38 protein-coding genes are annotated in these 44193 nt (G+C 62.7%); 17 read left to right on the top strand and 21 right to left on the bottom strand.

Going from position 1 to position 44193, the window contains the following annotated elements; all coding sequences use genetic code 11:
* Positions 1–171: 171 nt before the first annotated feature.
* Positions 172–564, top strand: coding sequence for a hypothetical protein (locus AC1RLZ_RS30130; protein WP_493191676.1), 393 nt, complete (start codon positions 172–174; stop codon positions 562–564).
* 93 nt (positions 565–657) lie between these two features.
* Here the strand turns inward: AC1RLZ_RS30130 and AC1RLZ_RS30125 are convergent, their stop codons facing one another.
* From AC1RLZ_RS30125 to AC1RLZ_RS30115, 3 genes are all read right to left on the bottom strand, one after another.
* Positions 658–1215: a PAN domain-containing protein gene (locus AC1RLZ_RS30125; RefSeq protein WP_493191675.1), complete on the bottom strand. Its 558-nt coding sequence runs from the start codon at positions 1213–1215 to the stop codon at positions 658–660.
* A 107-nt stretch (positions 1216–1322) separates the two neighbouring features.
* Entirely contained in the window at positions 1323–2693 is a 1371-nt protein-coding gene (locus tag AC1RLZ_RS30120; RefSeq protein WP_493191674.1) for a glutamate--cysteine ligase, read from the bottom strand.
* Positions 2694–2789: 96 nt separating this feature from the next.
* On the bottom strand, positions 2790–3290 hold the full coding sequence (locus tag AC1RLZ_RS30115) for a MarR family winged helix-turn-helix transcriptional regulator (RefSeq protein WP_371423901.1): 501 nt from the start codon (positions 3288–3290) through the stop codon (positions 2790–2792).
* A gap of 125 nt (positions 3291–3415) precedes the next feature.
* On the opposite strand from AC1RLZ_RS30115, the gene gstA reads away from it, so the two are divergent.
* Positions 3416–4030, top strand: coding sequence for a glutathione transferase GstA (gene gstA, locus AC1RLZ_RS30110; protein ID WP_493191673.1), 615 nt, complete (start codon positions 3416–3418; stop codon positions 4028–4030).
* 108 nt (positions 4031–4138) lie between these two features.
* On the opposite strand, the gene AC1RLZ_RS30105 is transcribed toward gstA, so the two are convergent.
* The 4 genes from AC1RLZ_RS30105 to AC1RLZ_RS30090 all read right to left on the bottom strand — a co-directional run bounded on the left by AC1RLZ_RS30105 (position 4139) and on the right by AC1RLZ_RS30090 (position 9991).
* Positions 4139–6355, bottom strand: a complete 2217-nt coding sequence (locus AC1RLZ_RS30105; RefSeq protein WP_493191672.1) for a 3-hydroxyacyl-CoA dehydrogenase NAD-binding domain-containing protein — start codon at positions 6353–6355, stop codon at positions 4139–4141.
* 12 nt (positions 6356–6367) lie between these two features.
* Entirely contained in the window at positions 6368–7576 is a 1209-nt protein-coding gene (locus tag AC1RLZ_RS30100; RefSeq protein WP_493191671.1) for an acetyl-CoA C-acetyltransferase, read from the bottom strand.
* Between the two features lie 139 nt (positions 7577–7715).
* On the bottom strand, positions 7716–9506 hold the full coding sequence (locus AC1RLZ_RS30095) for an acyl-CoA dehydrogenase C-terminal domain-containing protein (protein WP_493191670.1): 1791 nt from the start codon (positions 9504–9506) through the stop codon (positions 7716–7718).
* A gap of 98 nt (positions 9507–9604) precedes the next feature.
* Positions 9605–9991 carry a nuclear transport factor 2 family protein gene (locus AC1RLZ_RS30090; RefSeq protein WP_493191669.1) on the bottom strand — a complete coding sequence of 129 codons (387 nt, stop codon included), beginning with the start codon at positions 9989–9991 and terminating at the stop codon, positions 9605–9607.
* Between the two features lie 112 nt (positions 9992–10103).
* On the opposite strand from AC1RLZ_RS30090, the gene AC1RLZ_RS30085 reads away from it, so the two are divergent.
* From AC1RLZ_RS30085 to AC1RLZ_RS30065, 5 genes are all read left to right on the top strand, one after another.
* Positions 10104–10655 carry a TetR/AcrR family transcriptional regulator gene (locus AC1RLZ_RS30085; protein ID WP_493191668.1) on the top strand — a complete coding sequence of 184 codons (552 nt, stop codon included), beginning with the start codon at positions 10104–10106 and terminating at the stop codon, positions 10653–10655.
* Between the two features lie 226 nt (positions 10656–10881).
* A complete protein-coding gene (locus AC1RLZ_RS30080; protein ID WP_493191667.1) occupies positions 10882–14265 on the top strand; it encodes a hypothetical protein in 3384 nt (1127 codons plus the stop codon).
* A gap of 295 nt (positions 14266–14560) precedes the next feature.
* On the top strand, positions 14561–15205 hold the full coding sequence (locus tag AC1RLZ_RS30075) for a COG3904 family protein (RefSeq protein ID WP_493191666.1): 645 nt from the start codon (positions 14561–14563) through the stop codon (positions 15203–15205).
* A gap of 214 nt (positions 15206–15419) precedes the next feature.
* On the top strand, positions 15420–16349 hold the full coding sequence (locus tag AC1RLZ_RS30070) for a sulfite exporter TauE/SafE family protein (RefSeq protein ID WP_371425890.1): 930 nt from the start codon (positions 15420–15422) through the stop codon (positions 16347–16349).
* Positions 16346–17119: a TIGR02186 family protein gene (locus AC1RLZ_RS30065; protein WP_493191665.1), complete on the top strand. Its 774-nt coding sequence runs from the start codon at positions 16346–16348 to the stop codon at positions 17117–17119. The genes AC1RLZ_RS30070 and AC1RLZ_RS30065 overlap by 4 nt, the downstream gene beginning before the upstream one ends.
* Positions 17120–17163: 44 nt before the next feature.
* On the opposite strand, the gene AC1RLZ_RS30060 is transcribed toward AC1RLZ_RS30065, so the two are convergent.
* The 3 genes from AC1RLZ_RS30060 to AC1RLZ_RS30050 all read right to left on the bottom strand — a co-directional run bounded on the left by AC1RLZ_RS30060 (position 17164) and on the right by AC1RLZ_RS30050 (position 20236).
* Entirely contained in the window at positions 17164–18468 is a 1305-nt protein-coding gene (locus tag AC1RLZ_RS30060) for an NRAMP family divalent metal transporter (protein ID WP_493191664.1), read from the bottom strand.
* Positions 18469–18541: 73 nt separating this feature from the next.
* Positions 18542–19306, bottom strand: a complete 765-nt coding sequence (locus AC1RLZ_RS30055) for an MBL fold metallo-hydrolase (RefSeq protein WP_493191663.1) — start codon at positions 19304–19306, stop codon at positions 18542–18544.
* A 3-nt stretch (positions 19307–19309) separates the two neighbouring features.
* Positions 19310–20236: a DMT family transporter gene (locus AC1RLZ_RS30050; protein ID WP_493191662.1), complete on the bottom strand. Its 927-nt coding sequence runs from the start codon at positions 20234–20236 to the stop codon at positions 19310–19312.
* Between the two features lie 95 nt (positions 20237–20331).
* On the opposite strand from AC1RLZ_RS30050, the gene AC1RLZ_RS30045 reads away from it, so the two are divergent.
* On the top strand, positions 20332–21195 hold the full coding sequence (locus tag AC1RLZ_RS30045) for a LysR substrate-binding domain-containing protein (RefSeq protein ID WP_493191661.1): 864 nt from the start codon (positions 20332–20334) through the stop codon (positions 21193–21195).
* A gap of 80 nt (positions 21196–21275) precedes the next feature.
* Positions 21276–21809: an ureidoglycolate lyase gene (locus tag AC1RLZ_RS30040; protein WP_493191660.1), complete on the top strand. Its 534-nt coding sequence runs from the start codon at positions 21276–21278 to the stop codon at positions 21807–21809.
* Positions 21810–21842: 33 nt separating this feature from the next.
* On the opposite strand, the gene pdeM is transcribed toward AC1RLZ_RS30040, so the two are convergent.
* From pdeM to AC1RLZ_RS30020, 4 genes are all read right to left on the bottom strand, one after another.
* On the bottom strand, positions 21843–22538 hold the full coding sequence (gene pdeM / locus AC1RLZ_RS30035) for a ligase-associated DNA damage response endonuclease PdeM (RefSeq protein WP_493191659.1): 696 nt from the start codon (positions 22536–22538) through the stop codon (positions 21843–21845).
* A gap of 86 nt (positions 22539–22624) precedes the next feature.
* Positions 22625–25324 carry a ligase-associated DNA damage response DEXH box helicase gene (locus AC1RLZ_RS30030; protein WP_493191679.1) on the bottom strand — a complete coding sequence of 900 codons (2700 nt, stop codon included), beginning with the start codon at positions 25322–25324 and terminating at the stop codon, positions 22625–22627.
* A gap of 95 nt (positions 25325–25419) precedes the next feature.
* The gene (locus AC1RLZ_RS30025; protein WP_371425874.1) at positions 25420–26637 is read right to left on the bottom strand and encodes an ABC transporter substrate-binding protein; all 1218 of its coding nucleotides are present in this window, start codon (positions 26635–26637) and stop codon (positions 25420–25422) included.
* Between the two features lie 105 nt (positions 26638–26742).
* A complete protein-coding gene (locus tag AC1RLZ_RS30020) occupies positions 26743–27963 on the bottom strand; it encodes an ABC transporter substrate-binding protein (protein ID WP_371425872.1) in 1221 nt (406 codons plus the stop codon).
* A 345-nt stretch (positions 27964–28308) separates the two neighbouring features.
* Between AC1RLZ_RS30020 and AC1RLZ_RS30015 the strand changes: the two genes are divergently transcribed.
* Positions 28309–29664 carry an outer membrane protein gene (locus tag AC1RLZ_RS30015; protein ID WP_493191658.1) on the top strand — a complete coding sequence of 452 codons (1356 nt, stop codon included), beginning with the start codon at positions 28309–28311 and terminating at the stop codon, positions 29662–29664.
* Between the two features lie 187 nt (positions 29665–29851).
* Here AC1RLZ_RS30015 and AC1RLZ_RS30010 read toward each other — a convergent pair whose 3' ends face one another.
* The gene (locus AC1RLZ_RS30010) at positions 29852–30784 is read right to left on the bottom strand and encodes a class I SAM-dependent methyltransferase (protein WP_493191657.1); all 933 of its coding nucleotides are present in this window, start codon (positions 30782–30784) and stop codon (positions 29852–29854) included.
* A 74-nt stretch (positions 30785–30858) separates the two neighbouring features.
* Between AC1RLZ_RS30010 and AC1RLZ_RS30005 the strand changes: the two genes are divergently transcribed.
* The 4 genes from AC1RLZ_RS30005 (at position 30859) to AC1RLZ_RS29990 (ending at position 35332) form a co-directional block, all read left to right on the top strand.
* Positions 30859–31899, top strand: coding sequence for a ligase-associated DNA damage response exonuclease (locus tag AC1RLZ_RS30005; protein WP_493191656.1), 1041 nt, complete (start codon positions 30859–30861; stop codon positions 31897–31899).
* Entirely contained in the window at positions 31896–33572 is a 1677-nt protein-coding gene (locus tag AC1RLZ_RS30000; RefSeq protein WP_493191655.1) for a cisplatin damage response ATP-dependent DNA ligase, read from the top strand. Before AC1RLZ_RS30005 ends, AC1RLZ_RS30000 begins: the two co-directional genes overlap by 4 nt.
* Positions 33573–33644: 72 nt before the next feature.
* Positions 33645–33965 (top strand): DUF6460 domain-containing protein, encoded by a 321-nt coding sequence (locus AC1RLZ_RS29995; protein ID WP_493191654.1) that lies wholly within the window; start codon positions 33645–33647, stop codon positions 33963–33965.
* A 110-nt stretch (positions 33966–34075) separates the two neighbouring features.
* On the top strand, positions 34076–35332 hold the full coding sequence (locus AC1RLZ_RS29990) for an MATE family efflux transporter (RefSeq protein WP_493191678.1): 1257 nt from the start codon (positions 34076–34078) through the stop codon (positions 35330–35332).
* Between the two features lie 129 nt (positions 35333–35461).
* Here AC1RLZ_RS29990 and AC1RLZ_RS29985 read toward each other — a convergent pair whose 3' ends face one another.
* Both AC1RLZ_RS29985 and AC1RLZ_RS29980 read right to left on the bottom strand, forming a co-directional pair.
* Positions 35462–36556, bottom strand: coding sequence for a quinone-dependent dihydroorotate dehydrogenase (locus AC1RLZ_RS29985; protein ID WP_371425860.1), 1095 nt, complete (start codon positions 36554–36556; stop codon positions 35462–35464).
* Positions 36553–36897 (bottom strand): DUF952 domain-containing protein, encoded by a 345-nt coding sequence (locus AC1RLZ_RS29980; RefSeq protein ID WP_493191653.1) that lies wholly within the window; start codon positions 36895–36897, stop codon positions 36553–36555. The genes AC1RLZ_RS29985 and AC1RLZ_RS29980 overlap by 4 nt, the downstream gene beginning before the upstream one ends.
* Before the next feature lie 235 nt (positions 36898–37132).
* Here AC1RLZ_RS29980 and AC1RLZ_RS29975 point away from each other — a divergent pair, with 235 nt between their 5' ends.
* Both AC1RLZ_RS29975 and AC1RLZ_RS29970 read left to right on the top strand, forming a co-directional pair.
* On the top strand, positions 37133–37762 hold the full coding sequence (locus AC1RLZ_RS29975) for a S24 family peptidase (protein WP_493191677.1): 630 nt from the start codon (positions 37133–37135) through the stop codon (positions 37760–37762).
* A gap of 82 nt (positions 37763–37844) precedes the next feature.
* A complete protein-coding gene (locus AC1RLZ_RS29970; RefSeq protein ID WP_493191652.1) occupies positions 37845–38354 on the top strand; it encodes an SgcJ/EcaC family oxidoreductase in 510 nt (169 codons plus the stop codon).
* A gap of 72 nt (positions 38355–38426) precedes the next feature.
* On the opposite strand, the gene AC1RLZ_RS29965 is transcribed toward AC1RLZ_RS29970, so the two are convergent.
* Complete coding sequence (locus tag AC1RLZ_RS29965; protein WP_493191651.1) at positions 38427–40070, bottom strand: lysine--tRNA ligase; 1644 nt, start codon at positions 40068–40070, stop codon at positions 38427–38429.
* A 72-nt stretch (positions 40071–40142) separates the two neighbouring features.
* Positions 40143–40973, bottom strand: a complete 831-nt coding sequence (locus AC1RLZ_RS29960; protein ID WP_493191650.1) for a transporter substrate-binding domain-containing protein — start codon at positions 40971–40973, stop codon at positions 40143–40145.
* A gap of 170 nt (positions 40974–41143) precedes the next feature.
* Here AC1RLZ_RS29960 and AC1RLZ_RS29955 point away from each other — a divergent pair, with 170 nt between their 5' ends.
* Positions 41144–43096: a glycosyltransferase gene (locus tag AC1RLZ_RS29955; RefSeq protein WP_493191649.1), complete on the top strand. Its 1953-nt coding sequence runs from the start codon at positions 41144–41146 to the stop codon at positions 43094–43096.
* Here the strand turns inward: AC1RLZ_RS29955 and AC1RLZ_RS29950 are convergent.
* Both AC1RLZ_RS29950 and AC1RLZ_RS29945 read right to left on the bottom strand, forming a co-directional pair.
* Complete coding sequence (locus AC1RLZ_RS29950; protein ID WP_493191648.1) at positions 43087–43680, bottom strand: SCO family protein; 594 nt, start codon at positions 43678–43680, stop codon at positions 43087–43089. The genes AC1RLZ_RS29955 and AC1RLZ_RS29950 overlap by 10 nt on opposite strands.
* Positions 43681–43713: 33 nt before the next feature.
* Entirely contained in the window at positions 43714–43875 is a 162-nt protein-coding gene (locus tag AC1RLZ_RS29945; protein WP_371425847.1) for a hypothetical protein, read from the bottom strand.
* Positions 43876–44193 lie beyond the last annotated feature (318 nt).

Genomic DNA, 44193 nt, shown 5'->3' with positions numbered 1-44193 from the left:
GCCGAAGCTCCGTCAAACAAGACCCGCAAGGACTCCGCCGTCCACGTTTCTCTTTCTTCAATTTAACTTGTCAAACAACCCAACGCCGAAGCATTGCCCTCCCCAGAAGGGAGAAAATTTCGTTCTGATCATTCCTAGTGGAAGTCATCAGGCTGCGTCTCGAAAGACTGTGTGCAGCGCCCCGAAGGGAGTGAACCTATAGGCCGGGGCTTCGAGAGACGCAACAGCTTTTTTGAAAAAAATGCGACGCAGCAAAATTATTCGATGTTTCTTTTCATGCGCGCGCGATCGCACGATGCAATTCTCGCAATTACCCACAAGCGCGACACCCGGAAACGCCTTTGTTTACGGGCCTTGCAGCCCTTCGGCCGATATGCCCGCGGAAATCTTCGCGTCGAGCATGATCACATGCACTCGGTGTGCTTTTGCGTTGCTGCATCGATCACACGTCGCGTCGCACGCGATGTTGCGCATTTTAATGAAGATGCGTTTTGGGCTGCAGCGCGCCCGCAGAGTCCTGCCACATATATGGCAAGCCACATCGGCGGATCGATGTCGCGTTAATCGCTGATCGGAAGTCGGCAAGGACACAATGTCTGGGTGCCTGCAGACACGACAAGCACAAGGGCTAAGCTTCCCTGTCCCTGTCGCCACGCGTTACCGCACCACGCCCGAGATAAATCCCGGTTTGCGGCGCGGCGGCTTGATGTCGTTCTTCAGGAAACACCGGGCGTTCTTGCCGGCATAGCCGGGGCGCGCAAAGGTCCAGGCGCGGCATTTGTTGTCGCCCTCGCAGGCATCGCGACAGGCGTCACCACGCTCGGCCTTGTCGTCATTCTTGACCTCGAACGAGCGATAATCGCCGCCAAAACGATCGGTGGACGTTTCCACGGGACCAGTGCGGGGCTCGATGACGCCGGCACCACGCACGCCGGAGACGCAGCAATAGCTCTCGATCCGCGGCGGCACCTTGTCTTTCAGCAAGCACACCGCGTTTTCGGAATTATCGCTCGGATAATTGAAGCTCCAGGCGCGGCACTTCTTGTCGCGCTCGCAGATCAGCGCGCATTCGGCGGGATCACCGGACTGCGAGACCGAACGCGAATAGTCCCCGCCAGGCCGATCGAAATTGGTTTGCGCCCGAACAGGCGTCACGGCCGCCAGCAACAGCATGGCGAAGGCTGTCAGACACGCTCTGAGCAGATTCCTCGACATGCAGGATGACTTTCAGCGGTTTGCAAACGGCGTCAGAAGAACGCCATTGGAACGCCGGTCACCTGTACCGCTGATGAACGGATTTTCAGCTTCCCCAAGTCGCTGATCTAGAAGCAGTATTCCTTATAGGCCGGTGCCACCGAGCCACCCCAGGCGCCATGAAACCTGTCGAGCATCTGCTCGGCCGGAGTCTTGCCGGAATCCAGGATCTGATCGAGCGCCTCCAGGTGGCGGGACTCGTCGCGTCCATGGGCATCGAGGTTGCCGCGGCGGCGCAGGCCGCCATGAGCGAGAAGAAGACACTCCTTGGCGATCTCGAACAGATAGCGATCCTTGATCTTCGCCTTGAAACCCAATTTCGGCACGTCATCGCGCAACGCCTGACGCTCCTGGGCGGTCCAGTGCTTGACGATGTCCCAGGCAGCATCGAGTGCGCCATCGTCGTAAAGCAGCCCGACCCAGAAGGCCGACAATGCCGGCAAGCGATCCGACGGCACGCCATCGGCGCCCCGCATTTCGAGATAGCGCTTCAGGCGGACTTCCGGGAAAATCGTCGAGAGATGATTGGCCCAATCCGACAGGGTGGGCCTTTCGCCGGGCATCTTTTCATTCTTGCCCGCGAAGAAATCGCGAAACGACGAGCCGGACACGTCGATGTAAGTGTCGCCGCGCTTGACGAAATACATGGGCACGTCGAGCGCGTAATCGACCCAGCGTTCGAAGCCCATGCCGGATTCAAACGCCCAGGGAATCATGCCGGCGCGCGCATTATCCGTGTCGCGCCAGACTTCGGAACGGAACGACAGGAAGCCGTTCGGCTTGCCTTCAGTGAACGGGGAATTTGCGAACAATGCGGTCGCGATCGGCTGCAGCGCCACGGAAACGCGCAGCTTCTTGACCATGTCGGCTTCCGAGGAGAAGTCGAGATTGGTCTGCACCGTGCAGGTCCGGTACATCATGTCCAGGCCATACTGACCCACTTTGGGCATGTAATTGGTCATGATCTTGTAGCGGCCCTTGGGCATCACCGGGATCTGCGCACGCGACCAGGATGGGGTGAGACCGAGGCCAAGAAAGCCGATGCCCAGCGGCGTCGCCACTTCGCGCACCTGCGCCAGATGCGCCATCAGTTCGGACTGCGTCTGATGCACCGTCTCCACCGGCGCGCCTGACAATTCGAACTGGCCGCCGGGCTCCAGCGAAATCGCGCCGCCGCCCGTGACGTCATAGAGGCCGATGATATTTCCGGCTTCCATGATCGGCTCCCAGCCGAGCAGGTGCTTCATGCCATCCAGCACCGCACCGATGCCACGTGGGCCTTCGTAAGGCACCGGATTGTGACCGTTCAGCGTGAAGGGTGTCTTCTCGTGTTCGGTGCCGATGCGGAATTCCGAAGGCGGCTTCACGCCCGCCGCCAGCCACGCCACGAGTTCGTCGCGCGACTGCAGCGGCGTCATATCGATTTGGTCACGCGCCATGAAAATTCCGAATGAAAAGCGCTGCAATCAGTCGCGCGCGGTGTCGGGGACGCTCGCGGCCCGTGCAGGTCGCGAACGCAGGCAAAAATTTAAGGTTCATCGCGCTGGCGCGGCGTCTCTGGCGGCCGGCGATGTCACTGTCGGTGCCGCTTCTTGGCACGCGCAGCCGAGCCGGTCGAGCAGGCCGCACAGTTTTGCTGCATCTGCGTCGGACAGTTTCGAGCCGACATGTTTCTCGATCGCCGTTGAATAGGCGCAGCCCATCTTCTTGTGCAACTCGCGCCCGGCCGCCGTGATCTCGACGAACAGGCCACGCTTGTCCATCTTGCATTCGCGACGTGCAGCCAGGCCTTCGTCGACCAGACGGTCGATCAGACGCGATGTCGAATATTGCGGTATCAGCATCTGCTTTTCGAGCTCGACCGGGCGCATCTCGCCGGTCGGTGAGCGCGACAGCTCGGCCAGCGCGTCATACCATGCGAGCGGCGGAAAGCCGGCGCGCTTGAGGTCCTGCTCGACGGCGTCCAGCACCCGGCTCTGGATTCGCATCAGGCGGATCCAGGCGGCAGTCGCCTCAAGGGAAGGTTTACGTTTCATGGCTCAGTCCAAATGGTGGCGGCACCCTAGCCCACTTGATGCAGCTGCATCAATCTTGACTCTTTCATGCAGATGCATTTAGTCACCCGCGTGGTTAAACCAATGTCTTCAGGGAGGATTTTTCGATGAAGCTGTATTATTCGCCGGGCGCCTGCTCGCTCTCCCCTCATATCGCACTTCTCGAAGCCGGCCTGCCTTACGATCTCGTGAAGGTCGACCTGAAAGCCAAGAAGCTGGAAAATGGCGACGACTATCTCGCCATCAACCCGAAAGGTCAGGTACCCGCGCTCGGGCTGGACAGCGGCGAACTCCTCACCGAAGGCCCGGTCATCGTGCAGTACATCGCCGACCAGGCTGCTGCCAAGAATCTGGCGCCGGCCAATGGCAGCAATGCGCGCCGCCAGTTGCAGGAGTATCTTGGCTTCATCAATGGCGAGCTGCACAAGAATTTCAGCCCGCTGTTCCAGCCGGTGTTCGACGACGAGGTGAAGGGCTTCTTCAGAACCCGTCTGATGGGCAAGTTCAAATATCTCGATGGCCAGCTCGCGGGTAAGGATTACCTGATGGGCAAGGATTTCAGCGTCGCTGACGGCTATCTGTTCGTCATGCTGAAATGGGCCGACCGGATGAGCATCGACCTCTCCGAGTTCAAGAACCTGATGGCCTACAAGGACCGCGTCGCGGCCCGCCCGCCCGTGCAGGAAGCACTGACCAAGGAAGGTCTGATGAAGGCGGCGTGAGCTGCAATTTCATCGGCTGAGAACGCAAAAGGCCGGATCGATGATCCGGCCTTTTTTGTCTGCCTTCCTCCCCTCCCCCTTGTGGGAGAGGGTGGATAGGGCAGCGAGTTACGCCGCGGCCAGTTTCTTCGGCGGGAAGCGGCCGTAGAAGGTCTCGCCCTTGGCCGCCATCTCCTCGAGCAGCTTCGGCGGGGTGAAGCGCGAGCCGTATTTGGCTTCAAGCTTGTGGCAGAGCTCGACAAACTTCTTCGTGCCCATGAAGTCGATATAGCTCAGCGTGCCACCAGTGAACGGCGCAAAGCCGAAGCCGAGGATCGAGCCGACATCGGCTTCGCGCGGATCGACGATCACGTGATCCTCGACGGTACGCGCGGCTTCCACCGCCTGCACCACCAGGAAGCGCTGTTTCAGTTCCTCGACATCGAGCGTGTCGGGATCGACCGGCTTCGGCAGCAGCGGGGCGATGCCCTTCCACAGAGCCTTCGAGCCCTTGCCCTTCGGCGGATACTCGTAGAAGCCCTTGCCGTTCTTGCGGCCGAAGCGTTCCTGCTTCTCGACCATCTCGACGATCAGCTTCTTCTGCGCCTGATCGACGGCCTGCGAACCCAGATCGGCTTCGGTGGCCTTCATGATCTTCAGTACCAGATCGAGCGCGATCTCGTCCGACAGCGACAGCGGCCCGACCGGCATGCCGGCCATCTTGGCAGTGTTCTCGATCATCGCCGGCGGCACGCCTTCGAGCAGCATTTCGAGGCCTTCGGCCGTGAAGCGCAGCACGCAGCGATTGGCGAAGAAGCCGCGGGAGTCGTTGACGACGATCGGCGTCTTGCCGATGACGCGGACATAATCCAGCGCGGTGGCCAGCGCGACGTCGCCGGTGTTCTTGCCGACGATGATCTCCACCAGCATCATCTTCTCGACCGGCGAGAAGAAGTGGATGCCGATGAACTTCGACTGGTCTGCGAACTCTTCGGCGAGCGAGTTGATCGGCAGCGTCGAGGTGTTCGACGCGATGATCGCGCCTTCCTTCAACAGCGGCTGCACCTTCTTGTAGATCTCGGCCTTGACCGCGCGATCCTCGAACACGGCCTCGATCACGAGGTCGCAGTCCTTGATGACGTCGAAATCCGCCGTTGCCGTGATCTTCGCCATCAGAGCGGTCTTGTCCGCCTCCTTGGCGCGGCCCTTGGCGATCAGGCCATCGATGGCTGCGATGCAATGACCGAGACCCTTGTCGGCACTGGCCTGATCGCGATCGATCAGCACGACCTCCATGCCACCGCGCGCCGAGACGAAACCGACCGACGCGCCCATGAAGCCGGCGCCGATGACGGCGAGCTTCTTCACCTTGGTCGGCGGCACGTTTTGCGGACGGCGCGCGCCCTTGTTCAGCTCCTGCATCGACAGGAACAGGCTGCGGATCATGGCCGCCGCTTCCTTGGTCTGCAGGATATGCGCGAACTGACGGGACTCGACGCGCAGCGCCGCATCCATCGGCAGCTGCAGGCCTTCATAGACGCACTGCATGATCGCACGCGCGGCCGGATAGTTGTCGAAGGTCTCGCGGCGATAGATCGCGTTACCCGCCGGGAACATCATCATGCCCTGCTTGGAATAGACGGGGCCGCCGGGCAGCTTGAAGCCCTTCTCGTCCCACGGCGCGACGGGTTTGCCGCCGGCCTTGATCCACTCCTTGGCAGTCGTGATCAGATCGGCTGATGGCACCACCGCGCCGACGACGCCCATCGCCTTGGCCTTGACGAGATTGATCGCTTCGCCCTTCAGCAGCATCTGCATCGTGTCTTGCGGTTGCAGCATGCGGGCGAGGCGCTGGGTGCCGCCGCCTCCGGGGAACAGGCCGACCTTGATCTCGGGCAGGCCAAGACGCGTCTTCGGATTTTCAGCGGCAACGCGATAGTGGCAGGCCAGCGTCAGTTCGAACGCGCCGCCGAGGGCGAGGCCGTTGATCGCCGCAACCCATGGCTTGCCGGAGGTCTCGATCTTGCGCAGGGTCAGCGACAGCTTGCGGCTCTCGTCGAACAGCATCTGCTGTGCGGCTTCCTCGCCCTTGGCTGCCTTGGTCTCGGCGAAGACCTTGCCCATGCCTTCCAGCATCGACAGATCGGCACCGGCGGAGAACGCCTCCTTGCCGGAGGTGATGACGACGCCCTTCACGGCGGCATCGGCGGTCGTCTGATCGACGATGGCACCGAGTTCCTCGATGGTCGTCGTGTCGAGCACGTTCATCGAACGGCCGGAGATGTCCCAGGTGACGAGGGCGATGCCGTCGGCATCGGTCTCAACCTTGAAGTTCTTGAAGGTCATGCTGGCCGCTCCTTACACGCGTTCGATGATGGTGGCGGTGCCCATGCCGCCGCCGATGCAGAGGGTGACGAGGGCCGTCGATTTGTTGGTGCGCTCGAGTTCATCCAGCACGGTGCCAAGGATCATCGCACCGGTGGCGCCGAGCGGATGGCCCATGGCAATGGCGCCGCCGCAGACATTGATTTTCTCATTGTCGATCTCGAACGCCTGGATGAAGCGCAGCACCACCGAGGCGAAGGCTTCGTTGAGCTCGAACAGATCGATGTCCGACAGCTTCATGCCGGAACGTTCCAGCACCTTCTTGGTGACGTCCACCGGACCGGTGAGCATCATCGCCGGCTCGGAGCCGATATTGGCGAAGGCGCGGATCTTCGCGCGGGGCTTGAGGCCGGCCTTCTTGCCAGCTTCCGCGCTGCCGAGCAGCACGGCGGCAGCGCCGTCGACGATGCCCGACGAATTACCGGCGTGATGAACGTAATTCACGCCTTCGATTTCCGGATGCGACTGGATCGCCACCGCATCGAAGCCGCCCATCTGGGCCATGGTCACGAAGGACGGCTGCAGCGCCGCCAGCGACTGCATCGTGGTGGACGGACGCATATGCTCGTCCTTGGCCAGAATGGTCAGGCCGTTGATGTCCTTGACCGGGATCACCGAATTCTTGAAGCGGCCTTCGTCCCAGGCCTTGGCAGCGCGCTGCTGGCTCTGCACGGCGTAGGCATCGACGTCGTCCCGCGAGAAACCGTATTTGGTCGCGATCAGATCGGCCGATACGCCCTGCGGCATGAAATAGGCGGGGACGGCGATCGACGGATCGACCGGCCAGGCGCCGCCGGACGCGCCGATACCGACGCGGCTCATGGATTCAGCGCCGCCGCCAATGGTCATGGCGTGCTGGCCCGACATCACCTGCGCCGCCGCGAAGTTCACCGCATCGAGGCCAGAGGCGCAGAAGCGGTTGATCTGGATGCCCGGGACGTCGTTGCCGTAGCCGGCTGACAGCGCCGCCATGCGCGCGATATCGCCGCCGGCTTCGCCGACCGGATCGACCACGCCCAGGATGACATCGTCGATGGTGCCCGGCTGCAGGTTGTTGCGCTCTTTCAGAGCCTTCAGTGGCGCAGTGGCGAGCGCCAGTGCGGTCACCTCATGCAGCGAGCCATCGGCCTTGCCGCGGCCGCGCGGCGTGCGAACGTGATCGTAGATATATGCCTCGGGCATGGTGTCTCCCTTTGAGTGGCCGTGTTGTTCGAATTTCGAAGTAATCGTCATGGCCGGGGCCGGCCATCCACGTCTCGCCATTGGCATGTAAAGACGTGGATGCCCGGCACAAGGCCGGGCATGGCGGTGTATGAGTCGGCTAGAACGCTTCCGCCGGAAGCTCCATCGTCGTCGCGGCACCCGTCTGGAGGCGCGCGAGATGGAGGGCGGTTTCGGGCAGCATCCGCTCCATGAAGAAGCGGCCGGTGACGAGCTTGGTGGTCAGATAGGGCGTTGCGCCATCAGCGGCAATCTTGTCCTGCGCCACCTTGGCCATCTTCGCCCACATATAGGCGAAGGCCGTGAGACCGAACAGTTGCATGTAATCGGTGGCGCCGGCACCGGCATTGTCGGGCTTCGCCATCGCATTGTTCATCAGCCACATGGTCGCCTGCTGCAGATGACCGAGCGCATTCGAGAGCGGATCGATGTAAGGCTTCATCGCCTCGTCGCCGCCATGTTCCTTGGCGAAGGCTGCAACCTCGCCGAAGAACGCCATGGCGGCACGACCACCATCACGCGGCAGCTTGCGGCCGACGAGATCGAGCGCCTGGATGCCGTTGGCACCTTCATAGATCATGGCAATGCGCGCATCGCGGACGAACTGTTCCATGCCCCATTCGGCGATATAACCGTGGCCACCGAACATCTGCTGCGCGGAGACTGCATTGGCAAAGCCGCCATCGGTGAGCACGCCCTTCAGCACCGGGGTCATCAGGCCCATGTGATCGTCGGCGGCCTGACGCTCTTTCGGATCGTCGGAGCGATGTGCGACGTCGCTCTTCAGCGCGGTCCACACCACCATCGCGCGGGCGGCTTCGTTGAAGGCCCGGATGGTCAGCAGCGTGCGGCGCACATCGGGATGCACCATGATCGAATCGGCGGGCTTCTCCGGCGACTTCGGGCCGGTCAGCGAGCGGCCCTGCAGGCGGTCCTTCGCATAGGCGACCGCGTTCTGATAGGCGACTTCGGACTGCGCGAGGCCCTGCACGGCCACGCCGAGGCGGGCTTCGTTCATCATCACGAACATGCCCTGCATGCCCTTGTTCTCTTCGCCGATCAGCCAGCCGGTGGCGCCATCGTAATTCATCACACAGGTCGAATTGCCGTGAATGCCCATCTTGTGCTCGATCGAGCCGCACATCACGCCGTTGCGTGCGCCGATCGATCCATCGGCATTGACCAGGAACTTCGGCACAACGAACAGCGACACGCCCTTGATGCCGGCCGGTGCGCCCTCGATGCGGGCCAGCACCAGATGGATGATATTGTCAGCGAGATCGTGCTCACCGGCCGAGATGAAAATCTTGGTGCCGGAGATCTTGTAACTGCCGTCGGCCTGCGGCGCGGCCTTGGTGCGCAACAGACCCAGATCCGTGCCGCAATGCGGTTCGGTGAGGTTCATGGTGCCGGTCCATTCGCCGGCGACCATCTTCGGCAGGAACATCGCCTTCTGCTCGGGCTTGCCGTGCACGATGAGTGCTGCGGTCGCGCCCATGGTGAGGCCGCCATACATCGAGAACGCCATATTGGCGGAGATCTGGAATTCGGCGACGGTCTGCGACAGCGTCACCGGCAGGCCCTGGCCGCCGAATTCAGCGGGAGCCGAGAGGCCGAGCCAGCCGCCTTCGGCGACCTGCTTGTAGGCTTCCTTGAAGCCTTTCGGCGTGGTCACGCTGCCGTCGTCGTTGCGCTTGCAGCCTTCGAGATCGCCGACGCGATTCAGCGGCTGCAGCACTTCTTCGCTGAGCTTGGCGGCTTCGCCCAGAATCGCCTCGCGCACATCGGCAGACGCGTCAGCAAAGCCGGGCAGATTGTTGTAGCGATCGAACTGAAACACGTCGTTGAGCAGGAAGCCGACGTCTTCGAGCGGGGCTTTGTAGCTGGGCATGGAATTCTCTCGGTTTGAATTCGATTGATCGGATGATACGGCGCCGCCGTGTCAGATTTACGCAATTGTTATCGGAGATGAAGCAGGCAGCTGGCGGCTCATTGCCGCGCCAATTCCTCGCCCATCAACCGGTGCAGCAGGTTGATGGCCTTGAGCGGCCTGACCATCACCTTGAAATGGGTAATGCGCCCATCATCGGCGAAGGTGATCATGTCGACGCCATTGATCTTGATCCCGTCGATCTCGTTCTCGAATTCGAGCACCGCGCCGTTGTCGCTGCGCCATTCGCCTTTGTAAGCGAAGCCGGGGCCACCCAGCACTTTCTCTGCAGTCGTCAGATACTTGAATACGATCTCACGGCCCCGCTGCGGCGCATGCACGACCGGGCTTTCGAACACGGCATCCGGATGCAGCAGGTCCCACAGCACGGCCCGATCATGAGACCGCATGAAGCTGTACCATCTATCGAGGCCGGTCATGCTCATCGGCTTCCCTCCCGCATCGGGCACTGTTCGGCCAGCGCCACTCCATACACTTCTGCATGGACGTTAGCGCCAGAGCGTGGATTTCGTCAATACACATGTGTATGGTCGAGAAATGGATGACCAACTGACCAAGGACCGCCTGACGCGCTCGGCCTGGCTCGACCACGGGCTGAGGATCCTCGCGCGGCAGGGCGCCGACGCGCTGAAGGTCGGTGCGCTAGCCAGCGGCCTGAACGTGTCGCGCGGCAGTTTCTATTGGCATTTCAAGGATATATCTGAATTTCGACTGCAGCTTCTGCAGCGTTGGCAGGAGCGGACAACCGATCAGGTCATCGAAGGGATCGATGCCTCGGTCGCCGGCGCCGCGCGCCTGACGCACCTGATGAAACTCGCCTTCAACGAAGACCGCAGCCTGGACCGTGCCATCCGCGCCATGGCCTCGACCGATGCGGACGTCGCCCAAATGGTCGCCTCGGTGGACGCCAGGCGCGTTGGCTATATGGCGAAATGGCTGATTGAAGCCGGGGTGGAAAGCCAGCGGGCGCTTCCGCGCGCCGAGTTCCTGTATTGGGCCTATATCGGGCAATCCGCGGTGATGGACCCGCGCCATAGCGCCATCACCGAACAGGATGTCGACGATTTGAGTGCGCTGTTTACGCGCTGACGCCAGAGCCAGCGACATCCGATCCTAGCTGCAAATCGGCGCAAGTGTATCAGCGAGTTAACTTTTAAGGCCCGCTCGGCCTGATCCTTAACCCGTTATTTACCCTAACCCTGAAAAGTCCGGATCAGAGGCAGACGACCCGCGCCCGTTACGATTGTCTTCACGATGGGACGCGCGGGGGAGGCTGCAGGCGCTGGTGGCGTCAAGCTCGGAACCGGACCAAAGCATGAATTCGCGCGTATCGTGGAGTGTTGACGGGATTGAGCCATCGGTCCGCGAGCGGGCCGAAGCTGCGGCGCGCCGTGCCGGCATGTCGCTGGGCGACTGGCTGAACTCGACCATCGGCGAAGCTCCCGCGCGCTTCAACTCGCCCAACGCACACCCTCGCGATCAGGAACGCCCCCTCACCCCGCGTGCGGCCCTGCCGCAACGCGACGCAGCCGATGTCGTCGAAATCCACGAGCGGCTCGACGCCATTGCCCGGCAGATCGAACTGTTCTCGAAGTCTGCGCCGCGCAGCAGCGAGCCCGGCGTTGCGCGACAGCTCAATGATGCGATCTCGCGGCTCGATGCGCGCCTGTCGCAGATCAGCGAGCCCGCCCACCGTCAGCCACAGATGCCGCCGCAGCAGCCGCGCATCGATATGGTCGAGCGCGCCGCCAATCAGGTCTATAGCGCTTCGCCGCCGATCGATCCGTTCTCGCTGGATTTCGCCATCGCCGAGATCGCCGCCCGCCAGGGCGAACTCGACGGCACGCCGCGCATGGCCCCGCGCAACGCGCCGCCAATCGCACCGTCATTCGTGCAGCCGCCTTACGCACAAGCTGCCGTGCCGCCGCAGAGCTTCATGCCGGATATGTCCGGCCTGGAGCGGCAACTGTTCCAGATCACGACCAAGATCGATGCGCTGCAGCGCCCGGACAACAATATCGAGCAATCGATTGCGGCCTTCCGCGGCGAGCTTGCCGAGATCCGCAATGTCATCACCGAAGCGATGCCGCGTCGCGCCATCGAGTCGATCGAGAACGAGATCCGCGAACTCGGCCGCCGCATCGACGACACCCGCCATAGCGGTATCGACGGCGGCGTGCTGGCCAATCTTGAACGCGCCCTCGCCGACATCCACAAGACGCTGACCACGCTCACGCCGGCCGAACAGCTCGCCGGCTTCGACGAAGCGATCCGCAATCTCGGTGGCAAGATCGACTTGATCGTGCGCTCGAGCAACGATCCCGACACCATGGAGCAGCTGCAGGGCGCTATCGCCGCGCTGCGCGCCATCGTTTCCAACGTTGCCTCCAACGAAGCGCTCGGCCGTCTCAGCGACGACCTGCAGACGCTGTCGTCCAAGGTCGATCAGCTCGCCCGCGCCGACAACAGCGATTCCTTTGCCGCGCTCGAGGCGCGCATCATGACGCTGACGGCAGCGCTGGAAAATCGCGAGCGCCCGGCCGTCACGGCGAGCTCCGATCATCTGGAAACGGCATTGCAGGCGCTGTCGGAGCGTCTCGACCATATGCCGGTGGGCAATGACTCGTCGTCGGCCTTCGCGCATCTTGAACAGCGCGTCTCCTATCTGCTCGAGCGGATGGAAAGCATCACCGATACGCGCGGCAACAATCTCGGCCGCGTCGAAGACGGGCTGCAGGACATCCTGCGCCATCTCGAGCGCCAGCAGTCGATGTTCGCGGCGCTGGACAATCCGCGCAGCAAAGCACCATCGGTGGATCCGGGCCTGGTCGACACGATCAAGCGCGAACTCTCCGACATGCGCTTCAGCCAGTCGGAAACCGATCGCCACACCCAGGATTCGCTCGAAGTCGTACATTCGACGCTCGGCCATGTGGTCGATCGCCTCGCCCGGATCGAAGGCGATCTGCGCGCGGTCAGCGCTGCACCGGCGAAGCAAGCCGCGCCCATCGCGACACCCGCCCCGACTCCGCGCCCTGCCGCCACCGCGGCCGCCGCCTCAGTGCCCGCTCCGCCGCGTCCGCAAATTCCGAACCCGGTGAAGGCGCAGGCTGTGCCGCCGCAGGTCGAGGTACGTCCGCCGCAGGTTCATTTCGATGCCGCACCGCGCGACTTCGCAGCGACCGCGATTTCGCACGAACCGGCATCGGCCTTCCCGATGCCGAAGGCGATCAGCGACATTCTCGATCCGCCGCCCGCGGCAAAACCTGTCGCGCAGCCGTCAACCGTCGCAGAGCGTCCCTCGCCGCGCCCGATGGTCGACACGGCGTTGCCGCCGGATCATCCGCTCGAACCCGGCACGCGTCCGCAGGGTCGCGGCGGATCGCCATCCGAGCGCATCGCCGCGTCGGAAGAAGCGATCAGCGAAATCGCGGTCGATGCGCCTGAACAGGCGACAGCATCGAGCTTCATCGCTGCCGCACGTCGCGCCGCGCAGGCCGCCGCTGCAACCGGCAACGACAAGTCCAAAGGCGACAGATCAAGGGCGGCCAAACTCGCACCCCAACTTGCCGACAGCGACAAGTCGTCCGCCACCATCGGTTCGAAGATCCGCTCGCTGCTGGTCGGCGCCAGCGTGATCGTGATCGTGCTCGGTTCGTTCAAGATGGCGATGACGCTGCTGGACAGCGGTTCGCCGGCGCCGATGGCAGAAAACATTCACTCCGCACCGCCGTTGCAGCTGAATGCGCCCGAACCGGCGGAAATTCAGAGTAAACCCGTCGCGCCCGTGCCGGCTGCGCCGTCGATGACCTCACCGACCCCGATCGGCCAGCAGTCGCTGATCGCCCCGCCCGCCGCCGTCGAGCCGGTGCCGCAGGCAGCGCCCGTGCCCTATGTGTCGCCCGATGTGACCGGCAGCATTGCTGCACCGCTGGCCAGTGCCACCGGACCGGTGCTGCCGTCCAGCGGTCAGAAGATCACCACCGTTCCGATCCCCGCCGGCGAGCGCCTGCCCGAAACCATCGGCAGCGCCGCGCTGCGCAATGCGGCTCTCAAGGGCGACGCCTCTGCCGCATTCGAAATCGGCGTCCGCTATGCCGAGGGCAAGGGCGTGGCGCAGAACTACGACGAAGCCGCCAAGTGGTATGACCGCGCGGCCCAGGCCAATGTGGTGCCGGCAATGTTCCGCCTGGGTACGCTGTTCGAGAAGGGGCTCGGCGCGAAGAAGGATCTCGACGTCGCCCGCCGCTATTACGTGCTGGCCGCCGACCGCGGCAACGCCAAGGCGATGCACAATCTCGCCGTTCTCGACGCCGATGGCGGCACCAAGGGCGCCAATTACAAGAGTGCGTCGTACTGGTTCCGGAAGGCTGCCGAACGCGGCGTCGCCGACAGCCAGTTCAATCTCGGCATTCTCTATGCCCGCGGCATCGGCGTCGAACAGAACCTCGCCGAGAGCTTCAAGTGGTTCAGCCTCGCCGCCGCCCAGGGCGACGCCGATGCCGGCCGCAAGCGCGACGACATTGCCAAGCGCCTGGACCCGCAGTCGCTGGCCGCTGCGAAGCTGGCGATCCAGACTTTTGCACCGGAAGGCCAGCCCGAAGACGCCATCAATGTCGCGACTCCGGCCGACGGCTGGGATGCGTCGCCGGCGCAGGCCGGAGCGAAAGCTGCGATGGGCAAGCGCGCCGCGCGCTAGGCCAGATTTCTTGACCGCCGGATCGAACCAGCGGTCTTATTTCCTCAACAAACCTTCATCAGACTCGATGCGGTGAAGCGCGCGTCGGGCTGGGCTGAACTGCGAGGAAACTGGTTTGCCTTTTCGGAATGACGACGCACACGGCCGTGCAGAACGCCCGTCGGGACTCCCCACCGTTAACCCCTGGGCCACACGCCCTGCCGAACCGTCTGCCCCATCGCCCCCTCCGCCGCAGCTGCCGCCGGAGCCTCCGCGCAGCAAATGGTTCAGCTGGCCCTCGGTCGCATTCGCCATCGTGATTCTTGGCAGCATCGGCGCGCAGGCCTATCAGGAACTCTCCAAACCGGAAGCCTGGACCTATTGGAAGGACCTCTATGTCTCGCCGAGCATGGCATCTTCGGAGGTCGCAAGTCTCGATCCGGACAATTCGGGCCGGGGCCGTCCGGCGCTGGCGATCACGGGCGAGATCGGCCCGGCCACCGCAAGCTGGTTTCGCGAGAAGCTCGATGAAGCCAAGCTCGGCCCCGGCGATACCGTGCTGCTGTCATCTCCCGGCGGAAATGTCGGCCAGGCCATTATCATGGGCGAGATCATCCGTGCGCGCGGGCTGACTACAGCCGTGGGCACGGTGGATTCGGCGGGCCGGATCAAACCCTCCTACTGCGCCAGCGCCTGTGTGATGACCTATGCCGGCGGCAAGGTCCGCATCGGCGTCGAGGGCTCAAAGCTGGGCGTACACCGTTTCGTCGCACCCAAGCCGGGGGCAGACCCCACCGCATCGGCCCAGCGCACCATGGGCTATGTGCTCAGCTACATGACCAGGATGGGCGTCGCCTCGTCGGTGGTGGAAGCCATGTCGGCGACCGAGAAAATCCGGTGGCTCGGCAGCGGCGAGGCTTCCGCCATGAACCTCGTCACCGATCCCGCCAGGAAGTCGTGACGCCGCCGACAGGCGCCTGACCCAACAAAATTTACCACCTTGAAAGGTGCATGACCGGCAGGGGCAAAAAACCACGCCTTTGCCGGATTCTTTAATCCCATCAACGGATGATATCGTCTAAGACGGGACGCGGCTCGCGATCCGCGCCGTCTCCAGAACCACGCCATGAGCGGTTTCGGCCCAACTCAGGGCCAGAATTCCGAAGCGAACGCGCGTGCAACTGTATCTCCCGATTGCCGACCTTCCGATCAATGTGCTGCTCATCCTGGCGATGGGCGCTGCGGTCGGCTTCGTGTCCGGCATGTTCGGGATCGGCGGCGGTTTCCTGATGACACCACTGCTGATTTTCGTCGGCATCGCCCCCGCGGTTTCGGTCGCGTCAGTGGCGAGCCACATCGCGGCTTCGTCTTTTTCCGGCGCGCTGTCCTACTGGCGACGCCGCGCCATCGATCCTGCGCTTGCGACTGTGCTTCTGACCGGCGGCGTGATCGGCACGGCTCTCGGCGTGTGGACATTTACGCTGCTGCGCAATCTCGGCCAGCTCGACCTCACCATCTCGCTGTCCTATGTGATCCTGCTCACGGCCGTCGGCGGATTGATGTTCTGGGAGGGCCTGCGCGCGCTGCTGCGCATGCGGCGCGGTGATCCCGTGACCTTGCGCCGTTCCGGCAGCCATAGCTGGGTTCACGGCCTGCCGCTGAAGATGCGGTTCAAGCGCTCCAAGATCTATCTCTCGGTGATCCCGGTGATCGCTGTCGGTCTCCTGATCGGCTTCATCGGCGCCGTGATGGGCATCGGCGGCAGCTTCATCCTGATCCCGATCCTGATCTACTGGCTGCGCATCCCGACTTCGACTGTCATCGGCACATCCATGGTGCTGACACTGGTCACCATGGTGATCGCGACGTTGCTGCATGCCGTCACCAATCATCTGGTCGATGCGGTGCTCGCCCTCATCCTGATGGTCGGCGGTGTCACCGGCGCGCAATTCGGCGCACGCGCGGGACAAAAGATTCGCGGTGAACATCTGCGGTTGCTGCTCGGCCTGCTGATCCTGGCGGTCGGCGTCCGCTTCGCCGTGGAACTGGTGATCCGCCCCGCGGATCTGTTCACGATCCGCGAAACCGGAGGCGCCGCTCCATGATACGCGCGCTCCCGATCATCGCTGCACTTGGCATCGGAGCATTTGCCCCGGCCCACGCCGAGCAACTGATCGTCTCGGTCTCGAACCATCGCGTGACCGTGACGCCCAATTATGCCGGCGAGGAACTGGTGCTGTTCGGCGCTGTCGAGAAAGACGACAAGACACCGCCCGGCCGCAACAACTACAATCTCGTCGTCACCGTCAACGGACCGCGCACCGACCTCATGACCCGGCGCAAGGAGCGCCGTTTCGGCATCTGGATCAACACCGACTCGCGCCAGTTCCTGCAGGTGCCATCCTATCTCTCCGTGTTTTCCAATCGCCCGTTCGACGCCATTGCACCAGCCGACGTGCAACGCCGCCAACAGCTCGGGATCAATAACGTCCTGCTGACCCAGCGCGTCGGCACCGACTATGCCGACGTCGTGGCCACCGACCCGTTCCGCAGCGCCTTTGTGCGGCTGCGCAAGGAACATGGACTGTATCGCGAGGAGACCTCGGCGGTGACATTCCTGACCCCGACGCTGTTTCGAACCAGCATTCCCTTGCCCGCCGAAGTCCCCATCGGCACCTACGATGTCGAGATCAAACTGTTCGCCGATGGCGCGCTGATCTCGAAAGCAGAGACGGCGTTCGATATCGTCAAGGTCGGCTTCGAGCAGTTCGTCGCCAATGCCGCACGCAATTACGGCTTCATCTATGGACTGCTGACCGCAGCGATGGCGCTGATGTCGGGCTGGGCGGCTTCCATCGTGTTCAGGCGGGATTGAAAGCTCACAGACCGCAGGATGGGTTTCGCTTCGCTCTACCCATCCTACAGGAAGACACCTACGCCCATCGCCACGACGCTGAGCGCCATTGCTGCAGTCGACAGCCAACCGAGCCAGTGCAACGGGCCTTTGATGACAAAATCGCCCATCACATCCTTGCGGCGCGACATCACCATCAGCAGCACCATCACCGGAACGGCCAGCACACCGTTGATGACGGCGCTCCAGTAAAGCGCCGAGATCGGGTTGATCGAGGTGAAATTCAGCGCGATACCGATCGTCGCCGACAGTGCCAGCACACTGTAGAACGCCACGGCCTCGCGTGGCTTGCGATCGAGGCCGACGCGCCAGCGCTGTCCTTCGCCGACGGCATAGGCGGTGGAACCTGCAAGCACCGGGATCGCCAGCAGACCGGTGCCGACGATGCCCAGCGCAAAGATCCATTCCGCGAATACTCCGGCGACCGGACGCAAGGCTTCAGCCGCCTGCGCCGAGGTCTCGATATCGGTCTTGCCGGTGGCATTCAGCGTGGCCGCGGCCGTGATGATGATCGACAGCGCGATCAGGTTCGAAAATGCCATGCCGACGATGGTATCGGCGCGAATGCGGGAGAATTCCATGGCCGCGCCGAGCGGCTTTTCGATGAGCGGATCCTTGTCCGGATCGATGCGCTCGTCCTCCGCCTCTTGCGAGGCCTGCCAGAAGAATAGATACGGCGAAATCGTCGTTCCGAGGATGGCGACCACGGTGGTGAGATACGAGCCGCTCCAGGTCATCTGAGGCAGCAGGATGCCCGATATAGCTGCGCCCCAGTCGACCTTCACCACGGCAAGCGCGGCAACATAGGAGAACAGGCACAGCGTCAGCCACTTCAGCACCGAGACATAGCGCCTGTAGTCGAAGAAAATCTGCGCTCCCACCGAAAGCACCCCGAAAAGCACGACATAGACGATGCCGTGACCGCCAATGAGCAGCTTGGTAGCGTCGGCCATGGCGCCCAGATCGGCTGCGATGTTGATGGTGTTGGCGATGAACAGAAGCGACACGATGAGATGCAGCAGCGGCGCCGGATAATGCCGGCAGACATTCCCGGAAATGCCACGACCGGTCACGCTGCCGACGCGTCCGGAAATTTCCTGGATCGCGACCATCAGCGGAAAGGTCAACAGCATGGTCCAGCCGATGCCGTAGCCGAGCTGCGCCCCGGCCTGGCTATAGGTGCCAATGCCGGACGGATCGTCGTCGGAGGCGCCGGTGATCAGACCAGGGCCGAGACGTTTCAGAAAGCCCTTCGGGTCAGCAGCTTCTGCCTCCTGACCATCAAGCTTCACGCTGGACTGCTCCGACATCTGATCCCTGCCATCTCACCGCTTGGCAACGTGCCGTCGCAGCTAACGTTCCGAATCAGGAGCTGGCAATGGGCTAGATCAAGGTCCGCACACCCGGTTCGAGGATACGCAAACGCTCCCCGAAGCCCAGCGTGTCGAAAGATGCGCGCAGGTCGCCGGCGGTCTGTTTGAAATGCGCCCATCCATCGGTGTGCACCGGCACAATCGTCGCATCGGGAAACGCGCGCGCCGTCTCAATCGTGTCATTGGTATCCATGGTGAGATGAAATGGCCCGCGGGTTTGCGCCGCGCCGGCAAAGGGCAGCACAACGCCGGCCGGAAAACGCCGCGCGACCTCGGCCACGCCATCGAACCAGACGGTGTCGCCTGTAATGTAGATCGGTCTGATCCCCGGCGCGTTCGAGCTCAGCACAAATCCGATGACATCGCCTGATAGCGGCTCGATGCCGGCCGGCCCATGACGCGCCGGCGTCGCGGTGATCGTCAGCGATCGACCATCCTTGCTTGTAAGCTCGGTGCTGTCCCATGGCGCGAGACCTTCGACATCCCCACCGAGGCGCCCGGCGCCCGCAATGGTTGTCAGCGTGCGCGGCGCGTGGCGCAGGAAATCGCGCCCGGAATTATCAAGATTGTCGGAGTGCTGATCGTGACTGAGCAGCACCACGTCAACCGCACCGACTTGCGCAGCGGAGATCGCGGGGCCGACGAGCTTTTCCAGCGTGACATGCGGCAGCTTGTAAGCGCCCGGATGATCGAAGGTCGGATCGGTGAGCAACCGGAAGCCGTCGATTTCGATCAGCGCGGTGGGGCCGCCGATGAGGGTGATGGCGAGGGACATGAACTACTCCTGTCGCAGGGGTGCTGGTGAAGCGGCCGGTCTGGTGACGAGATAGATACCGAGGGCGACCGGGACGATCCCCAGGAGATCACGACCTTCAACATGCTCGCCGAGCACCATCCAGGCGAACAGCATGCCGAGGGGCGGCATCAGGAAGTGATAGGCGCTGGCAGCGGTGGCGCCGCAGGTCTTCAGGAGATGAAACCACAGCAGATAGCCGAGGATAGAACCACCCAGTGTCAGGAATGCAAACGAGCCGACCAGCCGCGCACTCGGCACGATCGCGCCAATATCGGAAAATGTGAGCGCCACCGGGATCAGCACCACGCCAGCCGCAAGATTCTGCACGCCGTTGCCGAGCCACAGGCTGCCCTTCGGTGCCAGCAGCTTGAACAGGATGGTCCCGGTCACGATGGACGCCAGCGATGCCAGCGTGAATATGATGCCCTGCGCGCTGTCGGTGCCGACCGATATGCGGTGCCATACGATCGAGGCGACGCCGGCGATGCCGAGCAAGAGCCCGGCAACCTTGCGTCCGGTGAGCGGCTCCTTCAGCAACAATGCCGCGAACACAGCCGTAAACACCGGGTTGGCGCTGACGACCAGGCCGCCGAGACCGGCGGAGATGGTTTGCAGGCCGGTATAGCCAAGGCCGAGATACAACGCGTTATTGGCGAGGCCGATGACGGCGTAGGCCGCGACATCGCGCCAGGACAGCGACCAGGCATCCCGGCGCAGGGCAGAAATGCCAAGGATCAGAACACCCGCAATCGAGAACCGCGCGGCGAGCAGAATGAGCGGCGGGCAATCGGTGACGGCGATCTTCCCTGCGACGAAGGAGAAACTCCAAAGCAGAGAGAAGATGCCGATATAGATCGGCAGCGGATTGAAGGCGGCACGGGGAACCGCGACTGACGGCGCGAGGGACATCGGAAATCTCCTTTGCCGCTGGTCTATGCGTCCGTCTTCTCATTTGGAAATTAAATGATACACTCGTTATCAGTTGAAAAACGAATGGAAAGCCGATGCTGGATCTCGAACTCCTGCGCAGCTTCGTCTCGGTGGTCGATGCTCGCGGCTTTACCCGCGCCAGCGAGCGCGTTCACCGCACCCAATCCACCGTCAGCCAGCAAATCAAGCGGCTGGAAGAGGATATCGGCCAGCCGCTGCTGAACCGGACCGGCAAGGACGTGACGCCGACCGAGGCCGGCGAGCGGCTCCTGTCCTATGCGCGACGGCTGCTGGCGCTGGCGGAGGAAGCCCGCGACGTGCTGGCCCGGCCGACCAATGAAGGCGCTGTCAGGCTGGGCATCCCCGAGGATTTTGCGGCCTATCGCCTGACCGAATTGCTGGCGAATTTTTCGCGGTCGCGGCCCGGCCTGCGGCTCGACGTGCGCGCCGACCAGAGCACGTATTTGCGCCGCGATCTCGAACGCGGCGAACTCGACCTGGCACTGTTCAAGCGCGCCGCCGGCGAGAAAGGTGGCATTGCGGTTTGGCCCGAGCGGATCCACTGGGTCACGAGCAAGGCGCATCCGATCGACCCCGCCATCCGGTCGGTCCCGCTGATCGGCTTTCCCGCCGGCTGCCTTTACCGGACCCGCGCGATCCATGCCATCGAGGCGGCAGGCCGCAGTTGGCACATGGCCTATACGAGCTCCGGCCTCGCCGGCATCCAGGCCGCGGTCGCCGCCGGACTTGGCCTCAGTATCCTGTCCGACATGGCTATCCAGCCTGACCATCGCATCCTGACGGCGAAAGAAGGCTTTGCGCCGATCGACCAGACCGAAGTGACGCTGATGGCCGCCCCCGACGCGAGCCCGGCAACGCTGCGGCTTGCCGACCACCTCGCCGAATTCTGCGATACGGTGCAGGCGAAGGCGGCGTAAGGCCGGATCTTTCTTTTAGATATTCGTCGGTTTGCAGGGCCATGAAGCCATGCTTCGGACACGAGCCTCAGGAGCCTTTCATGCCGACATCCAACGCTGTTACCGTTGAGACTCTGAGCCCCACATCGTTCGAACCCTTCGGGTGGGTGCTCGGCAAAACCGATCCGCTCAAAAAAGACGCGGTCGGTTTTCGAAGCCCGGCGAGCGATTTCTGGCACGAACACTTCTTTGATCCCGGCACGGGAGGCGACACCGAGGTCCTGTGGGTGGAATATCGCGACAACAGTCCGCTTGTCTCAAAGCTCGAAGTCCATCACCTGACCCAGCAGGCGGTCGTACCTCTCACGAAAGAGATCGTTCAGATCCTTTGTTTGAGTGACGCAAACCAGGAGCCGGACCTGTCGACCCTCCGCGCGTATCGCCTGTCTCCTGGCGTCGGAATCTGCATGCGTCCCGGCGTTTGGCACGCCACGCGCGCCGATGACGCAACGTGCCTGATGCTGACCCGTGGCTCTACGACCGGGGATCTCATCGACCATCTCGTCAACAGACAGCCCGCAAGGGAGTCTGCCATCCTGGAAACCCCGCAGGTTCGCCTTCTCCTGGACGGCTAGAATGTCGATGTACGAGATGCGCGAAATGTCGCTCTAGCAGCAGCGCGACGCTGCGATGGCGTGCATGCGGCGGTCGCCGAGCACATGGGCAACGAAACCGAGGGTCTGGAAGATTCGCGCGAATGCCGCATCGCGGATGTTGAGCCCGCCGGTATATGCGCCGAAGGCCGGCATCACTGCGCGGGTGCCGTCGCTCGCAAAACAACGACGTTCGACGGCGCGACCGCGCGTGCTGACGCGCGCCTTTGGATGCAGATGACCGGCAATCTCGCCTGCAGCACCGGTCGGTTCATGACGGAAGGTGATCGGGCCGATGGCCACTTCTTCAGCGACGGTGCCACCGAGATCAGGCGGCAATGCGGGATCGTGATTGCCGGATATCCAGACCCAGTCACGACGCAACTGCAATGCGGACAGCACCTCGCGATTGGCCGGTGACAGCCGCTCATGGGCGTCACGGTCGTGGAAACTGTCGCCGAGCGCAATCACGATGCGCGGATCGTGACGCGCGATCACGGCACCAAGGCGACCGAGTGTTGCGATCGTATCGTAGGGCGGCAGCAGCACGCCGCGATTGGCATAGCTCGATCCCTTTTCGAGATGCAAATCTGACACCACGAGCAGTTTCTGCTCGTCCCAGTACAAGGCGCCCGACAGGTCCGCAGCCAGCGTGACGCCGGCGATGCTGACGGTGCTCATATCGACGGTGATGATCGAATCGGCGTGCATGGCTCTTTTGTAGGATGGGTAGAGCAGTTGCGAAACCCATCAATATCGCGGAACTGCAGCATGGGTTTCGCTTCGCTCTACCCATCCTACTGTCCAGAGGCCTCCTTCACGAGTTCCTCGGCGGCCTCTGCCAGGAGCTCGTCCGACGCCTCGCCGTAGACCGCTTCACGGCCGATTTCCAGCATCACCGGGACCGCCAGCGGCGACACGCGGTCGAGTTCCCGATGAATGATACGACCCTGAATGCGCGTCAGCATGTCGCTTAATCGCCGAATGTCCAGCAATCCCGTCGCGGCGTCGGCGCGCGCTGCGCGCAGCAGCACGTGATCGGGCTGATGCTTGCGCAGCACGTCGTAGATCAGGTCCGTGGAGAACAGCACCTGACGGCGCGATTTCTCCTCGCCGGTGAAACGGGTATGGATAAGCCCCGAGATCACCGCGCAGGTGCGGAATGTCCGTTTCATCAGCGCGGATTCTGCGAGCCAGGCTTCGAGATCGTCGCCGAGCATGTCGGGATCGAACAAAGCGGCAAGATCGAGCCTGCCCTGCCGGATCATGTGGGACGTGTCGCCAAGGCCCCATATCGCCAGCGCATATTCATTGGCGACGAAACCCAGCGGCCGCGCCCGCGCGCGTTCCAGCCGCCGCGTCAGCAGCATGCCCAGCGTCTGATGCGCGAGGCGGCCTTCGAACGGATAGCAGACGAGGTAATGCTTGTCGGCGCGCGGGAACGTCTCCACCATCAATTCGCGCGTGCCGGGCACATGCGAGACATGGGCCTGCAGCGATAGCCATTCGCGGACCTGGTCGGGCAGACCCTTCCAGGCGCGCTTGTCGTCCAGCAACTTGCGCACGCGTTCGGCGAGGTAGGTCGAGAGCGGAAACTTGCCGCCCATATAGGACGGCACCTTGGCGTCCTTGTCATGGGCGCGCGAGACATAGACCTGATCCTCGACCAGCGATTCATAGCGCACGACTTCGCCGCCAAAAACAAAAGTGTCGCCGACCACGAGGCCTTCGATGAAGTATTCCTCGATCTGGCCGAGCATGCGTCCGCCGCGCGCGATCGCTCCGGTCGCGCCTTTGCCTTTTCCTTGCCCACTGCTGCGCGACCGCACCAGCCGCACCTTCAGCATCGTATCCTCGACGATGGTGCCGACATTCATGCGATACATCTGGCGCACCTTCGGATTGGTGACGCGCCATTTGCCCAAGGCGTCCTGCTTGATGCGGGCGAAACGTTCATAGATTTTCAGCGCATAGCCGCCGGACGCCACGAACTCCACGGTGTCGTCGAAGTCGACACGCGACAGTTCGGCATAAGGCGCCGCCGAGCGTACTTCGTCATACAGATCATCCGCGCGAAACGGTGCGCCGCAAGCGCAGCCGAGCACGTGCTGCGCCAGCACATCGAGCGAGCCGGTCCGCAACGGCGGCGTGTCCTGTGCATTCTCGGCAACGGCATCGATGGCGACACGACATTCCAGCACCTCAAAACGATTGGCCGGCACCAGCACGGCGCGCGAGGCTTCATCGATGCGGTGATTGGCGCGGCCGATCCGCTGCATCAGCCGCGACGCGCCCTTGGGAGCGCCGACATTGACAACGAGATCGACATCGCCCCAATCGACGCCAAGATCGAGCGACGAAGTACAGACCACACCACGCAATCTGCCGGCGGACATTGCGTCCTCGACCTTGCGGCGCTGCGCGACATCGAGCGAGCCGTGATGCAAGGCGATGGCGAGATTGTCGTCATTCATGCGCCAGAGATCCTGGAACAGCATCTCGGCCTGGCTGCGGGTATTGACGAAGACCAGAGTGGTCCTGTTGGCCTTGATGAGCTCGTAGATTTCGCCGAGCGCATGGCGCGCGGAATGGCCGGCCCAGGGCAACCGTTCCTTGGTGTCGAGCATCTCGACCACCGGCTCGGCCGCGCCGCCGGCGACAACGATATCGGCAGAGACGCTCTCGCCGACGGGCTGCGGCACGAGGAAGCGCGCCAGTGATTCCGGCTCGGCCACCGTCGCCGACAGGCCGATGGCCCGCATGTCAGGCGCCAGTTTCCACAGCCGGGCGAGACCGAGCGACAGCAAATCGCCGCGCTTCGAGGTCACCAGCGCGTGCAGCTCGTCGAGCACGACGCGCTTGAGCGATGAGAACAGAAACGGCGCATCGTCGGACGACAGCAGCAAGGCCAGCTGTTCCGGCGTGGTCAGCAGGATGTCCGGCGGATAACGCCGCTGCCGCGCGCGGCGCGACACTGGCGTGTCGCCGGTGCGGGTCTCGACCTTGATCGGGAGCTGCATCTCCGCGATCGGCGTTTCCAGATTGCGCGCGATATCGACGGCGAGGGCTTTCAGCGGGGAAATGTAGAGCGTGTGCAGGCCGCCGGTGCGACGGATATCGCGGCCCATCGACACTAGTGCGCTCTTTCCTTCTCCCCGCGCAGTCCGCGACGGATGAGGGGGAGTCTCGGGCGTCTCCGAAGTTTCAGTTTTAGGCTCACCCTCACCCGGATCGTCCGCTTTGCGGTCGATCCGACCTCTCCCCGCAAGCGGGGAGAGCTTAAGATGAGCCGCACTCAGTTCCACCAGCGTCGGCAGGAAGCCGGCCAGCGTCTTGCCCGCGCCGGTCGGCGCGATCAGCAATGCCGAGCGATCGTCGCGCGCCTTCTGCAGCAGCGCCAATTGATGTTCGCGCGGCGACCAGCCGCGCATGCCAAACCAGCGCAGGAAGTGATCGGGCAGCAGATCGGGTTTGGCGACGGATTTACGGGGCGGCACACGAGACAACTAGGCATTCACCACCGTCATTGCGAGGTCGGGAAAACTGGCTTGCCAGCTTTCCCGGGTCTCGCATGACGGAGAGGCCGGCGACGCTACTGCGTCACCGACTTATCGGAGATGATCCAGTCCTTGCCGTCGAACCGCTGGGTATAGAGAGTCGCCATCGGCACATAGTTGTCGTTGGTATAGCTGTAGCTCACCCCTGGCAGCATTTGCGGAGCGCGGAAGCCGTTGAGACCGATGGCCTGCTTCAGGACATTCGCGCGCGTGAGGTCATCGCCGCAGCGGCGCAGTATCTCGGCCATGGACACGGCCTGACCATAGCCGAAGAAGGCGATCGAGTTGTCGGCGGCGACCGTGGGCAGATATTTCGCGCGCAGTGCCTCAAAAGCCACGATGTCGGGATCCTTGGCATAAAGCGGCGAGCCGATATCCTTGCCATAGGCAATCGAGACGATTCCCTTGGCGTTTTCCAGCCCTGCCGCCTCCAGGATCGATCGGCCGGTGGAGCCCGCGGACAACAACTGCAGCGGCTTCCAGCCGAGCTCGACCACCTTGCGGATCGACTGCGACGTCGCCTTGCCGGTGGTGATGTTATAGAAAACATCGGCACCGGATTTGGCGAGATTGATCAGCTGCGAGTCGATCGTGGGATCGGTGAGATCGTAGGTCACCTCGGCGACCACCTTGGCTGTGCCGCCGGCTTTCGCGAGTTCATCCTTGAACGGTCCCAGGAAATCCCGACCGAAATCGTCGTTCTGATAGAGGATTCCCACTTTCGCATTCGGATTCATGCTGACGACATACTTGGCGAGAATGCGCGCCTCGGTCGGATACAGCGGCAGCCCGGCCATGGTCCATTTGTTGTTCTTCGGATCGTTCCACTTCGATGCGCCGGTGTTGAGCAGCAGTTGCGGCACGCCCTTGGAATTGAGATATTTATGTACGGCCGTCTGCGGCGCTGTACCGAGCGAGCCGTAGAGCGCAAGCACTTCATCCTGCTCGACAAGGCGACGCGTCGCCTCGACCGCCTTCGGCGCGCTGTAGGAATCGTCCATCGTGAGGAACTTGACCTTGCGGCCGTTGATGCCGCCCTTCTCGTTCAAACTCTGGAAATAGGCTTCGCCGACACGGCCGAGCACGCCATACAGCGAACCGGGGCCGCTATGCGGAATGGTTTGCCCGATCTTGATTTCAGTATCGCTGGCGCCTGGATCGTATTTCTTGTCGGCGGCGACAGCGGCCGTCACGGTCAGCGGCAACACGACGACGGCGACCCGCGCCGCAGACGCAAATAGTCCCTTGTTCATAGCGTTTTCTCCCTGATGATTTTGATCCGGCTCTTTGCGAGTCCGATTGGTCGTCACCATCCCCGGCGTGTCGCCGGGGATGGTCGTTACTTTAAAATACGCGCTTTACTGGCTGACAGGTTTGTCCGACAGATCCCAATCGGTGCCGTTGAAGGTGCCGACATAGAGCGCCTTGATGGTGGTGTAGTCGGTCGACGTGAAGCCGTAGGTGATGCCCGGCAGGAACACCGGCGCGCGATAGCCTTCCAGATTGGTGGCGTGCTTGAGCACGTTCTCGCGGGTGAGATCGTCGCCGCAGCGGCGCAGGATCTCCGCCATGGTCACGCCCTGCGAATAGCCCTGGAATGCGATGGTATTGTCGGGATCGACATTGGGCAGATACTTCTTGCGCAGCTCCTGGAAGGCGAGGACGTCCGGATCGTCCTTCCATTTCTCGCTGCCGACTTCCTTTGTATAAGTCATCGCAACGATGCCCTTGGCGTTCTCGGCGCCGGCGGCGTTGATGATCGAGCGGCCGCTCGAGGTCGATACCAGCAGATGCAGCGGCTTCCAGCCAAGCTCCGCAACCTTGCGGATCGACTGCGACGTCGCCTTGCCGGTTGAGATATTGAAGAACGTATCCGCGCCCGATTTGGCCAGATTGATCAGTTGCGAGTCGATGGTCGGGTCGGTGAGATCATAGGACGCTTCGGCAACGACCTTCGCGGAGCCGCCAGCTTCGGCCAGAATCTCCTTGAACGAATTCATGAAATCCTTTCCGAACTCGTCGTTCTGGTAAAGGATCGCGACCTTGGCGTTCGGCCTGGCCTGCATCAGGTAGCGCGCGATGATGCGGCCCTCGGTCGAATAGATCGGCAGACCCGGCGTGGTCCACTTGAACTCTTTCGGGTTATTCCAGCGCGAGGCGCCGGTGTTGAGCAGCAGTTGCGGGATCTTCTTGCTGTTGAGGAACTTCTGCACCGCCGACTGCGGCGCGGTGCCCAGCGAGCCGAACAGCGCCAGCACCTCGTCCTGCTCGGCAAGCCGGCGGGTAGCCTCGACGGCCTTCGGCGCGCTGTAGGCATCGTCCAGCGACATGAAATTGATCTTGCGGCCGTTAATGCCGCCCTTCTCGTTCAGCATCTGGAAATAGGCGGCCTGGGTCCGGCCGATCACGCCGTAAAGGGAACCGGCGCCGCTGTAGGGGATGGTCTGGCCGAGCTTGATCTCGGTATCGCTGGCACCGGGGTCATATTTCTTGTCCGCCGCAAAGGCCGAATGGGCCAGTATCGAGACAACTGCAGCGAGTGTTGCGGTCTTGAAGACGGACCTGTGACGTGAAGGCATCTGGTGTTTTCTCCCGAGACCCGCTTCTGCGGGTGCGTTTTTGTGACCCGCCGCCGCGTTGATCGCGGCTGTGCGGGCGTGCGACATCCTCTGCGGACGCGGCAGGGTTGGCAATCCCTTGCAGTTACAACAGGTTTTCCGCAGGGCGGGCTATCGACGGGGGCGTTAGTGCGCGGAAACGTGACGTAACACGCACCCGCGCAACAGTACCTAAACGCTTATTTAACTGGCTTTTTCCGGCTGAACTCTCTGCGGTTGCAATGTCGGGCAGTGTGGCCGCCCGGATACAGCCAACCCGGCACGACTCCCCTATTCTGACGGTTCAAATCTGAATTGGGGTCGACCATGAAACGTATTCTTCTTGCCAGCGCCGCGATTATCGGCACCGCCGTCAGCGCGCAGGCCGCCGACATGGCCGTCAAGGCCCCTTACTACAAGGCGCCGATTGTCGCCGTCTACAATTGGACCGGCTTCTATATCGGCGTGAACGCCGGCGTCGGCATCGGTCGCGACCGCGTCACCCACAGCTATACCGGCGACTCACTTTATCGCTCGCCGCAAGGCGGCTTCGGCGGCGGCCAGATCGGCTACAACTGGCAGGCCGACTCGCTGCTCGGCCCGATCGTTTACGGTCTCGAAGCCGACATTCAGGGCAGCGGCCTTAGCGGGGGTGGCGCCAACGTTTTGGGTCCCAACGGCCCGAACACTGTTCAATACGGCACCAAATCCGATTGGTTCGGCACTGTGCGTGGTCGCGTCGGCCTCGCCACTGGTCCGGTCCTCAGCTACTTCACCGGCGGCTTTGCTTACGGCAACATCAAGAGCACCATCACCGAAGCAGGCGTCGGCGCGTTTAGCAGCGACCGTACTGCCACCGGCTGGACCATCGGTAGCGGCGTTGAAGCAGCCCTTGGTGGCAACTGGACCGGCAAGGTCGAATATCTTTATCTCAATCTCGGCAACCGCAGCAGTGCCTTTGGTCCGCCGGCCCAGTTCACCAATACCGAGCTGCGTGAAAACCTGTTCCGCGTTGGCCTGAACTACCGAATTGGCGGCAACAGTGTGTATACCCCAGTGGCTGCGGCTAACTGGACCGGCTGGTATATCGGCGGCAACGTCGGCTCGGGCACGGGCCGTGACCGCAGCTTCCTCGGCACGCCGGGTGGTGCGGGCGAATCGTTCAGCCTGAATCCCGACGGCATCAATGGTGGTGGCCAGATCGGTTACAACTGGCAGGCAGCCAATTGGGTGTTCGGTCTAGAAACCGATATCCAGGCCTCCAGCCAGCGCGACAACAAGACTGTCGTCGTCGGTGGCCTTGTCAATTACGATCACAAGCTGCCCTGGTTCGGCACCGTGCGTGGCCGTCTCGGCTACTCGGTCGGTTCGAGCCTGTTCTATGCCACCGGTGGTTACGCTTATGGCAGCGTGAAAACGACTTTGAACACGGTGGCCGGCTCGGCCAGCTTCGAGAGTACGCAGAGCGGCTGGACCGCCGGCGCTGGCATCGAGACTCCGTTCAAACTTTTGGGCCTGTTCGGACCGCAATGGACCTCGAAAACCGAATATCTCTATGTCGACCTCGGCCGCAAGACCGACGTCATCATTCCGGGCACCGTTACCAGCACTAGCGTCACCGAGCATATCTTCCGCACCGGCCTGAACTACCACTTCAACAGCCCGGTCGTTGCGAAGTACTGATCTCAGCGACATCCGCTATACCGAAAACCCCGGCCTCGCGGCCGGGGTTTTTGTTGTAGGATGCTTGGCGCTCACAGACGTTATTGCCCGATCGTCATTGCAAGGAGCCCTTGCAACGAAGCCACCGTGTTTTCTCTTCGACTTCTGGATTGCGCCAGCGAACTCACCCTGGCTGACCCCGACAGCGTTAAGGCCGACGCTTGATCGCGACGGCCACCAGTCCTGGTGCGGCAACGCTGCGTTCCGTGCGAGACGAAACGTGTTCAAGATGAACGAGCGCCAGGCCGGCGGCTGCGATCAGGCCGCGCAGATGATTTTCGCTCTGCGCATAACGCAAGCCCGCGCCGAGACTGACACCGTCGCCGTCATGGGTCTCGGCCGTAAAGGCGAGCAGCCCGTCAGGAACCAGCACGCGCGCAGCTTCTCGCAAAACCGGCGCAAGGTCGTGCAGATAGATCAGCACGTCAGCTGCGATGACCAGCTCGGCACTACAATCTGACCGGCGGCATAAACCCTCGACGATCTCAGCGACTTCAAGCTCGGCGTAAAGCCCCGTGGCATGCGCGCGCTCGATCATGCGCGGTGAGAGATCGATGCCGATGATGGCGCCGGTGCAGGCGGCAAAAGCGCCGGCTGCCAGCCCGGTGCCGCAGCCGAGATCGATGGCGCGGGGGAAGAGCATTGCCCTATCCGTCGCAGCGCATGCGGCACGCACGGCGCCCAACAGCACCGCCGGCCCGCGATAACCGAGCGTATCGACCAGAGCCGCGTCGAACTTGGGCGCGTATTGATCAAACAGTGCCGTCACATAGGTTGCCGGCATGGCCGAAAGATCGTCAGCGCCGAGCCGCATCAACCGCAGACCAGCACCGTTGCGATCACCGGGATCGCTGGCCTGCGCGCGGCGAAATGCGGCGATGGCCCCGGCGGTGTCACCCAGCTGCTCCCGGACCTCCCCGAGCACGAACCATGCGGTGGCAAAGCCCGGCGCCAGATCAGTGGCCTGCTCGAACAGATCGGCCGCCGCCACCAGATCGCCCCGCATCTGCAGGTCGCGCGCATAGTCGAAACGCCGATCGGCGTTCATATCGCCGGATGACATGAACAAGCGCGCGGGCATGGCGGGAACCGATCGGAGGGCGGGGCGTTCGCAGGACGACTCGAACCAACCCAAGGCGGACCTATATAACCGAGATGCGTCCGCAAGACATCCTTATCCCGGTTCCCGCCGGTCTGTGTTGCAAGCCCGGCGGCTTCCATATCGATCCGGTGAGGCCCGTGGATCGCGCGGTCATTACCCACGGCCATTCTGACCATGCGCGGCCGGGTCACGGCCATGTGCTGGCGACGCAGGAAACACTCGACATGATGCGGCTGCGCTATGGCGACAATTTCGCCGGCAGCACGCAGGCCATTGCCTATGGCGAGACAATCAAACTCGGCGACGTCACGGTCTCCTGCCACCCCGCCGGCCATGTGCTGGGATCAGCGCAAATGGCGGTGACCTGCAAGGATATCTGCATCGTTGCCTCCGGCGATTACAAGGACGCCCGTGACCCGACCTGCACGCCGTTCGAGGTGGTGCCCTGCGACGTGTTCATCACCGAAGCGACGTTCGGGCTTCCGGTATTTCGTCATGGCGATGCCGCCGACGAGGTGAAGAAGCTGCTGGCCTCCGTCGCGCTGTTTCCGGAGCGCGCGCATCTGGTCGGCGCCTATTCGCTGGGAAAGGCACAGCGGGTCATCAAGCTGATCCGTCAGGCCGGTTACGATGCACCGATCTATCTGCATGGCGCGATGGAGAAGATCACACACTACTATCAGAGCCGCGGCATCGATCTCGGCGAATTACGCCAGGTGAAAGGCGTCAGAAAAGCCGACCTCGCCGGCACCATAACGCTGGCGCCGCCATCGGCTACGTCGGATGTGTGGACGCGGCGCTTTCCCGATCCAGTCACCGCCTTTGCGTCCGGCTGGATGCGCGTGCGGGCCCGCGCGCGACAGCGCGGCGTCGAACTGCCTTTGGTGATTTCGGACCACGCTGACTGGGATGGTTTGATCGCGACCATCGGCGCGACCGGGGCCAGCGAGATCTGGGTTACCCATGGCCAGGAAGACGCGCTGGTACATTGGTGCCAGACCAGAGGCCTGACCGCGCGCCCGCTGGCGCTGGTCGGCTATGGCGACGAGGAGGAAGAGGAAGTTCTCCCACCCGGCGAAAGCACCGACGCATGAACCGCTTTGCCGAACTGCTCGATCGTCTCGCTTATGAACCCGGCCGCAACAACAAGCTGCGGCTGATTACAGGCTACTTCCGCGAAGTGCCCGATCCCGATCGAGGCTATGCGCTGGCGGCGCTGACCGGCGCGCTATCGTTCAAACACGCGAAGGCCGGCCTGATCCGCGACCTGATCGCATCGCGTACCGATCCAGTACTGTTTGAGCTCTCCTATGACTATGTCGGCGATCTCTCGGAGACGGTGGCGCTGATGTGGCCGAAGTCTCAGGAGACCGCGCACAACAACCCTCCGCCACCGACACTCACCGAAGTCGTCACCACACTCCGCACGCTCGGCAAGGCCGAATTGCCCGCGCAGCTCACGCGCTGGCTCGATGAGCTTGACGAGACCGGACGCTGGGCGCTGCTGAAGCTTGTCACCGGCGCAATGCGGATCGGCGTCTCGGCCCGGCTGGCCAAGACCGCCGCCGCAGCACTCGGCGACAAGGATCCTCATGAGGTCGAGCTGATCTGGCCCGGCCTCGCGCCGCCCTATGGCGAATTGTTTGCCTGGCTTGAAGGCCGCGCCGAGAAGCCGGTCAATCGCGATCCTGCTCCGTTCCGCCCGGTAATGCTCGCGCATGCCATCGAGGAGTCCGACTTCGCCAATCTTGACGCTGCGGATTTCGTTGCGGAATGGAAATGGGACGGTATCCGGATTCAGGCGGTCAGCGGCAAAGGCGATGACGACAGGATCGTCACGCGGCTCTATTCGCGCACCGGCGAGGACATCACCGGAAGCTTCCCCGACCTCGTACCATCGCTGCGCTTGCCTGGCGCCATCGACGGCGAGCTGTTGGTGCTGCGCGAAGGTCGCGTTCAATCGTTCAACGTGCTGCAGCAGCGGCTGAACCGAAAGAGCGTAACGCCGAAACTAATGAAGGACTATCCGATCCATCTGCGGGCCTATGACCTGCTCAGCGACGGTGAAACAGACTTGCGGGAGCTTCCGTTCGAACAGCGGCGCGCCAGGCTGGAGACATTCATCGCGGAGCTCGACGACGACAGGATCGATCTGTCCGACCAGATCCCGTTCGCAACACGGGATGCCCTCACCGCCGCGCGTGCCGATCCTTTCAGTGCCGGAGCCGGCGAAGATGCCGATGCCGTCGAAGGCGTGATGCTGAAGCGGCGCGATTCCGCCTATCTGCCGGGGCGACCGAAAGGCCAGTGGTGGAAGTGGAAGCGCGACCCGCACGTCATCGACGCCGTACTGATGTATGCGCAGCGCGGCCACGGCAAGCGCTCGTCCTATTATTCGGACTACACCTTCGGCGTCTGGACCACAGGCGAGAGCGGAGACCAGCTCGTGCCGGTCGGCAAGGCCTATTTCGGCTTCACCGATGAGGAACTGCTGCAGATCGACCGCTTCGTCCGTCGCAATACCACCGAGAAATTCGGGCCCGTGCGCCACGTTACCCATGAACCTGAGAAGGGTCTCGTCCTCGAAGTCGCCTTCGAGGGCCTGGCGCGCTCGCCGCGGCACAAGTCGGGCGTCGCGATGCGGTTTCCGCGTATCAGTCGACTGCGCTGGGACAAACCGCCACGTGACGCCGACCGGCTGGAGACGCTTGAGCGCATGCTAAAGTCTGAGACCGCAATTACGCCGGCCCAGCCTGCCACGCCTTGACGCCGCAAGCGGGTTCCCCATTTGCGTGGGACCACCTATGATCAGCGCGCGATTTGCGCGCAGGAGACCACGATGCAGCCAAATGAGAGCCAGGACTTCCAGACCAAAGGATTGCCGGCCAACAATGACGGCCTGTCGCGCTTTCTCGGCGGATCTCCCTTGGCGGTGCTCGGCCGGCTGATCCTGCTGTCGATTCTGGTCGGCGTCGTGCTGGCCGCCATCGGTTTCGATCCGTGGAACATCGTCACCAGCATCCGCCGCCTGTTCCAGTGGGTTTATGACCTCGGCTTCGATGCCATCAACGGCCTCTGGCGCTACTTCCTGCTCGGCGCCGTGATCGTGGTGCCGATCTGGCTGATCATGCGGCTGTTCAGCGCCCCCCGCGGCCGCTGAGGTCTTTCCAAACTACGGACATCTGACGCTTGTCGACTGACGACACCACGCCATCGCAAGCGTTCAAGCCTGCCACCACCCGCGACATCTTTGCCATCGCGGGGCCAGCGATGCTGGCCAATCTCACGACGCCCTTACTGGGCATCGTGGCAACAATTGCCGTCGGACGGCTGGGCGACGCCACCCTGCTCGGCGGCGTCGCCATGGCTTCGGTGCTGTTCGACTGCCTGTTCTGGCTGTTCGGCTTCCTGCGCATGAGCACGGTGGCCTTCACCGCGCAGGCGCTCGGCGCAGGCGACCAGCAGGAACTCCGCGCGCTGCTGCCGCGCGGCTTCATCATCTCGGCGGTGATCGGCGGATTGCTGATCGTGCTGCAGGTACCGCTCGCGGCCGGACTGCTGACTGCTATGGGCGGCAGCGACGGCGTCACCGGCGCTGCACGAACCTATTTCACCATCCGGATCTGGTCGGCACCGCTGGTGCTGGCTAACTTCGTCATTCTGGGCTGGCTGGTGGGCCAAGCCCGCGCCAGTCTTGCGCTGACGGTGCAGATCGCCGTCAACGCCATCAATATGATGGCGACATTGTTGCTCGTGCTGGTGCTCGATCTGGGCATCGCGGGCGCCGCCTATGCCGCCATCATCGCCGAACTCTCCGGCTTCGTGATCGGGACGCTGGTGGCCTATCGCATCACAGGCGGACGTCTCACCCAGCCATGGGCTGTGCTGCTGGAGCGCGGCAGACTGATGCACATGATGGCGGTCAACCGCGACATCATGATCCGTACCGCCGCGCTGATCGCGGCATTTCTGTTCTTCACGGCACAGGGCGCGCGGTCCGGCGATCTCACGCTCGCTGCCAATGCGGTGCTCAACAACTTCCTGATGATCAGCGCGTTCTTTCTCGATGGACTTGCCAACGCCGCCGAACAGCTCTGCGGCCGTGCCTATGGCGCGCGCAACCGCGTGGGCTTTTCCAGCGCGGTGCGCCTCGTCATCATCTGGGGTTTCAGCTTCGCCATCGCGCTCAGCGCGATCTACGCCCTCGGCGGATCGCTGCTGATCGATACCATGACATCGAGCCCGGATGTTCGCCGGGTCGCGCGCGACTATCTCTGGCTGGTCGCACTGGCGCCAATGCTCGGCGTCTTCGCCTTTGCCTATGACGGTGTCTTCATCGGCGCCACATGGGCGCGCGACATGCGCAACCTGATGGTGCTGTCGCTGGTGTGCTTCCTGGCCGCATGGTTCTTGCTGCGTCAGCTCGGCAATACCGGATTGTGGCTGGCACTGCTGGTGCACTACATCGCCCGCGGCGGGCTGCAGGCACTGCGCTATCCGGCACTGCTGCGGCAGACGTTCGGGTGAACCCTCTCTACCCTCATCCTGAGGAGCGGCCGCAGGCCGCGTCTCGAAGGATGGCGGCGAATTCCGAGCCAGGTCAGTTCATGGTTCGAGACGCGCGCAAGCGCGCGCTCCTCATCATGAGGGTTGGAGTTAACCCGGCCAGTCTTCCGCAGTAATCGTCGCCGCATCCGCGCCGACGATTTCCGACAGGGACTCGCGGCCGGTGCGCAGCAATGTCGACGACAGATCGGCCTTGATGCTCTCGACGAGGCCGACGCCCTTATAGACCAGCGACGAATAGAGCTGGATCAGGCTGGCGCCAGCGCGGATCTTGGTGAGTGCCGCGCCGCCGCTGTCGATGCCGCCAGCGCCGATCAACGGGAACGCGCCTTCGACGCGCACGAAGGTCTCCGCCACCATGCGGGTGGACAGCCTGAACAGCGGACGGCCGGACAATCCGCCCTGTTCCTTCAGACGCGTCTGTTCGCGCAAGGTCGACGGACGGCCGATGGTGGTGTTGGCGACGATCATGCCGTCGACGCGGCGCGAGCGCGCGACATGCACGACATCGTCGAGATCGGCGAGGCTGAGATCGGGGGCGATCTTCAGCAGCACCGGAGAATCCCCGGCGTTCTTGCGGACACGCTCGCGCGCGTCGATCACGCGCGCCAACAGATCGTCGAGCTCAGTGGCCTGCTGCAAGTTTCGCAGTCCCGGCGTATTCGGCGATGATACGTTGACGGTGAAATAGCTCGCCACCGGCGCGAAAGTCTCGATCAGCCGCACATAATCGTCGGCGCGATCGGCAGAATCCTTGTTGGCACCGATATTGACGCCGACGATGCCGCCATGCTGCGCGCGTGCAGCCAGCCGGCGCAGCACGACCTCAGCACCGTCGTTGTTGAACCCCATCCGGTTGATGACGGCTTCGTCGCGCTCCAGCCGGAATAGCCGTGGCCGTGGATTGCCGGATTGCGGCTTCGGCGTCACCGAGCCGATCTCGGCGAAGCCGAAGCCAAGACGCAGCAGCGCATCCGGCACTTCAGCATTCTTGTCGAAGCCGGCAGCGATACCGACCGGATTGGGGAAGTTCAGACCGAATGCACGGACTGCGAGCTTCGGATCATCCGGCCGCGGGCGTGCATAAGGCAGCATGCGCAACCCGCGGATTGCGAGGCGGTGTGCGTCTTCGGCATCGAGCATGCGCAGCATCGGCAGGGAAAAGGCATCGAAGGCGCGAATCACGATTTGAGCTCCGGAATGTCGTGGTTGCCGTCAGAGCGCGCGCGCAGATCCATGATGGCGGTGACGGCGCCGAGATCGAGCTCTCCGTGGAGATGCGGGAAAAGATCGCCGCCGCGAGATGGCTCCCAGCGCAGCAAGTCGCCGAGTGCGTCTGCGTCCACAGCAATCAGAAACAGGCCGGTTTGGCCGAAATAATACTTCCGGAGCGTCTCGGGGAGCTGCGCTGCGGTGGAGAAGTGAATGAAACCGTCGCGGGCATCGTCGGCGCTGCCGCGATAGGTGCCCTGGCGCTCGGCCTCGCGCCAGCTCGAAGCCGGACAGATTTTATAGATGGTGCGCAACCGCCCAGACTTCCAAATTGTTGAATCAGCTGTTTTCGATGTGTGCGGACGCCCAGTCGCGGGTTTCGGTGGCTGGAGTCGGCAACCGACCGTATCGGCGGCACCTCTCCACTTCAAGGCTGCACATTTTTTTCAAATGCCTGTTGCGAAATCGGTGCATTCACGGCAATAATTCCTAGATTTCGCCACGATTCACCGCCCCGTAGAAATCCGGGCCAACGGACTGAAACCGATGATGCTCTCGCACGCCCAGATCTGGAACGCTCTTGACCGCCTCGCAGAACGCAACGGCCTGTCACCCTCCGGCCTTGCGAAGAAAGCGGGGCTCGATGCCACCACTTTCAACAAATCGAAGCGCATTACCAATGACGGCCGCGAGCGTTGGCCCTCAACGGAGTCGGTCTCGAAAGCACTGACTGCGACCGGCGTGCCGATCGACAGTTTCGTCAACCTGATCGAAGGCACCAAGCGCATCGTGCAGTCGGTGCCGCTGCTCGGCTTCGCGCAGGCCGGCCATGGCGGCTACTTCGACGACGCCGGTTTTCCTGCCGGCAGCAAGGGCTGGGATGAAGTCGGCCTGCCCTCCGTGAATGACGAACATGCCTATGCGCTGAAGATCTCCGGCGATTCGATGAAGCCCGCCTATCGCGACGGCGACATCATCGTCGTCTCGCCGGAAGCGCAGATCCGCAAGGGCGACCGCATCGTCCTCAAGACCAAGGACGGCGAGGTGATGGTCAAGGAGCTGAAGCGCCGGACCACCAAGCTGATCGAACTGCAGTCGCTCAATCCGAATCATGTCGACCGGTCGTTTCCGGTCAACGACGTCGAATGGATCGCCCGCATCGTCTGGGCGAGCCAATAACCAGACACTCTCAGGACTGGCGTCTGCCCCCCGAATGATTTATGCGAGTTCCCTATCCGGAACTCGCAATCATCGGTAGGCCATGAAAGCCAGAACAATCGTTACCGGCGCGACCGCGCTGGTCTTGGTCAGCGCAGGTTCTCTCGCACATGCGAAGCCCATGAACTGCGCCGTCGTCACGACGAAGCAGATCGAAGCCCTGTTCGACCGGTGGAATGCCTCGCTTGCGACGCTCGACCCCGCCAAGGTCACCGCCAATTACGCGTCTGACGCGGTGTTGCTGCCGACGGTATCCAACACGCCGCGCACCGACAGCGCCAGCATTCAGGACTACTTCGTCCACTTCCTGGAAAAGCACCCGCAAGGCAAGATCGACACGCGGACCGTCAAGATCGGTTGCAATATGGCATCCGACGTCGGCACCTACACCTTCACCTTGTCCGGCAAATCCCCCACCGACACGCAAATCGTCAAGGCCCGCTACAGCTACGTCTATGTCTACCGCGACAAGAAATGGCTGATCGCGCATCACCACTCGTCGGCAATGCCGGAGCCTGTCACGCCGGCGATAGCAACGGCAGCCCCGAAATAGGCATCAAGAACATCAGGAAGAAGGCGCGCTCCATCAGGAAGCGCGCCTTTGACGTTTCGTATGGTGTGAGCCTCAGGCCGAGCGCGCCAGCGCGCCGTCGATCATGTTGATCGCATTCTGCACGCCATAGACCGCGACAAAGGACCCGAAGCGCGGGCCTTTCTCCTGGCCGAGCAGCACCTGGTACAGCATGTTGAACCAGTCGAGCGATACGCCGGGCCGGCCATCCTTGGCGAGCTTCTTGTGGTCGAGGAACGGCTCGCGGCGACCGATCTCATAGACCGCGTTCTGGATATCTTCCGGCGTCGCTTCTGCCGGCAGTTGCGACAGCGCATCGCGCAGATCCTGCAGCGCCACGCGCTCCACATCGGTGGGCTCGCGGAACGTCTTGGTCGGCGCCACGAAGTCCCGATAGTAGTTGATGGCATAGCCGACCATGGCGTCGAGCCGCGGATGCGTCTCTGCGCTGACTCCCGAACGATAACGCCGGATGAAGCCCCACAGGGTCTCGGCATTCTCGGCGTTCGATGATGATACCAGCGTCAGCAGCAGCTGGAACGTGACCGGCATGTCCGCCACCGGCGGATCGCCGGCATGGATATGCCACGCCGGATTGGACAGGCGCTGCTTGCCGTCCTGCCTGGCATAGCCTTCGACGAATTGCTGATACTCGTCCACATTGCGCGGGATCACGTCGAAGAACAGCCGCTTGGCCGCCTTCGGCTCGCGATACATGAACAGCGACAGCGATTCCGGCGAGGCATAGCGCAGCCATTCGTCGATGGTCAGGCCGTTGCCCTTCGACTTGGAGATCTTGCCGCCCTTGTCGTCGAGGAAGAGTTCATAGTTGAAGCCCTCCGGCGGCGTGCCGCCGAGCGCCGCGCAGATCTTGCCGGACAGCTTCACGGAGTCGATCAGATCCTTGCCGGCCATTTCATAGTCGATGCCGAGCGCGGCCCAGCGCATCGCCCAGTCGGCCTTCCACTGGCACTTCACATTGCCGCTAGTGACCGGCGTCGTGACTTCTTCGTTGGTGTCGGGATCGACATAGGTGATCGTGCCGGCAACCACGTCGCGCCGGATCATTGGCACCTGCAGCACCACACCCGTTGTCTTGCTGATCGGCAGGAACGGCGAATAGGTGGCGCGGCGATCCGGGCCCAACGTCGGCAGGATGATGTCCATGACCTTGTCATAGACGGCCAGCATCTTCAGCAGCGTCGCGTCAAACCGGCCGGATGTATAGTAGTCCGTCGACGAGGCGAACTCGTAGTCGAAACCGAATTGATCAAGAAAGACGCGCAGCCGCGCATTATTTGCTGCGCCGAATGACGGATATTCGTTGGAGAACGGATCCGGTACCCGCGTCAGCGGCTTGCCGAGATGCGCCGCCAGCATGTCCTTGTTCGGCACATTGTCCGGCACCTTGCGCAGGCCGTCCATGTCGTCGGAGAAGGCGATCAGCCGGGTCTTGATCTTGTCTTCGGTGAGCACGCGGAAGGCATGGCGCACCATGGTGGTGCGCGCGACCTCGCCGAAAGTGCCGATATGCGGCAGGCCCGACGGACCGTAGCCGGTCTCGAACAGCACTTCGTCTTTCGGCGTTTTCTTCAGACGCGCCACCAGCGCCTTCGCCTGCTCGAACGGCCAGGCGTTGGAAGTCTCGGCGAGCGCGCGCAGCTCGCTCGGGCTCATGGTGGGGTCTAGCGTGGACATCGTGTTTTGGGCCTCCGGGCCGCGGAACCTAGCGGCTCCGCACCGAAATGCCAAACCGCGGGATGAGAAAATTCAGAACGGGCTGATCGAGAAATAACGCAGCCACAAATCGGTGTAGCGGCCTTTCTCCCAGACCCGGAACAGGGCCCAGTTCAGCGCCTGGCGCAGCGTGTCATTGCCCTTGCGGACGGCGATGCCGATGCCTTCGCCGAAAAAACGGCTTTCGATGAAGGGGCCGCCGCTGAAGGCGCAACAATCGGCGGAATCGCTGCCGTTGATCCAGAAGGCAAACGAAATCGCATCGCCGAAGATGAAATCGACCTCGCTGCGTTTCAGCGCCTGGCGCAGCGCATCGTCGTTCGGGAAAGGCACCAGCACCGCATCGGTGAACATCGCCTTCAGATAGGCCTCATGGGTCGAGCCCGCGATCACGCCGACCTTCTTGCCCTCGAGATATTCCGGGCGAATCTCTGGCATCACCGCATTCTTGCGGGCCACGAAGCGCGCCGGCGCACGGTAATAGGGATCGGTGAAATCGACGCGAGCGCGAATCTGCGGCGTCACCGCCATGGAGGCGATGATGGCGTCGCCGCGGTTGCTGGAAATGGCATCGAGCAACGTCTCGAAGCGGCGCATTTGCACTGTGCAGGTGACCTTGATCTCCTCACAAAGAAGGCGCGCAAGATCGACGTTGAAGCCCGCCGGATTGCCGTCGGGACCGGTGAAATTGAACGGCGGGTAGTCAGTCTCGGTCAGAAAGCGGATCACGGTGATGCGCGACAGGTCCGGTCGGTCCGGACGGCGACGCGGGTCCCAGAAGCCCGGGACGGCCTGCGGGCCGGGCTGGCTCGCGGCCGGAGCCGACATCTGCGCCGAAGCCGGGACAGCCGAAAACAACGACATCCACGCACCCAGCAGAACGCCAAGGGCCAGCGCGGTTGCGCGACACCTTGTCAGAGGTATTTGGTTGCAGGAATTAACCATCTGTGGTTGCATGGAGGTGGGTCCGGATCGCGGTCTTATAGACCATCCGGTGCGAGACGCGAGTAGCGTTTGTAGTGTGAGGGCGTTGCATGGGGGTGCAGCAATCTTTCCCGGGTCATCGGCCGCGCGTTTCGCGCCGGCCTCTCAGCTCCCTCGGCTGGACGTCTTCCTCCACCGCGCCGAACTACAGGGCGCCAGACCACCGCGACAGCCCGGCCAGCGAGCTCGACTGCCTGCGTGGCATACTCCCGGTTCCGCTTCTGCACGCCGGGGAGCGCCGGAGTCGCGAGCTCAATCTGGGCGCCGATCAGGTCCTGATCCAATGGGGCGTCATCAGCGAGGAAAAGTATGTCGCGCATCTGGCCCGCTACCTTGGCGTCGACTTCGACGATCTTTCGACAGTCGGGCGCACTCACTGCCCCTTGGCAGATGCCGACCTTCCGAGGATCGCAGAATCCGGCATCCTGCCGCTCCGGCATAATCGCGCTCTCACCTGGGTCGTCGCGCCGCGCGCCTTTGCGGCGCGTCGGCTGACGCGCTTCTCCACGACATATCCGTCGCTCGTTGCCCGCATTCGCCTGACAACGCGGCATCACCTGCATCAATATCTAACCGAGCAAACCGGAGATGTGCTGTCGCGCATTGCCGCAGAAGGCCTGCGGCAAAAGCAGCCGGCGATGTCGGCCAAGTCGACCGTCGGTTGGCACGAAGGACTGCAGCCAGCGATTCTGCTGCTGATATGTGCGGTTCTCGCGCTCCTGTATCCGACGCTGGCGATAGACCTGATCGGCGGTATGGCAGCGATCTGGTTTCTCGCCTTCTCGCTCCTCAGGCTCGCTTGCGTGCTGGTTCCGCCGCAGCCGGAGCGGCAGTTGCCGCCGCTGCGTGACGATCAGTTACCGATCTATTCCGTCGTCGTCGCGCTCTATCGCGAGGCAGCGTCCGTTCCGGGTCTGTTGCGGTCCCTGCAAAGGCTCGACTATCCCGCCGAGAAGCTCGACATCATTCTGGTTCTTGAGCCTGACGATCTGCGGACCCGCGCGGCGATTGCCAGAGCACGACCGGGACCGCAGGTTCAGGTCCTCATCGCACAGGCAGCAGGTCCGAAGACCAAGCCGAAGGCGCTGAATGTTGCTCTCCCCTTCTTGCGCGGCAGCTTTGTCACGGTGTTCGATGCCGAAGACGATCCCGACCCTGGCCAATTGCGCGCCGCGCTCGACATGTTTCGCCAGCACAACGACGACGTCGCCTGCGTTCAAGCCGGCCTGCATTTCGACAATCTGACGCACAGCCTGCTATCGCGCATGGCGAGCGTGGAATATGCCGGGCTGTTCGCGGTCTTCCTGCCCGGGCTGGTCGCATTGGGCATGCCGTTGCCCCTTGGCGGTACCTCGAACCATTTCCGCACCGACACCTTGCGCCGCATTGGCGGCTGGGATGCCTATAACGTTACGGAAGATGCCGACCTCGGGATTCGCCTGGCCCGTTTCGGCTATCGTTCCATGACCATTCCTTCAGTTACACTCGAGGAAGCACCGATCACCTTCGGCGCGTGGCTGCGGCAACGATCGCGCTGGATGAAAGGCTGGATGCAGACCTGGGCCGTGCATATGCGCGATCCCCGCCGGTTGTGGGACGAAGCCGGCGCGCGGGGATTTCTCGCACTCAACATCATTTTCGGCGGCAATATCCTGACGTCGCTGGCCTTTGCGGTGCTGGTTGTCAAACTTATCGCTTACCTGCTGCTCGCAGATAGCGGCCTGCTGTTTGGCGGCCGGTTGTCGTCATTACACATGCTGGCCATCGCCGGCGGCTTCATCGCGACATGCGTCCTGGGCCTCACCGGCCTGATGCGCCGTGGTCGCCTGCGCGATGGCTGGATCCTGGCCCTGACGCCGATTTATTGGGGATGTCTCTCGATCGCGACCTGGCGCGCGCTGTGGTTATTCTGGACCCGGCGCCATCACTGGGAAAAGACTGAGCATGGCCTGGTGCATCGGACGGGGACGATGGCAGCAAACCGCGGGCGAGTTCAGAGATAGCGCTTGAGATCCGCGACTGCTTCTTCCGGCTTGCGCTTGAGGTTGAATGGCGCGACGAAATTGCCGTCCTTGTCCATCAGATAGATCAGCGCGGTGTGATCCATCGTGTAGTCGCCCTCCTTGGTCGGCACCTTCTTGGCATAGACGCGGTAGCCGGCAATCACCTTCGCCACGGCATCGGGCGAGCCCGTCAATCCCTTCAGATGCGGATCGAAGCTCGACAGGTAGTCCTTCATGATCGCCGCCGTGTCGCGCTCGGGATCGACGGAAATGAAATAGGTATTGATACGATCGGCGTCCTTGCCCATCGCACGGAGCACTTCCGACATTTCGAACAGCGAGGTCGGGCAGATATCCGGGCAATGGGTAAAGCCGAAGAAGACCAGCGTCGGCTTGCCCTTCAGGCTCTGCTCGGTGACGGTCTGGCCGGACTGATCGGTGAGCTGGAACGGACCGCCGATCGAGGCCGGTGCTGCGACATTGCGGAAACCTCCCGTCAGCCACAGCACAACCAGCAATCCCGCCGCGAGGCTACCTGCGAAGGCAGCAATGATGACCAGCGGCCGGGTGGTTCGATCAGTCATGGAATGTTCCCTGAATTACTCTTTGGCAGCCAATCACATGCAGGCGGCAATGCCGGTCTTGATCATCTCGAAAAACACGGCCGTGCCATAATGTGCCCACAGCCCGATTGCGCCCACCACAAGGAGCGCCGCGAACGCCGCGGCCGATGCGACGATGACCGACGCAAGCCGTGACGGCCGCTCGGACGCAGGCATTGTGCTCTCCGGGGTCGATAAAGGCTGCACCATCAGACGATCTCGGAACGGCCAAGGCCCGAGATCATTCCGGAGCCCGCCATTCGGGTTCCAGATAGGCCGAGATGACACCGTGGGCAAGCGCTCCCAGCGCCGCAGGGGATCACGTCATGCTGATGGAATAAAAACCAGATCGGCCTTTAGCTTTTTGTTTTGACACGTTTTCTTGACGCGAACCGGCATCCACTTCGCTCGAAAACGCTCTAGGGCCGATCGACATTCAGGATTCCCAAGAGGTTCAATCGCTGATTCATAGGGTTCCGTGATTTGCACGGAGCA

It is taken from the genome of Tardiphaga sp. GW822-FHT04G09 (genome assembly GCF_058800725.1).
This window is presented reverse-complemented; position numbering and strand designations above follow the sequence as displayed.

Bases quoted from the DNA above. Each gene is read 5' to 3' on its own strand.
- AC1RLZ_RS29950 (WP_493191648.1), bottom strand. From the start codon at position 43,680: ATGACTGATCGAACCACCCGGCCGCTGGTCATCATTGCTGCCTTCGCA.
- AC1RLZ_RS30060 (WP_493191664.1), bottom strand. From the start codon at position 18,468: ATGTCGGAGCAGTCCAGCGTGAAGCTTGATGGTCAGGAGGCAGAAGCT.
- AC1RLZ_RS29960 (WP_493191650.1), bottom strand. From the start codon at position 40,973: ATGTCGTTGTTTTCGGCTGTCCCGGCTTCGGCGCAGATGTCGGCTCCG.
- AC1RLZ_RS29995 (WP_493191654.1), top strand. From the start codon at position 33,645: ATGCAGCCAAATGAGAGCCAGGACTTCCAGACCAAAGGATTGCCGGCC.
- AC1RLZ_RS30005 (WP_493191656.1), top strand. From the start codon at position 30,859: ATGCGTCCGCAAGACATCCTTATCCCGGTTCCCGCCGGTCTGTGTTGC.
- AC1RLZ_RS29955 (WP_493191649.1), top strand. From the start codon at position 41,144: ATGGGGGTGCAGCAATCTTTCCCGGGTCATCGGCCGCGCGTTTCGCGC.
- AC1RLZ_RS30045 (WP_493191661.1), top strand. From the start codon at position 20,332: ATGCTGGATCTCGAACTCCTGCGCAGCTTCGTCTCGGTGGTCGATGCT.
- AC1RLZ_RS30000 (WP_493191655.1), top strand. From the start codon at position 31,896: ATGAACCGCTTTGCCGAACTGCTCGATCGTCTCGCTTATGAACCCGGC.
- AC1RLZ_RS30125 (WP_493191675.1), bottom strand. From the start codon at position 1,215: ATGTCGAGGAATCTGCTCAGAGCGTGTCTGACAGCCTTCGCCATGCTG.
- AC1RLZ_RS30090 (WP_493191669.1), bottom strand. From the start codon at position 9,991: ATGAGCATGACCGGCCTCGATAGATGGTACAGCTTCATGCGGTCTCAT.
- AC1RLZ_RS30065 (WP_493191665.1), top strand. From the start codon at position 16,346: ATGATACGCGCGCTCCCGATCATCGCTGCACTTGGCATCGGAGCATTT.
- AC1RLZ_RS30105 (WP_493191672.1), bottom strand. From the start codon at position 6,355: ATGACCTTCAAGAACTTCAAGGTTGAGACCGATGCCGACGGCATCGCC.
- AC1RLZ_RS30095 (WP_493191670.1), bottom strand. From the start codon at position 9,506: ATGCCCAGCTACAAAGCCCCGCTCGAAGACGTCGGCTTCCTGCTCAAC.
- AC1RLZ_RS29970 (WP_493191652.1), top strand. From the start codon at position 37,845: ATGAAAGCCAGAACAATCGTTACCGGCGCGACCGCGCTGGTCTTGGTC.
- AC1RLZ_RS30015 (WP_493191658.1), top strand. From the start codon at position 28,309: ATGAAACGTATTCTTCTTGCCAGCGCCGCGATTATCGGCACCGCCGTC.
- pdeM (WP_493191659.1), bottom strand. From the start codon at position 22,538: ATGCACGCCGATTCGATCATCACCGTCGATATGAGCACCGTCAGCATC.
- AC1RLZ_RS30025 (WP_371425874.1), bottom strand. From the start codon at position 26,637: ATGAACAAGGGACTATTTGCGTCTGCGGCGCGGGTCGCCGTCGTCGTG.
- AC1RLZ_RS30010 (WP_493191657.1), bottom strand. From the start codon at position 30,784: ATGCCCGCGCGCTTGTTCATGTCATCCGGCGATATGAACGCCGATCGG.
- AC1RLZ_RS30050 (WP_493191662.1), bottom strand. From the start codon at position 20,236: ATGTCCCTCGCGCCGTCAGTCGCGGTTCCCCGTGCCGCCTTCAATCCG.
- AC1RLZ_RS30115 (WP_371423901.1), bottom strand. From the start codon at position 3,290: ATGAAACGTAAACCTTCCCTTGAGGCGACTGCCGCCTGGATCCGCCTG.
- AC1RLZ_RS30040 (WP_493191660.1), top strand. From the start codon at position 21,276: ATGCCGACATCCAACGCTGTTACCGTTGAGACTCTGAGCCCCACATCG.
- AC1RLZ_RS29975 (WP_493191677.1), top strand. From the start codon at position 37,133: ATGCTCTCGCACGCCCAGATCTGGAACGCTCTTGACCGCCTCGCAGAA.
- AC1RLZ_RS30100 (WP_493191671.1), bottom strand. From the start codon at position 7,576: ATGCCCGAGGCATATATCTACGATCACGTTCGCACGCCGCGCGGCCGC.
- AC1RLZ_RS30080 (WP_493191667.1), top strand. From the start codon at position 10,882: ATGAATTCGCGCGTATCGTGGAGTGTTGACGGGATTGAGCCATCGGTC.
- AC1RLZ_RS29945 (WP_371425847.1), bottom strand. From the start codon at position 43,875: ATGCCTGCGTCCGAGCGGCCGTCACGGCTTGCGTCGGTCATCGTCGCA.
- AC1RLZ_RS30055 (WP_493191663.1), bottom strand. From the start codon at position 19,306: ATGTCCCTCGCCATCACCCTCATCGGCGGCCCCACCGCGCTGATCGAA.
- AC1RLZ_RS30085 (WP_493191668.1), top strand. From the start codon at position 10,104: ATGGATGACCAACTGACCAAGGACCGCCTGACGCGCTCGGCCTGGCTC.
- AC1RLZ_RS29965 (WP_493191651.1), bottom strand. From the start codon at position 40,070: ATGTCCACGCTAGACCCCACCATGAGCCCGAGCGAGCTGCGCGCGCTC.
- gstA (WP_493191673.1), top strand. From the start codon at position 3,416: ATGAAGCTGTATTATTCGCCGGGCGCCTGCTCGCTCTCCCCTCATATC.
- AC1RLZ_RS29990 (WP_493191678.1), top strand. From the start codon at position 34,076: ATGCTGGCCAATCTCACGACGCCCTTACTGGGCATCGTGGCAACAATT.
- AC1RLZ_RS30020 (WP_371425872.1), bottom strand. From the start codon at position 27,963: ATGCCTTCACGTCACAGGTCCGTCTTCAAGACCGCAACACTCGCTGCA.
- AC1RLZ_RS30120 (WP_493191674.1), bottom strand. From the start codon at position 2,693: ATGGCGCGTGACCAAATCGATATGACGCCGCTGCAGTCGCGCGACGAA.